At 69.9% G+C, this 54,396-nt stretch carries 59 protein-coding genes (2 of these 59 only partly in view); 28 read left to right on the top strand and 31 right to left on the bottom strand.

Going from position 1 to position 54,396, the window contains the following annotated elements; translation table 11 throughout:
- From AC1VNH_RS12020 to AC1VNH_RS11995, 6 genes are all read left to right on the top strand, one after another.
- Positions 1 to 560: the 3' portion of an ABC transporter permease gene (locus tag AC1VNH_RS12020; protein WP_483111609.1), read on the top strand. Its footprint begins 343 nt before the window's first position; the window shows 560 of its 903 coding nt (coding positions 344-903); its start codon lies beyond the left edge, outside the window; it ends in the stop codon at positions 558 to 560.
- A 122-nt stretch (positions 561 to 682) separates the two neighbouring features.
- Positions 683 to 1,504, top strand: coding sequence for an ABC transporter permease (locus tag AC1VNH_RS12015; RefSeq protein WP_483111608.1), 822 nt, complete (start codon positions 683 to 685; stop codon positions 1,502 to 1,504).
- Complete coding sequence (locus AC1VNH_RS12010; protein ID WP_483111607.1) at positions 1,501 to 2,628, top strand: ABC transporter ATP-binding protein; 1,128 nt, start codon at positions 1,501 to 1,503, stop codon at positions 2,626 to 2,628. Before AC1VNH_RS12015 ends, AC1VNH_RS12010 begins: the two co-directional genes overlap by 4 nt.
- Positions 2,625 to 3,569, top strand: coding sequence for an ATP-binding cassette domain-containing protein (locus tag AC1VNH_RS12005; RefSeq protein WP_483111605.1), 945 nt, complete (start codon positions 2,625 to 2,627; stop codon positions 3,567 to 3,569). The genes AC1VNH_RS12010 and AC1VNH_RS12005 overlap by 4 nt, the downstream gene beginning before the upstream one ends.
- The gene (locus AC1VNH_RS12000; protein WP_483111603.1) at positions 3,566 to 4,672 is read left to right on the top strand and encodes a Gfo/Idh/MocA family protein; all 1,107 of its coding nucleotides are present in this window, start codon (positions 3,566 to 3,568) and stop codon (positions 4,670 to 4,672) included. Before AC1VNH_RS12005 ends, AC1VNH_RS12000 begins: the two co-directional genes overlap by 4 nt.
- Complete coding sequence (locus tag AC1VNH_RS11995) at positions 4,669 to 5,451, top strand: tyrosine-protein phosphatase (protein WP_483111602.1); 783 nt, start codon at positions 4,669 to 4,671, stop codon at positions 5,449 to 5,451. The genes AC1VNH_RS12000 and AC1VNH_RS11995 overlap by 4 nt, the downstream gene beginning before the upstream one ends.
- Before the next feature lie 9 nt (positions 5,452 to 5,460).
- Here AC1VNH_RS11995 and AC1VNH_RS11990 read toward each other — a convergent pair whose 3' ends face one another.
- Positions 5,461 to 6,240, bottom strand: coding sequence for an HpcH/HpaI aldolase family protein (locus AC1VNH_RS11990; protein WP_483111601.1), 780 nt, complete (start codon positions 6,238 to 6,240; stop codon positions 5,461 to 5,463).
- On the bottom strand, positions 6,240 to 7,283 hold the full coding sequence (locus AC1VNH_RS11985; protein ID WP_483111600.1) for an NAD(P)-dependent oxidoreductase: 1,044 nt from the start codon (positions 7,281 to 7,283) through the stop codon (positions 6,240 to 6,242). The genes AC1VNH_RS11990 and AC1VNH_RS11985 overlap by 1 nt, the downstream gene beginning before the upstream one ends.
- A gap of 232 nt (positions 7,284 to 7,515) precedes the next feature.
- Here AC1VNH_RS11985 and AC1VNH_RS11980 point away from each other — a divergent pair, with 232 nt between their 5' ends.
- Positions 7,516 to 8,169, top strand: coding sequence for a GntR family transcriptional regulator (locus AC1VNH_RS11980; protein ID WP_483111598.1), 654 nt, complete (start codon positions 7,516 to 7,518; stop codon positions 8,167 to 8,169).
- A gap of 77 nt (positions 8,170 to 8,246) precedes the next feature.
- Here AC1VNH_RS11980 and AC1VNH_RS11975 read toward each other — a convergent pair whose 3' ends face one another.
- The 5 genes from AC1VNH_RS11975 to AC1VNH_RS11955 form a co-directional block, all read right to left on the bottom strand.
- Positions 8,247 to 9,431: an ABC transporter substrate-binding protein gene (locus AC1VNH_RS11975; RefSeq protein ID WP_483111597.1), complete on the bottom strand. Its 1,185-nt coding sequence runs from the start codon at positions 9,429 to 9,431 to the stop codon at positions 8,247 to 8,249.
- Positions 9,432 to 9,498: 67 nt separating this feature from the next.
- Positions 9,499 to 10,551, bottom strand: a complete 1,053-nt coding sequence (locus AC1VNH_RS11970) for a branched-chain amino acid ABC transporter permease (RefSeq protein ID WP_483111596.1) — start codon at positions 10,549 to 10,551, stop codon at positions 9,499 to 9,501.
- Positions 10,551 to 11,432: a branched-chain amino acid ABC transporter permease gene (locus AC1VNH_RS11965; RefSeq protein WP_137418708.1), complete on the bottom strand. Its 882-nt coding sequence runs from the start codon at positions 11,430 to 11,432 to the stop codon at positions 10,551 to 10,553. Before AC1VNH_RS11965 ends, AC1VNH_RS11970 begins: the two co-directional genes overlap by 1 nt.
- 2 nt (positions 11,433 to 11,434) lie before the next feature.
- Positions 11,435 to 12,145 carry an ABC transporter ATP-binding protein gene (locus tag AC1VNH_RS11960; RefSeq protein ID WP_483111595.1) on the bottom strand — a complete coding sequence of 237 codons (711 nt, stop codon included), beginning with the start codon at positions 12,143 to 12,145 and terminating at the stop codon, positions 11,435 to 11,437.
- Positions 12,132 to 12,914, bottom strand: coding sequence for an ABC transporter ATP-binding protein (locus AC1VNH_RS11955; RefSeq protein ID WP_137418706.1), 783 nt, complete (start codon positions 12,912 to 12,914; stop codon positions 12,132 to 12,134). The genes AC1VNH_RS11960 and AC1VNH_RS11955 overlap by 14 nt, the downstream gene beginning before the upstream one ends.
- 234 nt (positions 12,915 to 13,148) lie before the next feature.
- Between AC1VNH_RS11955 and AC1VNH_RS11950 the strand changes: the two genes are divergently transcribed.
- The 5 genes from AC1VNH_RS11950 to AC1VNH_RS11930 all read left to right on the top strand — a co-directional run bounded on the left by AC1VNH_RS11950 (position 13,149) and on the right by AC1VNH_RS11930 (position 17,061).
- The gene (locus tag AC1VNH_RS11950; RefSeq protein ID WP_483111593.1) at positions 13,149 to 14,513 is read left to right on the top strand and encodes an aminomethyl transferase family protein; all 1,365 of its coding nucleotides are present in this window, start codon (positions 13,149 to 13,151) and stop codon (positions 14,511 to 14,513) included.
- A gap of 135 nt (positions 14,514 to 14,648) precedes the next feature.
- On the top strand, positions 14,649 to 15,530 hold the full coding sequence (locus tag AC1VNH_RS11945) for an IclR family transcriptional regulator (RefSeq protein ID WP_483111591.1): 882 nt from the start codon (positions 14,649 to 14,651) through the stop codon (positions 15,528 to 15,530).
- Entirely contained in the window at positions 15,527 to 16,156 is a 630-nt protein-coding gene (locus AC1VNH_RS11940; protein WP_483111589.1) for an NAD(P)-binding domain-containing protein, read from the top strand. Before AC1VNH_RS11945 ends, AC1VNH_RS11940 begins: the two co-directional genes overlap by 4 nt.
- Entirely contained in the window at positions 16,093 to 16,299 is a 207-nt protein-coding gene (locus AC1VNH_RS11935) for a DUF1932 domain-containing protein (protein WP_483112724.1), read from the top strand. Before AC1VNH_RS11940 ends, AC1VNH_RS11935 begins: the two co-directional genes overlap by 64 nt.
- 165 nt (positions 16,300 to 16,464) lie before the next feature.
- Positions 16,465 to 17,061 carry a YdcF family protein gene (locus tag AC1VNH_RS11930; protein WP_483111588.1) on the top strand — a complete coding sequence of 199 codons (597 nt, stop codon included), beginning with the start codon at positions 16,465 to 16,467 and terminating at the stop codon, positions 17,059 to 17,061.
- Positions 17,062 to 17,203: 142 nt separating this feature from the next.
- Here AC1VNH_RS11930 and AC1VNH_RS11925 read toward each other — a convergent pair whose 3' ends face one another.
- The 4 genes from AC1VNH_RS11925 to AC1VNH_RS11910 all read right to left on the bottom strand — a co-directional run bounded on the left by AC1VNH_RS11925 (position 17,204) and on the right by AC1VNH_RS11910 (position 20,846).
- The gene (locus AC1VNH_RS11925; protein ID WP_483111587.1) at positions 17,204 to 17,998 is read right to left on the bottom strand and encodes a MerR family transcriptional regulator; all 795 of its coding nucleotides are present in this window, start codon (positions 17,996 to 17,998) and stop codon (positions 17,204 to 17,206) included.
- Complete coding sequence (locus tag AC1VNH_RS11920) at positions 17,991 to 18,422, bottom strand: VOC family protein (RefSeq protein WP_483111586.1); 432 nt, start codon at positions 18,420 to 18,422, stop codon at positions 17,991 to 17,993. Before AC1VNH_RS11920 ends, AC1VNH_RS11925 begins: the two co-directional genes overlap by 8 nt.
- Positions 18,423 to 18,675: 253 nt before the next feature.
- The gene (locus AC1VNH_RS11915; RefSeq protein WP_483111585.1) at positions 18,676 to 20,307 is read right to left on the bottom strand and encodes an AMP-binding protein; all 1,632 of its coding nucleotides are present in this window, start codon (positions 20,305 to 20,307) and stop codon (positions 18,676 to 18,678) included.
- 74 nt (positions 20,308 to 20,381) lie between these two features.
- Complete coding sequence (locus tag AC1VNH_RS11910) at positions 20,382 to 20,846, bottom strand: MaoC family dehydratase (RefSeq protein WP_483111584.1); 465 nt, start codon at positions 20,844 to 20,846, stop codon at positions 20,382 to 20,384.
- A gap of 119 nt (positions 20,847 to 20,965) precedes the next feature.
- Here AC1VNH_RS11910 and AC1VNH_RS11905 point away from each other — a divergent pair, with 119 nt between their 5' ends.
- From AC1VNH_RS11905 to AC1VNH_RS11895, 3 genes are all read left to right on the top strand, one after another.
- Entirely contained in the window at positions 20,966 to 21,598 is a 633-nt protein-coding gene (locus AC1VNH_RS11905; protein WP_483111583.1) for a Type 1 glutamine amidotransferase-like domain-containing protein, read from the top strand.
- A 66-nt stretch (positions 21,599 to 21,664) separates the two neighbouring features.
- Complete coding sequence (locus AC1VNH_RS11900) at positions 21,665 to 22,108, top strand: MarR family winged helix-turn-helix transcriptional regulator (protein ID WP_483111582.1); 444 nt, start codon at positions 21,665 to 21,667, stop codon at positions 22,106 to 22,108.
- A gap of 235 nt (positions 22,109 to 22,343) precedes the next feature.
- Positions 22,344 to 22,925 carry a hypothetical protein gene (locus AC1VNH_RS11895; protein WP_483111581.1) on the top strand — a complete coding sequence of 194 codons (582 nt, stop codon included), beginning with the start codon at positions 22,344 to 22,346 and terminating at the stop codon, positions 22,923 to 22,925.
- A 276-nt stretch (positions 22,926 to 23,201) separates the two neighbouring features.
- On the opposite strand, the gene AC1VNH_RS11890 is transcribed toward AC1VNH_RS11895, so the two are convergent.
- Positions 23,202 to 24,560, bottom strand: coding sequence for an aminomethyl transferase family protein (locus AC1VNH_RS11890; protein ID WP_483111580.1), 1,359 nt, complete (start codon positions 24,558 to 24,560; stop codon positions 23,202 to 23,204).
- Between the two features lie 130 nt (positions 24,561 to 24,690).
- Here AC1VNH_RS11890 and AC1VNH_RS11885 point away from each other — a divergent pair, with 130 nt between their 5' ends.
- On the top strand, positions 24,691 to 25,617 hold the full coding sequence (locus AC1VNH_RS11885) for a LysR family transcriptional regulator (RefSeq protein ID WP_483111578.1): 927 nt from the start codon (positions 24,691 to 24,693) through the stop codon (positions 25,615 to 25,617).
- 110 nt (positions 25,618 to 25,727) lie between these two features.
- Here the strand turns inward: AC1VNH_RS11885 and ligM are convergent, their stop codons facing one another.
- Positions 25,728 to 27,131, bottom strand: a complete 1,404-nt coding sequence (gene ligM / locus AC1VNH_RS11880) for a vanillate/3-O-methylgallate O-demethylase (protein ID WP_243226474.1) — start codon at positions 27,129 to 27,131, stop codon at positions 25,728 to 25,730.
- 210 nt (positions 27,132 to 27,341) lie between these two features.
- On the opposite strand from ligM, the gene AC1VNH_RS11875 reads away from it, so the two are divergent.
- From AC1VNH_RS11875 to AC1VNH_RS11860, 4 genes are read left to right on the top strand one after another with little or no spacing between them, the layout of a single operon-like run.
- Entirely contained in the window at positions 27,342 to 28,097 is a 756-nt protein-coding gene (locus AC1VNH_RS11875; protein WP_344227456.1) for a PIG-L deacetylase family protein, read from the top strand.
- The gene (locus AC1VNH_RS11870) at positions 28,094 to 28,801 is read left to right on the top strand and encodes a 4-carboxy-4-hydroxy-2-oxoadipate aldolase/oxaloacetate decarboxylase (protein WP_483111576.1); all 708 of its coding nucleotides are present in this window, start codon (positions 28,094 to 28,096) and stop codon (positions 28,799 to 28,801) included. Before AC1VNH_RS11875 ends, AC1VNH_RS11870 begins: the two co-directional genes overlap by 4 nt.
- On the top strand, positions 28,788 to 29,861 hold the full coding sequence (locus AC1VNH_RS11865) for a PrpF domain-containing protein (protein ID WP_483111575.1): 1,074 nt from the start codon (positions 28,788 to 28,790) through the stop codon (positions 29,859 to 29,861). The genes AC1VNH_RS11870 and AC1VNH_RS11865 overlap by 14 nt, the downstream gene beginning before the upstream one ends.
- A gap of 19 nt (positions 29,862 to 29,880) precedes the next feature.
- Positions 29,881 to 30,897 (top strand): VOC family protein, encoded by a 1,017-nt coding sequence (locus tag AC1VNH_RS11860; protein WP_483111574.1) that lies wholly within the window; start codon positions 29,881 to 29,883, stop codon positions 30,895 to 30,897.
- A 154-nt stretch (positions 30,898 to 31,051) separates the two neighbouring features.
- Here AC1VNH_RS11860 and AC1VNH_RS11855 read toward each other — a convergent pair whose 3' ends face one another.
- The 3 genes from AC1VNH_RS11855 to AC1VNH_RS11845 form a co-directional block, all read right to left on the bottom strand.
- Positions 31,052 to 32,017: a 5-methyltetrahydropteroyltriglutamate--homocysteine S-methyltransferase gene (locus AC1VNH_RS11855; RefSeq protein ID WP_483111573.1), complete on the bottom strand. Its 966-nt coding sequence runs from the start codon at positions 32,015 to 32,017 to the stop codon at positions 31,052 to 31,054.
- Between the two features lie 120 nt (positions 32,018 to 32,137).
- Positions 32,138 to 34,930 carry a DUF6351 family protein gene (locus AC1VNH_RS11850; RefSeq protein ID WP_483111572.1) on the bottom strand — a complete coding sequence of 931 codons (2,793 nt, stop codon included), beginning with the start codon at positions 34,928 to 34,930 and terminating at the stop codon, positions 32,138 to 32,140.
- Between the two features lie 113 nt (positions 34,931 to 35,043).
- Positions 35,044 to 35,916 (bottom strand): PaaX family transcriptional regulator, encoded by an 873-nt coding sequence (locus AC1VNH_RS11845; protein ID WP_483111571.1) that lies wholly within the window; start codon positions 35,914 to 35,916, stop codon positions 35,044 to 35,046.
- Between the two features lie 130 nt (positions 35,917 to 36,046).
- Here AC1VNH_RS11845 and AC1VNH_RS11840 point away from each other — a divergent pair, with 130 nt between their 5' ends.
- Positions 36,047 to 37,126 carry a leucine-rich repeat protein gene (locus AC1VNH_RS11840; RefSeq protein WP_483111570.1) on the top strand — a complete coding sequence of 360 codons (1,080 nt, stop codon included), beginning with the start codon at positions 36,047 to 36,049 and terminating at the stop codon, positions 37,124 to 37,126.
- A gap of 4 nt (positions 37,127 to 37,130) precedes the next feature.
- On the opposite strand, the gene AC1VNH_RS11835 is transcribed toward AC1VNH_RS11840, so the two are convergent.
- Together AC1VNH_RS11835 and AC1VNH_RS11830 are read right to left on the bottom strand one after the other, a co-directional pair.
- On the bottom strand, positions 37,131 to 37,898 hold the full coding sequence (locus AC1VNH_RS11835) for a serine hydrolase (protein WP_483111568.1): 768 nt from the start codon (positions 37,896 to 37,898) through the stop codon (positions 37,131 to 37,133).
- Between the two features lie 225 nt (positions 37,899 to 38,123).
- The gene (locus AC1VNH_RS11830) at positions 38,124 to 40,088 is read right to left on the bottom strand and encodes a M13 family metallopeptidase (RefSeq protein WP_483111567.1); all 1,965 of its coding nucleotides are present in this window, start codon (positions 40,086 to 40,088) and stop codon (positions 38,124 to 38,126) included.
- Positions 40,089 to 40,347: 259 nt separating this feature from the next.
- On the opposite strand from AC1VNH_RS11830, the gene AC1VNH_RS11825 reads away from it, so the two are divergent.
- Positions 40,348 to 41,664 (top strand): MATE family efflux transporter, encoded by a 1,317-nt coding sequence (locus AC1VNH_RS11825; protein ID WP_483111566.1) that lies wholly within the window; start codon positions 40,348 to 40,350, stop codon positions 41,662 to 41,664.
- Positions 41,665 to 42,061: 397 nt separating this feature from the next.
- On the opposite strand, the gene AC1VNH_RS11820 is transcribed toward AC1VNH_RS11825, so the two are convergent.
- Positions 42,062 to 42,997 carry a G5 domain-containing protein gene (locus tag AC1VNH_RS11820; RefSeq protein ID WP_483111564.1) on the bottom strand — a complete coding sequence of 312 codons (936 nt, stop codon included), beginning with the start codon at positions 42,995 to 42,997 and terminating at the stop codon, positions 42,062 to 42,064.
- Positions 42,998 to 43,278: 281 nt separating this feature from the next.
- Positions 43,279 to 43,872 carry a M15 family metallopeptidase gene (locus AC1VNH_RS11815; protein ID WP_483111563.1) on the bottom strand — a complete coding sequence of 198 codons (594 nt, stop codon included), beginning with the start codon at positions 43,870 to 43,872 and terminating at the stop codon, positions 43,279 to 43,281.
- 86 nt (positions 43,873 to 43,958) lie between these two features.
- Between AC1VNH_RS11815 and AC1VNH_RS11810 the strand changes: the two genes are divergently transcribed.
- Positions 43,959 to 44,618 carry a response regulator transcription factor gene (locus AC1VNH_RS11810; protein ID WP_483111561.1) on the top strand — a complete coding sequence of 220 codons (660 nt, stop codon included), beginning with the start codon at positions 43,959 to 43,961 and terminating at the stop codon, positions 44,616 to 44,618.
- The gene (locus AC1VNH_RS11805) at positions 44,615 to 45,688 is read left to right on the top strand and encodes a sensor histidine kinase (RefSeq protein ID WP_483111559.1); all 1,074 of its coding nucleotides are present in this window, start codon (positions 44,615 to 44,617) and stop codon (positions 45,686 to 45,688) included. The genes AC1VNH_RS11810 and AC1VNH_RS11805 overlap by 4 nt, the downstream gene beginning before the upstream one ends.
- On the opposite strand, the gene AC1VNH_RS11800 is transcribed toward AC1VNH_RS11805, so the two are convergent.
- Together AC1VNH_RS11800 and AC1VNH_RS11795 are read right to left on the bottom strand one after the other, a co-directional pair.
- Positions 45,673 to 46,098 carry a VanZ family protein gene (locus AC1VNH_RS11800; protein WP_483111558.1) on the bottom strand — a complete coding sequence of 142 codons (426 nt, stop codon included), beginning with the start codon at positions 46,096 to 46,098 and terminating at the stop codon, positions 45,673 to 45,675. The genes AC1VNH_RS11805 and AC1VNH_RS11800 overlap by 16 nt on opposite strands.
- Before the next feature lie 62 nt (positions 46,099 to 46,160).
- Positions 46,161 to 46,802 carry a TrmH family RNA methyltransferase gene (locus AC1VNH_RS11795; protein ID WP_483111557.1) on the bottom strand — a complete coding sequence of 214 codons (642 nt, stop codon included), beginning with the start codon at positions 46,800 to 46,802 and terminating at the stop codon, positions 46,161 to 46,163.
- A gap of 87 nt (positions 46,803 to 46,889) precedes the next feature.
- On the opposite strand from AC1VNH_RS11795, the gene AC1VNH_RS11790 reads away from it, so the two are divergent.
- Together AC1VNH_RS11790 and AC1VNH_RS11785 are read left to right on the top strand one after the other, a co-directional pair.
- Entirely contained in the window at positions 46,890 to 48,143 is a 1,254-nt protein-coding gene (locus tag AC1VNH_RS11790) for an Nramp family divalent metal transporter (protein ID WP_483111556.1), read from the top strand.
- A gap of 9 nt (positions 48,144 to 48,152) precedes the next feature.
- Positions 48,153 to 48,800 (top strand): metal-dependent transcriptional regulator, encoded by a 648-nt coding sequence (locus tag AC1VNH_RS11785; protein ID WP_243226456.1) that lies wholly within the window; start codon positions 48,153 to 48,155, stop codon positions 48,798 to 48,800.
- A gap of 27 nt (positions 48,801 to 48,827) precedes the next feature.
- On the opposite strand, the gene AC1VNH_RS11780 is transcribed toward AC1VNH_RS11785, so the two are convergent.
- Positions 48,828 to 49,781 carry an SDR family NAD(P)-dependent oxidoreductase gene (locus AC1VNH_RS11780; RefSeq protein ID WP_483111555.1) on the bottom strand — a complete coding sequence of 318 codons (954 nt, stop codon included), beginning with the start codon at positions 49,779 to 49,781 and terminating at the stop codon, positions 48,828 to 48,830.
- Positions 49,782 to 49,927: 146 nt separating this feature from the next.
- Between AC1VNH_RS11780 and AC1VNH_RS11775 the strand changes: the two genes are divergently transcribed.
- Positions 49,928 to 50,737: an HAD-IIA family hydrolase gene (locus AC1VNH_RS11775; RefSeq protein ID WP_137418668.1), complete on the top strand. Its 810-nt coding sequence runs from the start codon at positions 49,928 to 49,930 to the stop codon at positions 50,735 to 50,737.
- 21 nt (positions 50,738 to 50,758) lie between these two features.
- Here the strand turns inward: AC1VNH_RS11775 and AC1VNH_RS11770 are convergent, their stop codons facing one another.
- The 6 genes from AC1VNH_RS11770 to AC1VNH_RS11745 all read right to left on the bottom strand — a co-directional run bounded on the left by AC1VNH_RS11770 (position 50,759) and on the right by AC1VNH_RS11745 (position 53,462).
- Complete coding sequence (locus AC1VNH_RS11770) at positions 50,759 to 51,202, bottom strand: HTH domain-containing protein (protein ID WP_483111554.1); 444 nt, start codon at positions 51,200 to 51,202, stop codon at positions 50,759 to 50,761.
- 114 nt (positions 51,203 to 51,316) lie between these two features.
- Positions 51,317 to 51,577 carry a hypothetical protein gene (locus tag AC1VNH_RS11765; RefSeq protein ID WP_483111553.1) on the bottom strand — a complete coding sequence of 87 codons (261 nt, stop codon included), beginning with the start codon at positions 51,575 to 51,577 and terminating at the stop codon, positions 51,317 to 51,319.
- Positions 51,578 to 51,660: 83 nt separating this feature from the next.
- Positions 51,661 to 51,804: a hypothetical protein gene (locus AC1VNH_RS11760; protein ID WP_483111552.1), complete on the bottom strand. Its 144-nt coding sequence runs from the start codon at positions 51,802 to 51,804 to the stop codon at positions 51,661 to 51,663.
- Positions 51,805 to 51,907: 103 nt separating this feature from the next.
- Positions 51,908 to 52,486: an orotate phosphoribosyltransferase gene (gene pyrE / locus AC1VNH_RS11755; protein WP_483111551.1), complete on the bottom strand. Its 579-nt coding sequence runs from the start codon at positions 52,484 to 52,486 to the stop codon at positions 51,908 to 51,910.
- 50 nt (positions 52,487 to 52,536) lie between these two features.
- Positions 52,537 to 53,025 carry a hypothetical protein gene (locus AC1VNH_RS11750; RefSeq protein ID WP_483111550.1) on the bottom strand — a complete coding sequence of 163 codons (489 nt, stop codon included), beginning with the start codon at positions 53,023 to 53,025 and terminating at the stop codon, positions 52,537 to 52,539.
- A 20-nt stretch (positions 53,026 to 53,045) separates the two neighbouring features.
- Positions 53,046 to 53,462 (bottom strand): hypothetical protein, encoded by a 417-nt coding sequence (locus AC1VNH_RS11745; protein WP_483111549.1) that lies wholly within the window; start codon positions 53,460 to 53,462, stop codon positions 53,046 to 53,048.
- 193 nt (positions 53,463 to 53,655) lie between these two features.
- Here AC1VNH_RS11745 and AC1VNH_RS11740 point away from each other — a divergent pair, with 193 nt between their 5' ends.
- Entirely contained in the window at positions 53,656 to 53,931 is a 276-nt protein-coding gene (locus AC1VNH_RS11740) for a GNAT family N-acetyltransferase (RefSeq protein ID WP_483111548.1), read from the top strand.
- Positions 53,932 to 53,963: 32 nt separating this feature from the next.
- Here AC1VNH_RS11740 and AC1VNH_RS11735 read toward each other — a convergent pair whose 3' ends face one another.
- On the bottom strand, positions 53,964 to 54,308 hold the full coding sequence (locus AC1VNH_RS11735; protein WP_483111546.1) for a DUF4190 domain-containing protein: 345 nt from the start codon (positions 54,306 to 54,308) through the stop codon (positions 53,964 to 53,966).
- 60 nt (positions 54,309 to 54,368) lie between these two features.
- Positions 54,369 to 54,396, bottom strand: partial view of a hypothetical protein gene (locus tag AC1VNH_RS11730; RefSeq protein WP_483111545.1) — the 3' end only. Its footprint extends 455 nt past the window's final position; the window shows 28 of its 483 coding nt (coding positions 456-483); its start codon lies beyond the right edge, outside the window; its stop codon occupies positions 54,369 to 54,371.

The following is a 54,396-nucleotide window of genomic DNA, read 5'->3' as shown; positions in this document are numbered from 1 at the left end:
ACCGCGCGCTGAACCTGGTGTCGTCGGCGCTGCTCAGCATCCCCTCTTTCGTCGCCGTTGTGATGCTCTCGCTCGTGTTCGTCGTCTGGCTGCGGGCGTTCCCGGCGACCGGCTGGTCGCCCCCGACGGAGGGACTGGCGGAGAACCTCCGCTACGCATTTCTTCCAGCGCTGTCCCTCGCGCTCTACGAGGGCGCGTTCTTCTACCGGGTCATCCGCTCGGACCTGACGGGGACCTTGCGCGAGGACTACATCCTCGTCGCCCGCGCGAAGGGACTCCCCCGCGGCCGCATCGTTGCACGGCACGCCCTGCGCCCGTCACTGAGCTCACTCGTGACGGTGATGGGACTGTCGCTTGGAAGACTGCTCGGAGGAGCGGTCATCACCGAGTTCTTCTTCGCCGTCCCCGGCATCGGCGCCGAAGCCGTCAACGCCGTCTCGATCAAGGACCTGCCCATGATCCAGGGAATCGTGACCTTCTGCGTCGTCGCGTACGTCCTGATCTTCATCGTGGTGGACCTGGCCTACGCCTGGATCGACCCGAGAGTGAGTGTTCGATGAACCACCAGACCACCACGGACCCAGGCCCGAAGACCCAAGGGTTCAACGCGGTTCTCAGACCGCGCAGGTTCGGCACCTCCCTGCCCCTGATCCCCCGCATCCGCGTGCATCGGGCACGACACGTGAGTCCCGTCGCGCTGTGGCTCGCCGTCGGCTGGCTCACCCTGCTCGTCCTCTGCGCCCTGTTCGCGGACCTCATACCCGGACTTCCCGCCTTCGACGAGAAGATCGGCAAGCTCGCCCAGGCGCCTTCGCTCGATCTGGGGCTGGGCGGCATCCTCGGGACGGACGGGATCGGTCGCAGCAACCTGTCGCGCATCATCTACGGCGCACGCGTGTCGCTGACGATCGCGATCCTGTCGACTCTCATCGGCCTGGTGATCGGACTGGTGGTCGGAACCCTGGGCGGCTACTACCGGCGATTCGCCGAGACGTTCGCGAACGTCATCGCCAACATCCTCTCGGCGCTTCCGCCGCTGCTCCTGCTCCTCGCGCTGGTCTCCGCGATCGGCGCCTCCCTGCCCGGCATCACCATCGCGCTCGGAGTGGTGATCGCGGACCTGTTCATCCGCGTCACGAAAGGGGCGGTGATCGCGAACGCGAACCGCGAGTACGTCCTCGCAGCCCGCGCCCTCGGGGCGGGGGACCTGCGGATCATGGTGCGAGAGATCCTGCCCAACCTCGTTCCGGTCCTCGGATCGATCATCCCGATGGCGATGGCGATCATGATCGTGGTCGAAGGCTCGCTCAGCTTCCTCGGCTACGGCATCGCCGCCCCCACCCCGAGCTGGGGCGGCATGATCGCAGCGGGAGCCGACATCATGCGCCAGTTCCCCTGGGTGATCGCCGGGCCCGTCGTCACGCTGTTCTTCACGGTGCTCTCCTTCAACACCGTCGGCGACTACCTGTCCAGCCGCACTGACGTCAGAGAGGCAAAGCTATGACCGCGCCGACGACAACTCCGACCGGCGACGCAGCCGTGGTCGACGTCGAGAACCTGACGCTCGATCTCGAGACGCCCCAGGGCACCGCGCACATCCTGAGGGGCGTGTCGCTGCGGGTGGAACGAGGGCAGACGCTCGGCATCGTCGGAGAGTCCGGCTCGGGGAAGTCGATGGCCCTGCGCGCGGTGCTCGGGCTCACGCCCAGCGGGGCCGAGGTCGGGGGGCGGATCACCTTCGACGGCCACGACCTCACCTCAATGGACGCGGAGGCGCGCCGGAAAATGCTCGGCCGCCGCGTCGGCGTCGTCTTCCAGAATCCGATGACCTCGCTCAACCCCGTGCGCACCATCGAGTCGCAGATGACCGAGGCAGTGCGATTCCACCAGAAGATGCCGAAAGCGACAGCGCGTCAGCTCGCGATCCAGCTTCTCGACCAAGTCGGCATCCCCCGCGCCGCGGAACGTCTGCGAGACCACCCCCACCAGTTCTCCGGCGGCATGCGTCAGCGGGTCATGATCGCCATGGCGCTCACCTGCGCCCCCGAGTTGCTCATCGCGGACGAGGCAACGACGGCGCTCGACGTCACCATCCAGAAGGGAATCCTGGATCTCCTTCAGCGGCTCCAGGAGGAACGCGGAATGGCGATGATCCTCGTCTCGCACGACCTCAGCGTCGTCGCCGGCCGAACGGACGACGTCGTCGTGATGTACGGGGGCCGAGTGGTCGACCGCCGGTCGACCGGCGAGCTGTTCCGCGCCCCCATGCATCCGTACACGCGCGCGCTGAGTCTTGCGATCCCTCGCCTGGACATGCCCGCACATACCCGGCTGCCCGCACTGGGAGGGAGCGCGCCGAGCGTCTTCGACCCAGTGCTGTCGCCCGCGGATGCCGACGTGCGCGACATGAGGCGCTGGATGACGGCATCGGAGGGCATCGACGACGCCATCGCTCCCCCGGGAGAGGTCGTGCCCGCTCCGATGCCGGAGCCCGGAGCCGAGATCTCCGCCGTGGGCGTGCTCAGCGCACGACAGCAGGCGGGTGTCGGCGAGGGCGGCGACCCGCACGTGTCGGAAGGCACCGTCTTCGAGCCGCTCGCGACGGCCGACGGAGAGGAAGAACGATGACCATCGCCACCACGACGACGCCCCGACCCGCGTGGTTCCGCGACGGTGCCCTGCTCACCGTCGAAGACCTGCACTGCTCCTTCAAGACCGCGACGGGGCGGGTGCACGCGGTGCGGGGAGTCAGCTTCGACGTGCTTCCGGGCGAGACTCTCGGCCTCGTGGGCGAGTCCGGATGCGGCAAGACGACGACGGGACGAGCGATTCTCCAGCTTCCTCCCGGACAGCGCGGGATCGTCCGATTTCATGGCGAGGACATGGCCCGGTTGTCCCGTCCGGCCATCCGCGCGATGCGACGCAACGTGCAGATGATCTTCCAGGATCCACTGTCGGCGTTCAATCCTCGCCGCAAGGTGACCGACATCGTCGGGGAGGGCCTCGATATCCAGTCCGTCCCGCGCGCGGAGCGTCGGCGACGCGTGGAAGCGGCCCTCCGGCAGGTGGGCATGACGATGGACGTCGTGAAGGGCCGCCGCCCCCACGAGTTCTCCGGCGGACAGTGCCAGCGGATCTCGATCGCGCGGGCGTTGGCGCTCGGCCCCGAGCTGATCGTGTGCGACGAGCCGGTGGCATCCCTCGACGTGTCGGTGCAGGCACGGGTCCTCAACGTGCTGCAGGACATCCGCGAGCGGGGCGACGTGTCCCTCGTCTTCGTGTCGCATGACCTCGCCGTCGTCAAGGTCATGAGCGATCGCATCGCCGTCATGTATCGAGGGCGGATCGTGGAGATTGGGGACGCCGACGCGATCTACCAGATGCCCGCGCATCCCTACACGCGTCGTCTGCTGGCCGCCGTTCCGGTGATCGACGAGTCCGAGCGCAACGGGGTCGAGGAGGAGACCGACGACGAATCGTGGCGCACCGTGGATCGTGAGCTGATCGAGGTGGGACGCGGCCACTTCGCCGCGCTCGGCGACATCGTCACCCCCGCGGAGGCGAAGTGAGCATCCGCGCCGTCGTCATCGCAGCCGGGGCCCACATCTTCCGGGCCGCGCACCTGCCCGCCCTCACCGCCGCCGGAGTCGAGGTGGTCGGCGTATACGACACGGACGCCGTGCGCGTACGCGAGCTCGCGTCCGCGCACGGCTGGCCGGTAGCGCCCGACGTGGATGCGCTCCTCGCGGTCGACGCGGATGCCGCGATCATCTGCGCCCCCCATCCACTCCACGCGGAGCTGATCGCCCGGTGTATCCGAGCAGGACGTTCCGTCCTGGTCGAGAAGCCGGTCGCCGCCCGACTGAGCGAGATCGACGCGCTGATCGCGCAGGCGCGCGGCGCGGGACTCACCGTCGCCGTCGTACAACAGCATCGGCTCCGCGACGACGTCGGAGAAGCGTTGCGCGCGATCCGGGCAGGTGAGCTGGGCCGCATCCACCGCGCAGTCCTGACGGCGTCCTATCCCAAGCGGTCTCGGTACTACACCGACAGCCCATGGCGCGGTACCTGGCGCGGCGAAGGCGGCGGGGTGGCGCTGAATCAGGGGCTCCACGACCTCGATCTCCTGGTTCACTTTCTCGGCAGACCGAGGCGTGTCCTCGCCTCGATGCGCACGCTCGTGCACCCGATCGAGGCCGAGGACACGGCCGACCTTCTCATCGAGTGGGCGGAGGGGTCCAGCGCTGCGGTGCACATCACCAGCGCGGTCGCGCTGGAGGGCAACAGCCTCGAGATCTACGGCTCCGCGGCCGCGCTGCGTCTGACCGCAGCCGGCCTCGAGCGACGCGACGCGGACGAGGACTTCGACACATTCGCCCGCGCAGCAGGGGGCCACTTCGATCCGTTCCCTGCGGGTCGCTGGCAGACGGTTGTCGGCGCGGGCGGTGGGAGCCACCGCGCGGTGTACGACGACTTCGCCTCGGCGTGGGCGAGCGATGTCGCCCCCGCGGTGTCGCTCGAAGATGCCCGCCCGACGGTGGAGCTGCTTGCCGCAGCAGCACTGTCCGACCAACGACGCGGTTGGGTCGACCTCCCCGTCGACCCAGCGGAGTTCGATTTCCTCCTCGACACGCGCATCGCGCGTTCCGACGCGCAGAAGGTGGCGCCATGACCACGATGCCCCCACCCACAAGCCCTCTCAACAATCTCCGCGACCTAGGCGGGATCCCGGTGGACGGAGGCGTCATTCGTGCGGGTCGGCTCTTCCGGAGCGATGACGTCTCCACGGTTCCGGAGGAACAGGCGCATGAGCTGTGGGCCTCGGGTGTCCGCACGATCGTCGACCTCCGCTCGGACGACGAGGCCGAGCACACCGGACGAGGGCCGCTGGGCAGATACGACATCGCCTACCATCGCCTCTCGCTGCTGCGGGGCGGCGCAGAACCGGACGAGTTCCTCCGGCACCTCCGAGAGGACTCGGCGACTCCCGAGGTCGTCGGCGGCTACTATGCGGCCACACTGGTCGCAGAAGCCGGGACCATCGCCACCGGCATCCGCCTTCTGGCCGAGACCACGGGCGGCGCACTCTTCCACTGCGCGGCCGGCAAGGACCGGACCGGCGTCTTCGCCGGCGCGGTGCTGTCGGTGCTCGGCGCCGACGACGAGCACATCGCGGACGACTACGCGGCATCGGCAGCGGTCGTACCACGAATCATGGCAAGAGTGAGCGCGTCCATCGGTCACCTGATGGGCGAGTCCGACGCCTACTTCCGCGCGATCGCGGAGGGATCGACCCGCATCAGCCCGCTGCTCGGTGCCGACCGTGAAGCGATGACGGCCATGCTGTCCCGGCTCCGCGCCGAGCACGGCGGCGTCGTCGCGGTTCTCCGCCGGGGTGGATTGGACCAGGACACGGTCGATCTCCTGCGCGCCCGCGTCGTCGAGACCTGACGGTCCGTCTCATTCCAGCGCGGCACGCACGCCGGCGAGTCCGCCGACGATTCCCTCGCGGTAGAGAGCGATGTCGCTGCCGAACGCGAGCATGCGGAAGCCGTCGTCGACCAGCTGCCGGGCGTGCCCGGCGCCGGAGGTGAGGAATCCGACGACCTTGCCATTCGCCTCGCCCGCCGCGACGATGCGGCGCAAGGCCGCCTGGAAGCGAGGGTCGTCGAACTGGGCCGGGATTCCCATGCTGATCGACAGATCCCAATGACCGACCCACAGGATGTCGACCCCGCGCACGGCTGCGATCTCCTCGACGTTCTCAAGTCCCTCCGCCGTCTCGATCTGGACCATCACGATCGTCTCGTCGTTGGACTTCTTGATCGCCGCGTGAGGGTCGACCACGGAGAAGTCGTGGGCGGCGAGCCCGAACATGGCCCCTCGCACCCCGAGCGGCGGGTACCGTGCCCACGAAGCGATCTGCGCGGCCTGTTCTGCCGTGCTCACCATCGGGATCATGAGCCCGGTCGCGCCGATGTCGAGAGCGAGCGCGATGTTCTCGCGCGATGCCGCGGGAATGCGGACGAAGGGCGTGGACCCCGCGTCGCGGACGGCCGCGAGCACGGGGGTCATGGTCTCCCAGCCGAATCCGGTGTGCTCACCGTCGATCAGGACGAAGTCGGCGCCGGCGCCGGCGGCGATACGCGCCACGGCGACGCCGGGGAACGCGATGACGAACGTCCCGACGATGACCTCTTTCGCCTGCAGACGTGCCCGGAGGCTCTTGCGCCGCGCCATCAGCGCGCCGCCGGGGCCTCGGGAACCCCTGCCCACCGCACGTGGTCGAACGCCGCGGGGTTGATCACCAGATGGGAGGGACGGTAGCCCCGCTTGACCTCGAGCAGCGAGCGGATGCATCCGGATCCGTTGCCGTAGGCGAGCAGATCGGTCCAGCCGGTCGCATGTGGGGATAGGAGCACATTGTCGCACTCCAGGATCGGGTCGTCGTCGTCGACCGGCTCCTTCTCGAGCACGTCCAGCCCCGCACCGCGGATCGCGCCCGCCTGCAGCGCGCGCGCGAGCGCGGCTTGGTCGACGAGCGGACCTCGGGCGACGTTGACCAGCACGGCTCCCGGCTTCATCATGCCGATTCGTTCCGCGTTCACGAGATGACGGGTTTCCGGTGTGAGCGCAGCGGTGACGACGATCGCGTCCGACTCGGCCATGACCCGCTCGAGAGGGACCAGCTCGGCACCCAGCTCGGCCGCTCGTTCGGCCGGAAGGTACGGGTCGTAGGCGAGGAGCCGCATCTCCAGCGGGCCGAGGAGGCGCTGCACTTCGCGTCCGATGTTGCCGAACCCGATGATGCCGAGCGTCTTCCCGGGAAGCCCCAGGCCGTTGTACTGGTAACGCTCCTCCCAGTTGCGGCGCTCGCGAACGATGCGGTCCTTCTGACGGACGTTGTGTGCGACGGCGAACAGCAGCGTCACAGCGGCAAGAGCCATCGGCTGGCGTGTCCCGTCGGGAGTCGTCGTGACCGGGACGCCTGCGGCCGTGCAAGCGTCGATGTCGATCGTGTCGTAGCCGACCCCGAACCGGGCCAGCACCTTGAGCCGGTCGGCTCCCACGAGCGAGCCCGCATCGACGGCGTTGCCGAGAACCATCACGCCGTCGAATCCAGCCAGCGCTCCCGGCGAGAGCGGAGTCTCGTTCACCGGCAGAAACTCCCACTCGATCCCGGGTTCCGCCTCCAGCTCGGCCATCCCCACATCGCCCCAGCCGATCGAACCGTCATCGTCGCGGAAGTCGCGGGTGAGCGCCACGCGGAAAGTGTCTGTCATCGTCGCCTCGTCTCTGAGTATGATCTCGATGCTACGAGTCACGCCCGCATACTCCGCACCCACGTCCCGCGCCCCGGGACGCTCCTCCTTCGCCCTGCGGCGCCTTCCAGAATGGTGCCGGGCACGGACAGGTCGGGGCGCAGGCACCGCGAGCCGGCCTTCGAATCGGCGCGAGAATCGGCGACAATGTCTCGAATGGCCGGGACCGACACCGCGCCGGAGAGGACCCGCGATGACCGCTCTGCCCGCCGCTGAGACCGGCGCCGCGTCCGCAGACCTGACCCTGCGCATCCGCGACGCGCTGCTGGCGGGTGAGTTCGCCCCACATCAGCGGCTGATCGAGGCCGACCTCTCGGAGCGGTTCGGCGCCACCCGCGCGGCCGTGCGCACGGCACTGCTGAACCTCGCGAACGAGGGACTCGTCGAACGCCTTCCGAACCGCGGCGCCCGGGTACGGGCGATCACGGTCGAGGAGGCGGTGGAGATCGTCGAGGTGCGGATCGGCCTAGAGTCGCTGTGCGCGCGGAAGGCGGCCGAGAACGCCACCACCGACGACGTCGCGGAGCTGCGCGCGCTGCGCGCGGCGATCGAGGACACGATCACCCGTGGCGACCTGTTCGAGTACTCACGGCTCAACCAGGATCTCGATCGGCGCATCCGCGATCTGAGCGGCCATGCCACCGCCACGCAGCTGCTCGAGCGGCTGCGCGCGCAGTCCGCACGGCATCAGTTCCGCCTCGCCTTCCAGCCGGGCCGCGCGACGCAGTCGGGGCCCGAGCACATCGCGATCATCGACGCCGTGATCGCGAGGGACCCGGATGCCGCGGAGGCCGCGACCCGTGCACATCTCGAGGGCATCGTCGCGGTGCTCCGCACACTCGAGTAGCACGCGGCCTCTCTCCCCCGCTCACGAACAGGGCCCGGGCAGACACGCCGCCCGGGCCCCGCAGGCCACGATGCGGGTCAGCCGAAGGACTCGACCGTGGTGTACCCCTGTCCGTTGTACTTCTGCACGACCACCGACGACACGGCCGGCTGACCGTCCACGGTGGTGTCGACGGCGGTGCCGTCGAGCATCAACGGCGCCTGGAAGTCGCTGATCGAGCGCAGCGCCTCCATGAAGTTCTCGCGCGTCGGCTCGGTCATCTTCTCGAAGGCCTGCTCGAGGGTCGCCCCCACCATGAAGCTCCACATGCAGTGCGGGAAGGCGGGCATGTCCTGGTAGTCCGCGTACTGCTTCAGGTCGGTCAGGAACGTCTGCACGTCCTCGTCGTCGGCGAACGCGGGGCTCGCGGGCGCCTTCGAGAACGACACCGAGTACACGCCAGGGAACGCACCGGCGTTGCCGGGCTGCAGGATGGCGGTCGGGCTCGACGTGTTCGACGGCAGGAACCAGCTGGGGCTCCATCCGAGCTGCTGCGCCTTCTGCAGCGACGAGATCACGAGCGGGGTGATCGACATCGCGTTGAAGAACACGTCGGCACCCGAGCTCGCGAGCTCCGTCAGCTGCGCATCGACGGCCGTGTCGGTCGCCTCGTAAGTGAGCTCCTTCACGATCTCGATGTTGCTCGCGCCCTCGACCGCGTTCTTGAAGCCCTCGAGGTAGCCCTCGCCGTAGTCGTCGTTCTGGTAGAGCACGGCGACCTTGTGGTTCTCGCCGGATGCGGCCAGGAGCTTACCGAAGGCCTCTCCCTCGTTCTGGTAGATCGGCACGAAGCCGAGCTGCCAGGGGCTCTCGTTCGTCTCGCTGAAGATCGGGTCACCCGTCATGACGAGCACCTGCGGCACCTCGTCGGCGATGGCCGCCTCGCGGTAGGCGCGGTTGGTCGGCGTGCCGAGTCCCGCCGTCATCGCGAAGACACTGTCTTTCAGCTGGTCGTAGTTGGCCTTGGCCTTCTGCGGGTCGTACGCGTCGTCGAGCGCCTTGATGTCGACCTTGCGGGTCTTGCCGTCGCCGAACTTCACGCCGCCCTCGGCGTTCTTCGCCCCGAAGTACGCCGTGACGCCGGCGACCGTGCAGGTTCCGGGGCCCGCCGTCCCGCCGCTGAGCGGCGTCGTGATGCCCAGGCTGATCGACGTGTCGGTGATGCCAGGGCTCGCGGCCGCGGCGCCGCCGGAAGCGTCCGAGCCTCCCCGCCGCGCGAACATCCGACGACGGTCAGTGCGAGAGCGGACGTCAGGGCGACGATGCCCAGCACGCTCCTCTTCCTCAGATTCATGGGTGATTCTGCCTCTCTGTGGTGGTTCCCTCGGTGCTCGGCGACGCGGGAAGGTCGCCGGACGATGGGTGGCTCGGTCCACTGTCGGGGCGCCGCCGCATCCGTCTCAGTCGGGCGGGGAGGGATGCGAGTCCTCCCGGCAGGACGAAGAGCACGAGAAGCAGCAGCGCACCCTGGAGCACGGCCGTGAGGTTCGGGTCGACGAGGTTCGTCAGCTGCGGTGCGAGCACGTAGTACGCACCGCCCAGCAGCGATCCGATGATGCTGCCGGCACCGCCGATGACCATCGCCGCGAGCAGCTGGATGGAGTGCCCGAAGCTCATGGTCTCGGGCGAGGTGTACTGCACGACGACCATGTAGAGGAAGCCGCTGACGCCGCCGATGAGGGACGCGACGGTGAAGGCGAGCACCTTGTACCGATACGGCGAGACGCCCATCGCCGCGGCGACCGCCTCGTTGTCCTTCACGATCGCGAAGGCGCGGCCGTACTTGCCCCGGACGAGGTTGCGGGTGAGCAGGAACGCGATCCCGCCGATGATGATCACGAGGTACAGCTGCCACTGGTCGTCGTACAGACCGGTCCACTCCGGCGCATCCGTGAAGCGCGCCGACACGCCCTGCGAGCCGCCGGTCAGATCCGACAGCCGCTTGGCCAGCGGGACGCCGACGATCGGCAGCGCGATCGTCACCATCGCGATGGCGAGGCCGCCCAGCCGCGCCGCTGCGAGCGCGATGACCAGCCCCACGACACCGGGGATGAGGATGCTGAGCACGAAGACGAGGGCGATGTTCCAGTCGTTCTGCACGCCGTACGCGGTGACATAGGCGCCCAGCCCGACGAAGAAGATCTGCCCGAGCGAGACCTGCCCGGTGTAGCCCATGACGACGTTCAGACCCAGGACGGCGACGGCGAAGACGCCGATGCGGGCGATCGTCTGGTTCGCGAACTCGGGCAGCATGAGCGGAAGGAGCAGGAGCAACGCGATCACCGCGAGCACGGCGACGACGCGTGCCCACCGACGCGAGAAGAGGGACGCGGAGGAAGCCATCAGACACGCACCACCGTTCTGCGGCCGAACAGGCCCTGTGGTCGCACGAGCAGCACGACGAAGATGAGCACGAACGGCACCGCGACCTTCAGGTCGTAGCCGATGAAGGGCACGTACACGGCGGCGAGGTTCTCCAGGACGCCGATGATCCATGCCGCCGCGACCACGCCGACGGGGCTGGAGAGTCCGCCGAGGATGACGGCGGCGAGCGCGTAGACGAGGGCGTTGTCCATCATCCCGGGGGTGAGGGTGAGCTGCGGGGCGACGAGCGCGCCGGCCACCGCGCCAAGACCCGCCGCCAGCCCCCATCCGACCATCAGCAGACGGCTCACCGGCAGGCCGGAGAAGGCCGCGGACTGCGGGTTCACGGCCACGGCCCGCAGCGCCAGCCCCAGCTTCGTGCCCGCGAACAGCGCCTGCAGCAGGATCATGATGGCGAGGATGACCACCGTTGTCCCGATGGATCGCACACTCACCGACGCCCCCAGCACCGAGATCGTGTCGAGGGGGAAGAGCGAGGGGAACTGCTGGTTGTTGTAGGTGAAGAGCCAGCCGCAGACGCCGGTGATGAGCGTCAGCAGGCCGATCGTCACCACGACGGCGGTGTCGGGATCGCCGCCCTCGAAGCGACGCATCAGGTACCGCTCGACGACGGCGCCGAACAGGAACGAGACACCCACGGAGAGCAGGATCGCGAGGATCAGCGGGACCCCCATTCCGGTGAACCACCAGGCGAGGTAGGCGGAGAGCACCGCCATCCCGCCCTGGGCGAAGTTGATCAGACCGGTCGCCTGGTTGACGAGCACGATCGCCAGCGCGAGCGCGGCATAGACCGATCCGACGGACAGCCCGTCGATGACGAGTTGGATGAAGGTTCCCACTCTCAACCTCCCAGGTAGGCGCGGCGGATCTCGTCCATGCCCTTGAGCTCGGCCGACGTACCGGTGAGCACGTTCCGGCCGGTCTCGAGCACGGTCGCGGTGTCGACGAGTCGGAAGGCGAGCGTCGCGTTCTGCTCGACCACGAGCATCGCGATGCCGGACTCTCGACGGAGCCTCGCGATGGCGTCGTAGACCGTGCGCGCGGTGCTCGGGGCGAGGCCCAGAGACGCCTCGTCGAGCAGGAGCAGCCGCGGCCTCGCCATGAAGGCGCGCGCCACGGCGAGCATCTGCTGCTCCCCACCCGACAAGGCCGACGCGTGCGAGCGGTAGCGCTCCTTGAGGTTCGGGAACAGCTCGAGGCAGTAGTCGATGTCGTTCTGGATCGCCTTGTGGTCGCGCCGCTGGTAGGCGCCCACCCGCAGGTTCTCGCGCACCGTCAGCGCCCCGAGCGTGCCACGCCCCTCGGGCACGTGCGCGATGCCGATGGACGCGACCTTCTCGGGCCGCATCCCGCGGATGTCGCGGCCGTCGAAGCGGATGGTGCCGGTCGTGCGCACCATGCCGCTGATCGCGCGGAGCGTGGTCGTCTTACCCGCGCCGTTCGCCCCGAGGATGCCGACGGCACCCTCCTCGGGCACGCTCAGCGACACTCCGTCGAGCACCTGGACGGGACCGTACGACGCGGTCACGTCGATGAGTTCAAGCAGCGTCATCGGCGGCCTCCTTGCCGATGTAGGCCTCGATCACCCGGGGATCGCTCTGCGCCTCGGCGGCCGAGCCCTCCATGAGCTTGCGGCCGTGATCGAGCACGACCACACGGTCGGTCAGTGCCGCGATGAGTCCCATGTGGTGCTCGACGATCACGACGGTGATGTCGTCTTCGTCGCGGATGGCGCGGACGGTCGCGATGAGCTGCTCGACCTCGGAATGCGGCAGGCCCGCCGCCGGCTCGTCCAGCAGGAGCAGCTTCGGGTGCGACATGAGTGCCCGGCACAGCTCGATCGCCTTGTGGAGTCCGTGCGAGAGCTCATCCGCGTGGCGGTTGGCCGCCCAGCCGAGGCCGGAGCGCTCCAGCAGCCGCAGCGCCTCAGTGCGCATCTCCCGCTCCGAGCGCCACGTGCGCGGCGTGCGGATCGCCCACTCGCCGGGCCCTCCCGGAAGGCGCGTGTGCGCGCCCAGCATCACGTTCTCGAGCACGGATGCGTGCAGCTGCAGTGCCGGATGCTGGAAGGTGCGGGCGAGCCCGCGCCGCGCGAGGTGCGCCGGGGTCTGCCCGGATGCCTCGTCGCCGTCGATCGTGATGGATCCCGAACTCGGCCGGTAGTGCCCGCTGATGCAGTTGAACAGCGAGGTCTTCCCGGCACCGTTGGGCCCGACGAGGCCGAAGATCTGCCCGGGTTCCACGTCGAAGCCGACGTCGTGCAGCACCGTGATCCCGCCGAACCGCAGGTTCACGTCCTTGAGGGTGAGTCGAGCCGCCATGGCCGCCTTTCCGTGTCGTCGCGTCATTGCGAGACCGGGGGTTCGCCCCGTTCCTGGGACGGTACGGAGTCACCCCAAGATTGTCAACGATTTTGGCGTCGAATCCGGGGCACGTTCTGATCACACTCTCTCGCGGACGGCGAGCGGCGCCGCACAGAATTCACATGAACGGAAATCCATCCCACCACCGATCCCGGCCGGCGCATGCTCGGCTCGACGAAAGGAAGGTCGACGATGACATCCGAATCCCTCGCCGCGGCGATCGAACGCACCGGAAGCCCGCTCGAGCTGCTGCGCAACCAGAACTGGCCGGCGTTCACGTTCCCGGTCGCGCCCGAGTTCACGAACTGGCGCGATGAGCAGCGCGCCTGGAACACCACGGTCGCACTGATGGACCAGTCGCATCACATGACGCAGCTGTTCCTCGGCGGCAGCGACCTCATCGAGGTGCTCTCCTCCATCTCCCCCAACACCTTCGCCACGTTCCGCCCGGGCGTGGCCAAACAGCTCATCAGCGTGAACGAGTCCGGCTACCTCGTGGGAGACGGCATCCTGTTCTACAACGAGGACGCCCCCGAGGGCCTCGTGCTCATCGGCCACCACATCCTCATCGACTGGGTCCGTTTCACCCTGGAGAAGGCCGCGGCGCAGGGCAAGGACGTGCATCAGCGCCTGGAACCGAACTCGCACATGCGGCAGGGCCCGCCCACCTTCTACCGCTACGAGCTGCAGGGCCCCGAGGCTGACCGCGTCATGGAGAAGCTCTTCGGCGGCCCGGCGCCCGACATCAAGTTCTTCCACATCGGAGACGTCACGATCGGCGGCCGCGCGGTGAAGGCGCTGCGTCACGGCATGGCCGGACAGCCGGGCTTCGAGTTCTTCGGCCCGTGGGCGGACAACGAGCACGTGCTGCAGACGATCCTGGAGGCCGGCGAGGAGTTCGGCATCCGCCGCGTCGGCGCGAAGGCCTACTCGGCGACCCCCCTCGAGTCGGGCTGGGTGCCCACGCCGTTCCCCGCCGTCTTCGACGACGACATGGCCGAGTACCGGTCGTGGCTGCCCGCGGAACGGATCGGATCGGTAGCGGGTTCCCTCACCTCGGACGACGTGCGCGACTTCTACCTGACGCCGTACGACATCGGGCTCGGCCGCTCGGTGCGCTTCGACCATGACTTCCACGGCCGCGAGGCGCTGGAGCGACACGCGGAGAACCCCCGCCGACGCAAGGTCACACTGCTGTGGAACGCCGACGACGTCGCCGCCGTCGTCCGCTCGCAGCTCGAACCGGGGACTCCGGCGAAATTCCTCGACTTCCCGAAGGCACGCTACGGGCTGTACCAGATGGACGAGGTGCGTCGGGGCGGCGAGCGCGTCGGTATCTCGACGGATGCGGGCTACATCGCCTACGACCAGCTGTACATGTCTCTCGCGACCCTCGACGCCGACATCCCCGACGGCGACGAGGTCGAGATCGTCTGGGGAGAGAACCCGATCTCCGCGAAGGACTCGGTCGATCAGCACCACCGCCAGGTGCTCGTGCGGGCGACCGTCGCCCCCGCCCCGTACCACGAGTGGGCGCGCACGGTCTATCGCGCCTGAGCGCCGGCCGTTGGCCGCGCCGGCACGACTCAGCCAGAACCACCCGGCGGACCCGGGGGGCGTCCCGCGACGCCGAGTTCTGGCTGAGTCGTGCGCCGGGCGCGCGGTAGGGTCCCGGTAGCGGGAGGAGTCGCGATGGCGCGAGGATCGGCCGGCGAGTCGGCATTGCATCGGCACCTGCGGGTGCTCGACGCCTTCGACGCCCTGCATCCGTTCCTCACACTGGGTGAGATCGCCGGCACCGCCCGCATCCCCGTGTCCACCGCGCACCGGCTGGTCTCGGAGCTGACGCAGGAGGGACTGCTCGAGCGGCTACCGGATCGCACCTACCGTCTCGGCGTGAGGCTGTGGGAGTACGCCTCACGCACCCCTGGCGCTCTGGGGCTGAGGGAGGTCGCACGTCCCTGGATCGCCGCGGCGCACGCCCGCATCCGTCAGCACGTGCAGCTCGGGGTGCGCGCCGAGCTCGACGTGCTGTTCATCGAGCGGATGTCGGCGCCGGATGCGGTCGTCAACGCGACGCTGATCGGCGGGCGCATCCCGCTCCACGCCTCCTCGAACGGGCTGGTACTGCTCGCGCACGCACCTGCCGGCGTCGTCGACGAGGTGCTGCGCAGCCCGATGCGTGCGTACACGCCGCACACGATCACGGATCCGCAGGTGCTCGGAGCCGAGCTCGCCCGCATCCGCGCCGACGGGTTCGCGGTCGCGTCCGGCCACATCCACCTCGAGTCACGGGGCATGGCGGTTCCGGTGCGCGGGCCCGAGGGCGAGGTGTATGCCGCGCTCGGCGCCGTCGTCCCCAACGACGGCGCGCCCGCCGCGGCCGTTCTCGAGACCCTGCGCGTGGCGTCTGCCGGAATCACCCGCGCCCTGCGGGCCCTCTATGGCTCGGGCCTCGATGACGCGGCCGTCGTGCACGGACCGCGTCCGGACGCGGGCGTCTCCGCGAAATCGTGGGCATACATCGCCGACCTCGCCGAGCGCGCGGATGCGGCACCGACGGTGCGCGCGTGACGCGTATCGCCGTCATCGGACTCGGGGAGGCGGGGCGCCGCTACGCCGTCGGGCTCTCACGCGCGGGCGCGGTGGTGCGCGGGTACGACCCGGATCCTCGCGAGGCCGACCCCGCTGTTCCTCGCGTGCACACCCTCGCCGAGGCGGTGACAGACGCCGAGATGACCATCAGCCTCGTGGGCACGCACGCCGCAGTGTCGGTGGCCGAGCAGGTCGCGCCGCTGCTGGAGCCGGGCGCGCTGTACGCCGACTTCAACACCGCCGCACCCGAGGTGAAAGGCGCGGTCGAGAAGATCGCCGAGCGGGCGGGTCTTCTCGTCGCGGATGTCGCCGTGCTCGCGCCGGTCACACGCGCCGGCATCCGCACATCCTTGCTCGCGAGCGGCCCGGGCGCGGCGCGCCTCGCCGAATCGCTGCGCCCGCTCGGGGTCCCGATCGACACGATCGACGCACCCGTCGGTGCCGCCGCGCGTCTGAAGATGGTGCGGAGCGTCTTCATGAAGGGCCTCGCGACCCTCCTCATCGAAACGCTCACGGCCGCGGAAGCAGCGGATGCGGCGGACTGGATGCGAGGGCAGCTCACGGCGAAGCTGGGCCCGACGCCCCCGCGCTCGTCGAACGGCTGATCTCCGGGACCCACGCGCATCGCACGCGTCGCGAGCAGGAGGTGCGCGATGCACTGGCTCTGCTGGCAGAGCTCGGCGCCCCCGACGACATGACCCGCGGCACCCTGTCGTGGTTCGAGCGCCTCGGTCGCGGCGACACCTGAGCGCGCCAACCCCCCCTCTTCCCTCTTTCCTTCTTTCCCGCGAGACTGCATCTTCGGCACGAGATCACGGGTAAACACAGTGATCTCGTGCGGGAAATGCAGTCTCGCGGGCGCGGAGGCTCCGCCTCGGGGAGGCAGGAGTGACACGCCTCCTATCCTGAAGACGTGCGCCCGTTCCGCTTCGCTCTGGCCATCGCGACGGCCGCAGCGGTTGCGGTGCTCTCCTTCGGCGAGGTGACGCATTGGTGCGCCAGCCGGCGACGCCTCGGCTCACCATCCGCGCGCGGCACGGAAGCCATCGTGGTTCTGGGCTACGGCAATCGCGGACCGCGGGCCAACCGCGAGAACCGCTACCGCGTGCGGGCAGGGCTGCGCTCGATCGACCCGACGGCGACCCGCAGCATCCTGGTGTTCTGCGGCGGGACGGTGGAAGGCCCCATCCCCGAGGCGGAGATCATGGCTGCGTACGCCCGTGACGAGCTCGGCTACCGCGGCCCCTCCGTGCTCGAGCCGACCAGCAGGTCGACGTGGCAGAACATCGAGAACGCGATCCCGTTGATCGAGGCCGCCGACGTGATCAAGATCGTGTCGAACTCGGTGCACGCGGAGCTGGCCCGCGGATACCTGTGGATGCTGCGACCCGACCTCGCCGCGCGCCTCGCCCGCGGGGCGGACTACCGCTTCGGCGAGATCGTGTGGGTGAAGCCGGTCGCCGCCGTTCTCGGCCACAGAAAGCTGCGCCGCCTCCGCTCCTTCGACTGAAACCCCTCTGCTCCCGCGAGACTGTCCCCACGCCCTCACGAGATCACGGGTAAACACAGTGATCTCGTCGCGAAAGTGCAATGTCGCGGGAACCTAGCAGGGAGGCGCGAATGTAGGGAGTGAGGGGCGCATCAGGCGCGGGTCACTCCCAGGTGGCGGTGTCGGGGTCGAGACCCTCGCTGCGGGCACGGGCGTCGATCGCCCGGCGCAACCACGCGGTGAGACCGGGGCGCACGCCGTCATAGTGCGCGGCGAAGGCGGGATCCGCCTCGTACATCCGGCCGAGGCAGACCTGCATGCTGCCGGTGAGGGGGAAGTACTGCGAGAACACCTCGCGGTGACGGTCGACGAGCGTGTCGGCGGGTTCGCTTCCCGGCTCGACGCCCGCTGCGACGGCGTCCGCCAGCTCCCCATCCAGCGCGGTGACGGTGTGCGCGATGCGCGCCCACTCGGCCGCATCCCGCTTCGCCGAGCGCTCCGCATACTGCTGCCACTGGGCGGTGTCGCCGTATCGCTCCCGCGCCTGCAGCGGCCAGCGCGGATCCCACTCGGAGCCGAACGCCTCCACCTGCTCGCGCACGGTGAGCGTGAGGCCGTTCTCGTAGGCGTCGATCAGCCGCTCGACGTCGTCGCCGCGACGCCGGAGCTCCTCGATCCGCTCCCCCAGGCGTGCGCGTTGCGTGCGCAGCACGTCGGCGGCCTCGAGCGCCGACCCGTCCAGGACGATGCGGATGTCCTCGAGACCGATCCCGAGCTCGCGGTAGACGACGATGCGCTGCAACCGCTCCATGTCGGAGCCCGCGTACCGGCGATACCCGCTGTCCTCACGCACGGAGGGCTCAGCGAGCCCGATCTCGTCCCAGTGATGCAACGTGCGCACCGTGACGCCGAGCCGGCGCGCCGCCTGCCCGACGCTGAGCTCCGTCCCGTCAGACATGCTCACCATTCTCACCTCCCTCGACGCCGATGCCCACGGCCCGCAACGCGACCCCTTCGGCGCTCTCGGGATCGAACGGCTTGGCCGCGGTGAGCGCGACCCGCACGTTCTCGGGCGTCAACACCTCGAGATCGCGCGTGTTCCACGCGGTGTCGCGCGGGCCGGTCGCCGCCTCCGCATCCACGGCACGAACCGCATCCGCGGTGCCCTCGATCTGTCCCAGCACGCAGGCGAAGCTCACCGTCATCTGAGGAGTCTGCTGCGCGGATGCGGCCGGAACGAGCAGGACGTCCTGGAACGCCCACCGCCGCAGGTGTGCGAGCTGCCCCGGAATCGCGAACAGCTCGAAGAAGCCGAGCCCGCGGGTCCAGAAGTCGACGGATGCGGCGAGATCCGCCGACGGGATCGTGACGAACATGGGCATGCCGTAGATGCCGCGGAACAGCTGGGGGCCACGGCATCCGGCCCTGGCGGGGGCACGGGGCTGATGCCGAAGGCGGGGGAGAAGTCGCTCATGTGACCACCGTGCGCCCTCACGCCGCGTGAGGGTCAAGCCGCCGGGCAGCGACCCGTGAACCCTCAGGCCCGCGAGACTGCATTTCCCGCACGAGATCACGGGTGAACACAGTGATCTCGTGCCCAAAGTGCAGTCTCGCGACCCAGGGAACGCAGGGACGTCAGTGCACGATGCGCGTCGTGCCGGTCGGAGCGTCGACGCCGCCGACGAGCGCCTGCAACCCGGCCTTGAGCCGCGGGAGGTCGATCTTGCCGTGCGGACTGCGCTCGAGGCTGTCCCGGATCACGAGGTGACGCGGCTTCTTGTACCCGGCGAGGCGGGCGTCCAGATGCGTGCGCAGGGCGTCGGCGTCGATCGCCGCCCCGCCTGCGGGAACGACGACGGCAGTCACCACCTCGCCGTAGCGCTGGTCGGGCATGCCGAACACGACGGCGTCGCCGATGGCCGGGAAGGCGAGCAGCGCCTCTTCCACCTCGGCCGGATACACCTTCTCGCCGCCCGTGTTCACGACGGAGCTTCCCCGACCGAGCAGCTCGACCGTCCCGTCGCCGTGCGCGAGGGCCCAGTCGCCGGGCATGACGTGGCGCACGCCGTCGATGACCGGGAAGGTCGCTCGCGTCTTCTCCTCGTCGCGGAAGTAGCCCTTGGGCAGCGTGCCGCGGAACGCCAGGATGCCGCGACCCCCGTCGAGGTGCTGCACCTGCTGCAGGTTCTCGTCGAGCACGACCGCACCGGGCAGCAGGCGCAGCTCGCCCGGCAGATCGGCGGAGGATGCGGTGACGTTGACGGCGTAGGGTCCGCCCTCCGTCGAAGCGAGCAGGTCGGTGATGACGATGTCGGCCCGCTCGTGGAACCGGCGCTTCACCTGGGCACTGAGCCGCATCCCCGAGCTGATGATCGAATGGACCTCGCCGAAGCCGGTGACGCCGCTGCGCTCGAGCGCCTCGACGAGCGGCAGCCCGATGGCGTCGCCGGCGATGATGACGCGTGTGGCCCGCTCGTCGAGGGCGAACCGCACGGCGGCGTCGGCGTCGAACCGCGCCGAGGGCAGGATGAGCACGGTGCCGCCGAGCACGAGGGTGTTCATCGACGCGAACAGGGCCGTGCCGTGAAGGAACGGCGCGAGCGGGAGCGTTCGGGTGGGAGGCGGGTCCGCCGCGATCGCGAGAACCTCGGCCATGGACGTCGGCACCTCGAGTCCCGCCGTGCCGTAGATGGAGTAGAGCTGCACCGAGAGGATGTCTTCGGCGGCCCAGACGACCGCCTTCGGCTTGCCGGTCGTGCCTCCGGTGTACAGGCGCAGCTCCGCCCCCTCCGGCGGGGTCGCGGGAAGCTCGTGCGGCGTGGCGACCGCATCCGTCCACGTCGTCCCGACGGCGGGCACGGGACCCGGTCCGTCGTCGATCACGATGAGCTGCGGCGCCTGTTCCCAGCCCTCGAGCGCATCGCGCACCACGTCCGCGAGCGAGGTGGGGTACACGAGCACCCTCGCACCGGAATCCTCGAGCAGCGCGCGCACCTCGACCGCGCGATAGCGGTAGTTCAGCGGGACGGGCGCGATCGCACTGGCGAAGCAGGCGAAGAGGCTCACGAGGTACTCGGGACGGTTGTAGAGGAGGATCGCGACCGAGTCCCCGGGTCGGAGCCCCGCCCGTGCGAGATACCCCGACAGGGCGCCGGCGTCGCGCGCGAACCGCTCGTAGGTCATCGTGCCCGTGGGCGTGACGACCGCCGGCCGGTCGCCGAACGCGCGCGCGACCTCCTGCCACACGTCGCTGTAGTGGCCTCTCATCCGAACCCCTTCGTCCGATGTCTCCCGCGTGGCGGCGGGGAGCCGAGCGCGGACGGCGGCGTCCGCTCGGCGCGTCAGTGGTAGTAGCGCAGCACCAGTTCCGCCACACACGCGGGCTTGGCCGCATCCTCGACCTCGAAGGTCACCGGCACCTCGATCTGCATGCCCCCGGCGACCTCGCTCGCGGTGCGCACCTCTCCCGACACGCGGATGCGGCTGCCCACGGGCACGGGGGCGGGGAAGCGTACGCGGTTCAGGCCGTAGTTGATGCCCATGCCCGCATCCTCGACCTCGAAGACCTCTGCCATGAGCGGCACCACGAGGCTCAGGGTGAGCAGTCCGTGTGCGATGCGCGTGCCGAACGGGGTCGCCGCAGCGACCTCGGCGTCGAGATGGATGGGGTTGTCGTCACCGGTCACGCGCGCGAAGAGGTCGACCTCGTCCTGCGTGATCCGCCGCCAGGACGACGGTCCGAACGTCCGGCCGGCGGAACCGGCGAGATCGGCCATGGTGAGCGAGAGTCGGGTGGATTCGGCCACGGTGTCCTCCTTGCGCATCCTTGCGCGTATTTCAGGATGCCTGAAACAGTAGAGCGTGCGCGAGTATCCGTCAACACCCGCGCACCGTGGGCGTCGGGGGCGCCGGATAGCGTCGAAGCATGAGGCTTCTCCTGCTGTCCTGGCAATCCGGGGCTCTCGCTCCCTTCCTGGCCGACGCGAGCGAAGCTACGGATCGCCGACTCACGATCGGTTACGTGACGGATGCGCAGGCCGGAATGGCCGGTGCCCCGTTCGTTGCGGCAGAGCGAGCGCGAGTCTCGGCCCTGGGCCATGAGGTGCGGGAGATCATCGCGCGCGATGTGGAGCCGGATCAGCTGGATGCGACGCTCGGCGGTCTCGACGCGCTCTACGTGGCCGGTGGCAGCACCTTCGCCCTCCTCGAGGCGCTGAAGACGACAGGCAACGACGCCGTGATCGTCGACCACGTGCGGGCCGGTCTTCCGTACATCGGGACGAGTGCCGGGTCGATCATCGCGGGCCCCGATATCGCTCCCGCGTCACTCATGGACGACCCGGCCGACGGCCCGCTGCTGCGCGACACGCGGGGCCTGGCGCTCATCGACACGACAGTCGTTCCCCATGCCGATGGGCTGCTCCCGCCGTACCCGCCGGAACTGATCGACCGCATCCTCGACACTTACGGCGTCGACCACCGCCTGCAACCGCTGCGCGACGACCAAGCGCTCCTCGTCGACGTCCGCGGCGCTCGCGTCGTCGCGTCCGGCGAGTGAGTGGGACGCACGCTGCGAGATTCCCGTCGCGGGTGCGCTAGCGTGATCGCCGCGGAGGAGGCCCGGATGTCGGCACAGCGAGGCAGTCTCGTCTACATGGTCAAGCAGCTCGAGCTCGCCCTGCGCCCCCGGTTCCTCGCCGCATGCGCGGCGGCAGGGATGACGGGCGCGCAATACACGGCGCTCACCGTGCTCCACCGGCGCCCCGGCATCAGCAGTTCCGAGCTCGCCCGCCGATCCTTCGTGCGTGCGCAGACGATGGCCGGCATCATCGACCCGCTCGTGGCCGAGGGCTTCGTGCGCCGCGAGAGCGACCCGGCGCACGGCAGGCGGATCCTGCTGTACCTGACGGATGCGGGCGCCGCCGCCCTCGCCGCCCTCGATCCGCAGATCGCGGTGGTCGAGGACCTCATGCTCGCAGACTTCGACGACGCCGAGCGCGAGACGCTGGGCGAACTCCTGCGCCGCGCCCGCCGGTCGCTCGACGAGCGAGGCCACCGCCCCGCGTGAGCGCCGCGCCCTCACGGCCCGGGCACCCGCACGGGCTGCCACTTGGCGAGTGGAGCACGGCCCTTGCAGCGCGATGCGCTGGCGTGTCTCACTTGTTCACGCATCATGGGCGATCTGCGTGCACATGTGAGACACGGACACGGACACGGCCGCGCGCGCGGAGCATGAGCGCAGAATGCGGCGCCCGCCTCATCCGTCCCACCATGCGGCGCTGAGCCCACACTATGTTGGGGCTATGCGGCTTCGCTCACTCTCGGCTCCCGTGGTGATCCTCTTGGCCTGTGTCGCGTTGACGGGGTGCGCGTCCGGCGCGACCGCAGCGGACGAAGGCGCGGAACCGGCTCCCGTCGCGACGAGCGAGTCGCCGGCGCCCTCCGCCGGAGAGGCGGCGGCCCTGGCGCAAGCCCAGGCGTGGCTGGATGCGACAAGCGTGCCGCCAGGGGCCGTTCGTCTGGAGAAGTCGCCCATCCGATTCAACTCGGGCACCACATGGCCGTGCGGCCCCTACGAAGAGCTGAGGGGCTACTGGCTGGTCCCGAACACCACGGTCGCCGCCGCCGGCAACTGGTTGCTCGGCAACCCCCCGGCCGACCTCATCACCACACACTTCTGGCCTCTGGCCGAGGATGGTCCAGGATCTGATTCGGCGATCATCGGCTACATCCCCGCGGAAGGCGCGCAGGAGGGTGTCGTCTACACGCTCGCGAAGACGGATGCCGACGTCGCCATCCGGGCTGCGGTCGCCGCCCAGACCGACACCGCCACCTGCCCGCCCCTGCCCGACGGCGGCACGTACGGAGCTCCCGGACAGGGCTGAGACACGGGGCCGCCGCTCACGGAGTTGCCCAGCGCAGCGGCCCTCCGTGTCTCACTTTTGCAGGTCAACGAGGCGCTCCGCGTGCGCGATTGAGACACGGATAGGGCACCGGATCTTGCGTGTCTCGATTGTTCACGCCTATCGGCTGATTCACGTGCACGAGTGAGACACGGATGCAGGGGATGCGGGAAGGCCCGCTCGAGCGGGAGCAGACCAGCGCGACCTGCCGCCCTGCCCGAGGGGACCTCCACGGCACGCCAGGACGCCCGCGCCCCCTCACCCCGCGCGGTAGTTCTCCCGGGCGAAGCGGGAGTAGGGCGCCGGGGCGACCGTCGCGCGGATCTCGACCTGCCGGTGCCGTTCGACGGCGGGCTTGGCCGAGTTGGGCTCCTCGCCCCACGTGAGCACCACCTCGGTCCCGGGTTCGGCGTGCGAGGCGGCGATGCTCGCGAGCGACACGAAGGCCTGCTCGTTCGTGATGTAGCCGCAGTCGTGCGAGATGCCCACATCCACGCCGTCGGCGCGCACGCTATCGACTTGATAGAGGCCGTACCGCGCCTTCGGGAAGTCGATGTACTTCGCCGGCAGTCCGTCTTCGACGAGGGAGCGCTGCGCGGCGGCGAGGTCGTCGGGGTTCCAGACGAGCGTCACCTTCACGCGCTGCTCGGCCGCTGCGTGCGCTTCGAGCGCAGCGCGGCCGATGAAGTCGTGATCGAACGCGACACTGCGCCCGTACCCGAGGTCGTAGGGCGTGAGGTAGTAGTCCTCGATGCGCTCGGAGACGAAGCTCCCGGCGAGGGAGCCGAGACGGGCGGCGGGCAGCCACGCGAGGTAGTCGTCCATCTGCGCGCCCGAGAAGATCGCGGGCAGCGGCGACGGGACCCAGGCCGACTCGAGGTTCGCGGACGAGTACGCCTTCGCCCCCACGAGCACGAGGCCGAACTCCTCGCCCGCCGCGATGATCGCTTCGCGGATGCGGGCGCCGTCCGCCCACGGCCCGAACAGCTCGAATCCGGGCTGACCGGCCATGCCGTGCCGCAGCGAGCGAACGGTGACACCGGCGATGTCGAACGTGGCCATGCCGAAGAACTTCGTGGGCGGCACGGGCGCTCCGGTCAGCTTCTCCATGAGGGCGAGCGCGTGCGGGCCCTGCAGCTCGTAGCGATAGAAGACGGGATCGACGCCGGGCTCGCGCATGAGCGTGTTGGCGTCGCGCTCGAACGTGACGTCGTAGCCGCCGGTCTCGCCGATGAACTGCACCCAGTCCAGCACCATGTACCAGCCCACGAGGTCGAACAGCTGCTCGTCGAGGTGGAACAGGATGGCGTCGCCGATGAGGTAGCCCTCGTGATTGACGGCGATGAACTGCTTCGCCGCATCCACCGGGAACCGGGCGAACGAGTTGACGCCGGTGTCGCTCAGCAGCCGCAGCGCATCCGGCCCCGAGATGAACAGGTCGGTCATGTGGTGCGACTGATCCAGCAGCGCCACGCTCTCCCGCCACGACCGCTGCTCACTGCGCCAGTTGCTGAACTCCGGCGTCACCGGGAAGATCGTCGGCTTGCTCTGCGCATTGCGGAGCAGATCCACCGCGCTCCCCGCGCGGGCGATGGCGTCGAAAGCGGATGCGGACATGTGAACTCCCTCGTTCGGACGGGCGGCCGTGCCCGCATCCACAGGTTAAGAAACCCGGAGGCATCGACGGGAGGCATCTCGATTACCCATGCTTATGCGGAGGCAAGGATGCCTCAGTCGGGAGCAGACGGTGGATCTCAACCTCATCCGCGTGTTCGTGGCGATCGCCGAGACCCGGAGTCTCACCAGCGCCGCGCGTCGCCTGTACGTCACCCAACCGGCGGTGAGCCAGGCCCTCGGGCGCTTGCGGCGGGAGCTCGACGACCCGCTGTTCCGACGCGTCGGCCGCGTGATGGAGCCCACCCCGTTGGCCGACAGCGTCTATCCGGGGTTCCGCGATGCCCTCGCCGCCGTCGACCGCACTCTCGACGGCGTGCACCGCTTCGCACCCGCCGACTCCGACCGCACGTTCCGCATCGCGCTGTCCGAGCTCGGTGAGATCGGGTGGCTCCCCGCCATCGTGCGGGCCGTGCGCGCCGAGGCCCCGCGGATGCGGATCGAGGTCGTGCCGATGGATGTGGCCGCCCTCCCCGACTGGCTGGGGCGCGGCGTCGTCGATCTCGCCGTCACGCCCTCGCATGTGCCGGGCCCGTTCGGGCGGACGGTCCTCAAGTCGCAGGGCTACGGCGTCGCGATGTCGGCCGCGCATCCGCTGGCCGACGAGCCGTTGACGCTTGACGCGTATGCCGCGGCCTCCCACGTCGCCGTCGCCAGCGACTCCGGCGCGCCCGCTCTCGCCGAGGCGCGTCGCGCGCACGGCATCGAGGTCGATGCCCGCATCGCCGTGAACCACCTCGCGTCGCTTCCGCCGCTTCTCGCGCGCAGCCGCGACCTCATCGCGACGCTGCCCGACACGATCGCGCTCGGGTGGGCGCAGACGTGGCCGCTCGTGGTGCGGCCGCTGCCGTTCGAGATGCCGCCCGTGGAGATCGCGCTCTACCGCCGGTCGAGCTCGCAGCATCCCGCCGCGCTCGACTGGCTCTTCGACACGGTGGCCCGCGCCATCCGCGGCTCCTCCGGCCGGTTCGAGGCCATCCACGGCGAGAGGACGGCCTGACATGCGCGACGCCCCCGACTCGAGAGAGTTGCGGGGGCGTCACGTGGGCGCCGAGGCACCTGAGGTTCCGGAGCGGCCCGCGCGACCGCTTCGTCGCGCGGGGCGCTCGCTCAGAGGCTTCCGGTGGTGCGCCACCCGCCCTGGTACTCGGCGCGCGCGGTGACCGCATACGGCACCGGGCTCACGACAGCGCGCACCGCGATCTGGTCGTGCGGTTCGACCGTGGTCTTCTTCGAGCCGCCGTCGGGCTCACCCCAGACGACCCGCACCTCGGCGCCCACCGGCACGTCGCGGTCGACCGTCGCGAGCGACAGTCCGCGCTTCTCGTTCGCCGTGACACCGGTGAACAGCGAGAGTCCGACGTTGTTGCCGTCGGCATCGATCACCGCGTCGTAGTTCGACGAGCCGTAGTTCGCGTTCGGGAGGTCGAAGAACTGGTAGCCCACGCCCTCGCGGTCGATGACGCTCGTGAGGATCTTGGCCAGGTCCTCGTCGTTCCAAGCGAGCGTGACCTTCTTGCGCTGCGTCTCCGGGTCGATCTTCTCGAGCGCGTCGCGGCCGATGAAGTCGTGGTCGAACTTCACGAACGAGCCGTAACCGAGCTCCCACGGGTTGAGGTAGTAGTCCTCGATGTTCTCCGAGACGAACGAGCCCGCGAGCGCGTTGATCGCCTCATAGCTGTTGGCGGGCAGCCACTCGCGATACGCGCGCTCGCCCTCTCCGGTGTAGATCGCCGGAAGCGGCGACGGGATCCACCCGGATTCGAGCGTGTTCGAGGAGTAGGCGCGCGAGCCGCAGGGTTCGATGCCGAACTCGCGCCCCGCCTCGAGCACGGCGTCGCGGATCTTCTGGTGCTGCGCGTACGGTCCCCAGATCTCGAGGCCAGGCGCGCCCGCCATCCCGTGGCGGAGGGTGCGCACCTTCTCGCCGGCGATCGTCATCTCTCCCATGTGGAAGAAGCGCACCTTTTCGAGCGGGCCGCCGTTGAGCTTCTCGATGATGTCCCAGGCGTTCGGGCCCTGGATCTGGAAGCGGTAGTAGTCGCGGTGGACGGCGGCGCCGTAGGGGCGCGAGGGCGAGCGGTCGTCGTAGCGGAACTCGACGTCGTATCCACCGGTCTCGGCGTGGAACTGCAGCCAGTTGGCGCCCGGCGCGCGGCCGACGTAGACGTACTCGTTCTCGGCCTCGTGGAAGAGGATGCCGTCGCCGATGACGCCGCCGTTGGATGCGGTCGGCACGAACTGCTTGGCGGTGTTCACCGGGAAGTTCGCGAAGGAGTTGATGCCCGTGTCGCTCAGGAGCTTGAGCGCATCCGGGCCCGACACGAAGAAGTTGACCATGTGGTGCGTCTGGTCGTAGAGCACGGCTGTCTCGCGCCACGCCTTCTGCTCCCGGCGCCAGTTGGTGAACTCGGCCGGCACGACCGGATAGATGTAGGTGCCGAGCTGCGAATCGCGCAGCATCTCGACGGTGTTTCCTCGCTCGTCCAGCAGCTCCTGCAGCGTCCGCGCCATGATTGCCTCGACTTCCTCGTCTGGGGGCCTGCCGCGATGATAGGCGGCTTTTACCTCTGCCCATAGTGGTTTCGCCGTCTCGGATTGTCAACAAAATCTTGACCATTTCGCAGGCGGTGTGCTTCGCTGAGCCCACGAATCGGCACCGGCGTCGACTCCGGACGCCTGCCGTCGCGCGTCGGCTCGACGCCGCCGAACCAAGGAGCGGATATGACTGCAGTCACCCCGGCGCTACTCGTGGTCAGCGCCCACGCGGGCGACTTCGTCTGGCGGGCCGGCGGCGCGATCGCCGCCGCCACCATGCGCGGCGAGCGCGCCACGGTGGTCTGCCTCAGCTTCGGCGAGCGCGGCGAGTCCGCGAGTCAGTGGCTGGCCGGGAAGTCGCTGGAGGAGATCAAGGAGATCCGTCGGGCCGAGGCGGAGGCGGCCGCATCCGCCCTCGGTGCCGACATCGAGTTCCTCGATCTGGGCGACTACCCGCTGCGCGAGTCGCCCGAGGCCGTCGCGCGACTGGTCGATGTCTACCGCCGCGTGCAGCCCACCGTCGTGCTCACGCATCCGCTGCACGACCCGTACAACGGAGATCACCCGGCCGCCGCGCGCATGGCGCTCGAGGCGCGGGTGCTGGCGCAGGCGATCGGTGTCGCGAACTCGGACGGGTCGTTCCCGACCAAGGAGACCATCATCGGCGCCCCGCCGGTGTTCTTCTTCGAACCGCACCAGCCCGAGCAGTGCGGCTTCGTGCCCGACGTGCTGCTGGACATCACGGCGGCGTTCGACAAGAAGCGCCAGGCGATGGAATGCCTGCCGGCGCAGAAGCACATGTGGTCGTACTACAGCGATCTGGCGGTGCGCCGCGGCGTGCAGGTCAAGCGCAACGCGGGCCCGAACCTCGGCCTCGCCCACGACACGATGGGCGAGGCGTACATGCGCTACTTCCCGCAGGTCACCGGAGTGCTCGAATGAGCCCGCACGTCGTCGTCACCGATGTCGCGCGCGAAGACGCCGACCTCGTCGACGCCTTCGCCGAGCTCGGTTCGGCGACCGTGCACGAAGCGCTCGGTCGTACCGGCTACGCCGGCAGCGCGATCCGCCCCATCCAGCAGGGTGCGGCGATCGCCGGCAGCGCCGTCACCGTGCTCACCGCTCCCGGCGACAACCTCATGGTGCATGTGGCGATCGAGCAGGCCCGCGCCGGCGACGTGATCGTCGTGGTCGCGACCGGCCCCTCGCCGTTCGGACACATCGGCGAGCTCATGGCCACGCAGATGCAGGTCAAGGGAGTACGCGGATACGTCACCTCCGCAGGCGTGCGCGACACGGCCGAACTGCGCACGATGGGCTTTCCCGCGTGGAGCCGTTACGTCTCGGCGCAGGGATGCCTGCGCGACAGCCCGGGCTCGGTCAACGTTCCGGTGGTTCTGGACGGCGTCGTCGTCGAGCCCGGCGACATCATGGTCGCCGACGATGACGGTGTGACGGTCGTTCCGCGGATGCGGGCGGCGGCCGTTCTGGATGCGGCCCGCTCCCGCGCGGCACGCGAGGCGACCAACCGCGCGAAGTACGAGGCCGGGGCCAGCTCCATGGACATCAACGGTCTGCGACCGGTCATCGCCGAACTCGGCGTCGCCTACGTGTCTCAGGCGGAGCGACGCGATGCCGACTCCTGATCCGGTACGAGACGGCATCCGCTGCCTGCTCATGCGCGGCGGCACCTCCAAGGGCGCCTTCTTCCTCGCGTCCGACCTGCCCGCCGACCCGTCCGAGCGCGACGACCTGCTGCTGCGGATCATGGGCAGCCCCGATCCGGCGCAGATCGACGGAGTGGGCGGCGCACATCCGCTGACATCGAAGGTGGCCGTCGTCGAACGCTCGAGCGAGACCGGATGCGACATCGACTACCTCTTCCTCCAGGTGGGCGTCGACGAGCCCGTCGTCGCCGATGCGCAGACGTGCGGCAACCTGCTGGCCGCGGTCGGCCCATTCGCGATCGAGCGCGGCCTCCTGACGGCGGATGCGGGTGAGACCGTCGTGCGCATCCGCCTGCTCAACACGGGCGACATCGCCGAAGCGAGGTTCGCGACGCCGGGCGGACGGGTCGACTACGACGGCGACGAGGTGATCGCGGGCGTGCCGGGAACGGCCGGCCGAATCGCCCTGACCACCCGCGGGCAGAAGCCGCTGCTTCCCACCGGATCGCCGACGGATGAGATCGCGGGCCACCGCGTGACCCTCGTCGACAACGGGATGCCGGTCGTGCTGATGGATGCGGCGGAGTTCGACGTCACCGGCGACGAGAGCCCGGAAGAGCTCGAGTCCCGCACCGAGCTCCGCGAGCGAGTCGAGACGATCCGCCGGGCGGCGGGCCCACTCTTCGGTCTGGGCGACGTCTCCGCCCAGACCGTGCCCAAGATGTTCCTGCTGTCACCGCCGCGTCGCGGCGGTGCGGTCAGCACCCGCGCGTTCATCCCCGCGCAAGTGCACCCCACGATCGGGGTGCTGATGGCCGCATCCGTCGCCGCCGGCATCCGCATCCCTGGCGCCGTCGGCTCCGCCTTCGCCGTGCTCGGCGACGGCGAGCAGACGCTGCTCGAACACCCCGGCGGCACCTTCGCCGCCACCGTCGCCGTCACCGGCGACGCCGCTTCCGGCTGGCGCGCGAGCTCGTCGTCGGTCCGCACCGCACGAAAGATCTTCGACGGGCTCGTCTTTCCCCGGCCCCGCCGCTGACTGTCAGAGAGGACACACCATGGCCACGCGCGACAACTTCGACCTCGCACACCTGGGCGGCGTCGAGCTGTTCACCCCCGTCTTCGAGGAGAGCCTGCACTTCTTCCGCGACCTGCTCGCGATGCGGGAGGTCGCCCGCATCGGCGACTCCGCGTACCTCCGCTGCTGGGACGAGTACCAGCTCTACACGCTCAAGCTCACCGCATCCGACACCAACGGCGTGGGTCGCACGCTGTTCCGCGTCACGAGCCCCGAGGCTCTGGAGCGTCGCGTCGCAGCGATCGAGGCGGCGGGCCTCGGTCACGGCTGGCGCGAGCCCGAGGTCGGCGTGGGCCGCTCGTACGAGTTCGAGGACCCGGATGGCCACCTCATGGGCATCTACTACGACACCGAGCACTACGTGCCCGACGACGAGGATCGCCCCGCCCTGAAGAACCAGGCGTCCGCGTTCCCGGGGCGAGGCGTCAACGCCCGCCGGATGGACCACATCAACTACCTCGCCAGCGACGTGACGAAGGCGGGCGAGTTCTGGCGCGACGTCATGGGCGCCCGCGAGTCCGAGCGGGTACGGCTGGACGGCGGCGGGTACGCGGCCTGGTGGTTCCGGTTCCAGCAGAAGTCGTACGACGTGGTCTACAGCGAGGACTGGACCGGCGAGCACGGCCGCTTCCACCACTTCGCGCTCGCCCCCGACACCCGCGAGGACATCCTCAAGGCCGCCGACATCTTCCTCGAGAACGGCGTGCACATCGAGTTCGGGCCCTACAAGCACGCCATCAACCAGACGTTCTTCATCTACGTGTGGGAGCCGGGCGGCAACCGCATCGAGCTCGCCAACGCCGGCGCACGCCTCATCCTCGACCCGGACTGGCCGGTCGTGGAGTGGTCGCAGGCCGAACGCGCCAAGGGTCAGGCGTGGGGCGCGAAGACCGTGCCCACCTTCCACACGCACGGCACGCCGTTCCTGGCGAACCAGGCCGAGATCGACGAGGCGGCGATGAAGGGCGAGCCCATCCCGGCACCCCAGAAGCGCTGAGTCCGCTCAGCTCCAGACGGATGCGGCGATGTCGACGACGGCCCGCACCTTCGCCCACTGCTGATCCTCGGTGAGCTCGTTGCCCTCTTCCGTGGAGGCGAACCCGCACTGCGGGCTCAGGGCGAGCTGATCGAGCGGCGCGAAGGATGCGGCCTCATCGATGCGGCGACGGATGTCGTCGGCGCTCTCCAGCTTCTCCGGTCTTCGTGGTCACGAGCCCCAGCACGACGCGCTTGTCGCCCTCGGGCAGGAACCGCAGCGGCTCGAACCCGCCCGCGCGCTCGGAGTCGTACTCGAGGAAGTACCCGTCGTACGCGGTGTTGCCCAGCAGCTGCTCGGCGACCGGCTCGTAGCCGCCGGACGAGATCCAGGTCGAGCGGAAGTTGCCGCGACAGACGTGGGTGGTCACGGTGAGGTCGGCGGGCTTGCCGTCCAGGATGCGGTTGAGCAGGTCGGCGTAGCGCTCGGCGATGCCGTCGGTGTCGATCCCGCGGGCGCGGGCCTTCTCGAGCTCGGCCTCCGAGCACAGATACGCCCACGCGGTGTCGTCGAACTGCAGGTACCGCGCGCCCGCCGCGTAGAACGCGTCCAGCGCGTCGCGGTAGGCGGTCACGAGGTCGGCCACGATCGCCTCGCGTCCGTCGTAGACGGCGGCGTCGATGTGGCCGGGCTCCAGCCGGAAGTCCAGCACGGTCGGCGCGGGGATCGTGAACTTCGGCAGCAGCCCGGTGCCCTCGGTGATCGCGGCCAGCGAGCGGTAATGGGCGAGGAAGGGGTGCGCGTTGTCGAAGCGGATCGGCCCCGTGATCTCGATGCCGCGCGGCTTGGTCTGCACGCCCTGGAACTGGATGCCGTGATCGAGCTCCACGATGTCGACGCCGCCGAGCATCCCGAAGAAGTCGAAGTGCCACCAGGAGCGACGGAACTCGCCGTCGCTCGCTACTTCCAGCCCCGCAGCGCGCTGTCGGGCGACGAGGTCGACGATCTCCGCGTCCTCGACGGCAGCCAGCTCCGCATCCGTCAGCTCGCCCGAGGCGTGGCGGCGGCGGGCGGCGGCCAGGCCCGGCGGGCGGAGGAAGCTTCCGACGATGTCGGCACGGAACGGCGCTGAAGTGCTCACGTCGCGATGCTACCGACCCGGCCCTGGATGCGGGCCACCGGCCCGGCCTGAGTTAACCCCGGTGACGTCGATCGCGGCGCAGCGGATGCGGGGAGGCGTCGAACACCTCCCCGCATCCGATCAGGAGCGCGTCTGGCCGCCGCGACGTCGCGCGACCACGACGGCGCCGGCGCCGAGCACCAGGACCCCCGCGCCCAGAGCGAGAAGCTCCCACGGAACCGTCCCGCCGGTGGCGGCCAAGGTGCCCGCAGGAACGATCGTGATGGGCACGCGCAGCGGTTCGAGATCGCCCGAGGCGATCACGAGCGTGTGCGCACCCGCGGGGATGCTCGCCGGGATCGTCGCACGGATCGTGATGCGACCCTCCGCATCCGCGGCGGGAATCCCCGCCAGCACATACGGCTCGCTGCGGATCTCGGCGGCGATGCGCTGACCCGGCGTGAGCCCCGCGACCCGCGCGACGAGGGTGCCGCCCTGCTCGAATCGACCATCACCCACGTCGACCGTCGCCCACACCGACGCGCTCGGCGACGGCGACGGCGGGTTCGAGGGAGACGGCGCCGCGGCCACCGGGGCGGTCGCGGCGGAGACACGGGATGCAGGCTGGTAGCCCTCGGCGACCACCGACACACGCACCGTGAGCGCCGCGCCCTCGTGCTCTGCCTCGGGCGTGAACGAGGCCGCCACGGCGCCCTCGATCGCGACGCCGTCGACGAACCACTGGTAGTCGAGCGTCGCGCCCGGCGTCGAGCTCTCCGCCGACACCGAGAGCTCGGCGCCCACGCGGGCCTCTCCCGCGATCACGGGCGGCTCGAGGGCCGCATCCGGCTGCGTGTCGAAGCTCTGCCAGACGCCGGCGTAGTCCACCCGGCCCTGGCTGGGCTTCGACCAGTCGCAGACACCCGTGGGGAAGGCGGCGGTCAGCCGCTCCCACTGCCCGTCCGTCATGACGGGATAGTCCGCGCGCACCGGCTCCGCCAGCTGGCACTTCAGGACGTCGCGGGAGAGGGATTCCCCCGCGACGTAGCGAGGCTCCGAGTGGTAGGGGAACAACTGGTTGCAGGTGCTCTGCGTGTTCTCGTAGTCGAGCTGCTCCGAGACGAATCCGTCATCGGTGTAGCACCCGTCCCCGAGACCGGCCGGGCGCGCGGCGACCGTCCGCGCCCGGTCGCCGAAGCCGCCCAACGCGACGATGTTGTCCAGCCACTCCTCCAGCTTGTCGAGACCCGCGGTGTACATCGCGCTCGCATACCCCGCGTCCTTGCTCGTCCAGCTGACGTGGGTGTCCGCGTTGCCGTAGGCGTCGAGCATCCGCTCACGGATGATCGCGGAGCGGTACCGCTCGTGGAAGTCGCCCGTCGGATCGGTGTAGCGACGCATCTCGATCACCGGCGTGTAGGCGAGCCCGCCGGTCATGAGGTTGATGCGGCCCGTGCGGTATGCCTGCTCGATGGCCTCGACGCTCGCCTCGGACCGCGCCGCGGTGCGCGTGCCATCCACATCCATCCCGCCGGCGTTCTCGTTGAGGGTGACGAACTGCTCGGGCGAGATCGCGCCCGACTGAAGCGCCGCCAGACCGTACTGCACTCCCACGTTGTCGGGGACGACACGCAGCCCGCGGCCCTGGTCGTCGACACCGTAGACGTTCTGCACCATGTCGGCGATCGTGCACCGCAGTCCGTCGGGGTTGGCCTCCGACCAGCGGTCGCCGACCGGAACGGCGGCGTTGCAGCCGGCACGCGGGTTGTCGACACCGGTGAACCAGGTGAAGCCGGTGCAGGTGAACAGCTGGGCGTGACCCGTGACGGCAAGCTTCTGCGCGTCCGTCCATCCGGACCCCGCGGGCGAACCCCAGAACCCGAGCAGGTTGGTGCAGTCGTGTCCGGCGACGGTCGTGGTGCGCTCGTCCGGGTAACCGATGTCGCCCATGACGCCGTCGATGATGCCGGGATAGTTGTTGGCCAGCAGGAGTTGCTGCATGGTGCCGGCCGAACCGCCCGAACCGATCGTGTAGGTGACGGGCCCCACCTGCTCGATCACGTGTTCCTTGACCATCATCGCGGTCTCCGCGCTCGTGACGTCGTTGCAGTTCTGCGCGAACACGTTGAAGGTCGCCGAGGCGACGATGTAGCCGCGCGAGAGCAGCATGTCGTTTTCGACGCCGCCCGTGCTCGAGCCCTGCCAATAGCCCACGCCGCAGGCGCCGCCGAAGGTGTAGGCGAGCTTTCCGTTCCAGCCGGCCGCACGCGCGGCATACGTGGGCGCGGGGTCGGCGGGCCCGGCGAGCATCGCCGTCTCGTAGACCGCACGGTTGATGGTGCCGCGCTCGAGCCGAACAACGTAGGGGACGGTGCGACCCTCGACGGTCGCGGTGGCGACGTCGCCGGGCGTCGAACCGTCGGTGGGATAGTCGGCCCAGGCTCCGCCCGTGGTGCGGTAACGGAAGCTGACGCGCGCCTCTGCGACGTGACAGTTCTCGTCCGTGGGCCCGAGGTTCCACGGCGCCCCGGCTGCGGTGCAGTACATCGGATGCTGGGGACCGGAGAAGACCGGGCCGGAAGCGGGATGGTTCTGGATCTCGAGAGTCTCGGAGCTCGAGGCCGATCGCGCCGTCACCTCGCTCGTCCCCAGGGGCAGATCCTCGATGAGTCCGATGAGACGTCCGTTCACGGCGGTGAAGGAGGCGGTGACGTCACGCCCGTCCGCGGTCACGACCGTGGCCTCGTCCGCGCCGTCCACCGCGATGAGCGCGTCGCCTCCTGTCACGATATCCGCGCGACCGGAGAGCACGGTGAGCGAGAGGTCGTCCGCGGCGGCGGCCGATCCGAGCGGAACGGCGAGCGCCGCCACCACTCCGATCGCGGCAGCGGCGGACGCGAGCATCCTCGCGCGAGGTCGTCGATGTCTGAGCATGCAAGATCCTCCGATGTGACGTCATCGTCATGGGGATGCCTCGTTGCGCCCCCTCGGGGATGAGAGTAGAAGTAATTGTTACGAGCGTCAATGAATCTTTACATAAGGCGCACTCAGGAAAGCCGCTGCGGGCGGACCATGCGAGCCAGCGCCGGCTCGATGGCCGCGACGTGTTCCCGCATCCGTTCCTCCGCCGCAGGTCCGAGAGCGTCGTACACGGCGACGAAGGCCTCGCGTGCGCGTTCGCGCGGCCAAGACGCGGGCATGAGGCGCATCGGATGACCGGGTTCCGCATGACGGAACGATTGCCAGGCCAGCATGAGCGAGGTACGTCGCTCGAGTGCCGCCGCGGGCGCGAGCTCCCGCCCGCTGTCGCCGATCCGCATGAGGAACTCGGCGTAGTCCCCCTCCACCTCGGACAGGTCCCACGCGCGCGTCGGACTGTCGCCCGGCGCTGTGGCCAGCACTCCCCGGAAGGTGGAGACCTGCCCGACCCCGAGCCGGCCCAGGGCGTCCACCGCAGCGTCGACGGAATCGAAGGGCGAGATCCACACGCCGTCGTAAAGGGGGGCGTACCCCAGCCAGCGCAGCCGGGTGCGGGCGGCATGACGCAGAGGGCGCTCCTTCTCGGGGATCGAGAAGAGCACGGCGCTCCACAGACCGTCCCACGCCGGATCCTCCCGGCCGAAACGCTGCAGCCACTGAGCTTCATCGGCCAGCACCGACGCGCCGCGATCGGTGAGGGCGTGACTCGTGCGCCTCCCCGACTTGCTCAGGATGAGAAGGTCACGGTCGGTCAGCCGCGTCAAGCTCGCCCGCGTCGCGGGCGCCTTCACTCCGAGATCCGCCATCGCGGCCAGCAACGCACCGGTCGGCATCGGCGCGTCCACCCCCCACCAGTAGTCCCCGAAGAGGGTGAGGATCTGATGCGCCGGCGACCGCTTGCGGCCGATGCTCACGGTCGGCGCCTGTCGGGTGTCGCTCACCGCCCCATTCTCGCAGCGCGCATCCCGCGATTCGCGTGGCCACGAGGCGGCGGTCGCTGCCGAGGCCGCCGGAAGTGAGGGCGAGTCAGTTCTGGTCGCCCTCCGGCCCCCGCGCCGATAGCGTCCAGCCATGCCCGACACACAACGCCCTGCTTCGCGGCGCCTGCGGCGCGCACTCCAGACAGTGGGTGCCGGCGCCGTGGCCGCCGCACTGCTGCTCGCCGCGGCGCCCGCCGCATCCGCCGCCGACACCGAGGTCGACGGGCTGACGTACGCGCTGGCCATCGACACCGCGACGGTCACCGGGCAGGTGGTACCGACCTCGACCGTCACCATCCCGCGGCAGATCACCGTCGACGGCGTCACCTACACCGTCACGGCCGTGGGCGACAGCGCTTTCGACCGTACGGGCGGCACGGCGCTGACCTCGCTCAGCCTGCCGGATTCGCTCACCGACATCGGCGCCGCGGCCTTCCAGAGCAACGCCCTCACGTCGCTGGTGCTGCCCGCGTCCGTGCGCAGCATCGGCGATCAGGCGTTCGCGCTCAACGCCCTGAGCACTGTGACGTTCGCCGAAGGACTCACCGGCATCGGCACCCTCGCCTTCACGCAGAACCAGCTGGAGCACGTGACGCTGCCCTCCACCGTCACGGACCTCGGCTTCGCACCCTTCGGCGACAACCCGCTCACGGTCCTCGAGCTGCTCGGTCCGCCACCCACCACCTTCGGCACGATCGCGAACACGCCGCCGGCGAGCGCGCTCTACCCGTGGCGATTCGGCGAGGCGCGCTTCGCGGGGGGCTACACCGAGCCGACGTGGAACGACCTGCCCACCGCCGCGGTGGCCACCGTCGTCTTCGACAGCGCCGGAGGCAGTGCGGTCGGCGCGCAGTCGGTCGTGCTGGATGCGGGCGCCACCGCGACGCGCCCCGCCGATCCCGTCCGCGACGGCTTCACCTTCAGCGGCTGGCGTGCCGGGGGCGCCGCCTACGACTTCGCCACGCCCCTCGCGGGCGATCTGACCCTCACCGCGGAGTGGGCCGTGGCGCCCAGCCCCACGCCGGTCCCCGCCCCGGTGTCCGCTCCCGGCGTCACGGAGCTCGCGCACAGCGGCGTCGACCCGCTCCCCTTCGCGTTCGCAGGAGCAGGGCTCCTGGGCGCAGGCGCGATCGCTGCCCTGCTCGCGCGACGCGCGCGCAGGCACGGGTGAGCGGTCAGTACACGTACTCCATGAGCTCGACACCGAGCACGCGGAAGGCGTCGTGCACCCGCAACCGGTGCGCGATGGACAGGTCGTCGAAGCAGACGAACAGCGCATAGGCCACGCCGGCACGGGGTCCGGCCAGCACTCCCGCCTCGGTGCGGATGCCGGATGCCCGCCCGGTCTTGTTCACGAACAGCAGCCCGTGCTCGTCGTTGTCGTGGGCGAACGGATCGAGCCCGGTGGCGGCGGCGACGAGCGAAAGGTCGTGGCCGTGACTCAGCCACTCGGCGACCTGCGCACTGACCCCGGCGCTGACCGCCGTGCTGTTCACGAGCTCCGCGAAGAGGTGGGCGTATTCGCGGGCCGCACCGAGCGCCACGTGGGGCGCATCGTCGGGGCCGCGCGTATCGCGGAAGCTGTCCATCAGAGCGGAGCGGGTGAGCCCCAGCTGCTCGACGCGGGCGCGCACCGCCGGAAGCCCCACCCGAGACATGAGCGCGTTGGCCGCGAGAGCGTCGCCCGACGACGCGGCGAGCAACGCCACATCGATGAGCGGCAGCGCGGGCGCCTTCAGATGCTGCCAGACACCCGATACCGCGACGGGTTCGATGCCGGCGCGATCGATGATCTCCAGCGGATCCAGGGTTCCCGCCTCGAACTGCGCGGCCGTCTCCACGAGCAGGGGCACGACGCCGAGGCCCGCGATCGGCAGGCTGCGGAAGTCGTCGCCGGCGAGCACCGCCGAACCGAGGTCGAGGTCATCGATCCGCACCGACACCTGCGCTCCCGACGCCGCGAGCGCGTCGAGGGCTTTCAGGGTGGAAGTGAACGAACGCCGACCCGCGGCGGCGCGGCGCGGAAGGCGCTTCGCTCCCCGCCGCGAAGGCGGCGCCGATTCCGTTCCGCGAGAGGCCTCGGGAGAAGCTGGGCACGGCGCAGGTCCTTCCTACCGGTTCGGGCTCGGGGATGCGGGCGAGACTACGCCCGACGGGTCACGGCGCAGTTACCAGATGGTGACGCGCTGGTCGGCGTCGAGCCACAGCGCATCGCCCTCGGTCACCTCGAACGCCTCGTAGAACGCATCGATGTTGCGAACGATCTGGTTGCAGCGGAACTCGTTCGGCGAGTGCGGATCGATCGTCAGCAGACGGATCGCCTCCGCGTCACGGCTCTTCTGCTGCCAGATCTGCGCCCAGCTGAGCAGGAGTCGCTGGATGCCGGTCATCCCGTCGATGACCGGATCCTCCGCATCCCCCAGCGACAGCCGATACGCGCGGATCGCGATGCCGAGCCCGCCGAGGTCACCGATGTTCTCGCCGATCGTGAGGGCCCCGTTGACGTGGTTCTCCTCCGGCAGCCCCTGCGGCACGAGCGCGTCGTACTGGGCGATGAGGTTCTTCGTGCGCTGCTCGAAGGCCTCGCGGTCCGCATCCGTCCACCAGTCGCGCAGCGACCCATCGCCGTCGAAGCGGCTGCCCTGGTCGTCGAAGCCATGACCGATCTCGTGGCCGATCACCGCACCGATGCCACCGTAGTTCGCGGCCGCATCCCGAGTCTCGTCGAAGAACGGGTACTGCAGGATCGCGGCGGGGAACACGATCTCGTTCATGAGCGGGTTGTAGTACGCGTTGACCGTCTGCGGCGTCATGTACCACTCGTCGCGGTCGATGGGCTGCCCCACCTTGCCGAGCTGACGGTCGTGCTCGTGCACGTGCGCACGGCGGACGTTGCCGACGAGGTCTGCGGCGTCGAGCTCGAGCCCCGAGTAGTCCTTCCACTTCACGGGGTAGCCAATCTTCGGCGTGAAGGCGTCGAGCTTCGCGAGCGCCCGCTCCCGCGTCTCGGGGCTCATCCACTCCAGCTGCGAGATCGACTGGCGGTACGCCTCGATGAGGTTCGCGACCAGTTCGTCCATGGCGGCCTTGGCGGTGGGCGGGAAATGCCGCTCGACGTAGACCTTGCCGACGGCCTCGCCCAGCGCGGCCTCCACCAGGCTGACCGCACGCTTCCAGCGCTCGCGGTTGACCGGAACGCCGGTGAGCTGCGTGCCGTAGAACGAGAAGTTCTCGTCGACGAACGAGTCGGGCAGGAAAGCGGCGGCGGCGTGCACGATCTTGAAGCGCAGCCAGGCCTTCCAGTCCTCGAGACGCTGTTCGGTCAGCACCGTCCCCAGCGCCTCGACGAAGCTCGGCTGCGACACGACGATCTCGGCGAACGCGTCCGGATGGTGCGGGGCGACGCCCTCGAGCCAGGGCGCGAGGTCCACGCCCGCCATCGCCACGACCTCGTCCCACGTCTTGAGGTTGTAGGTCGCGACAGCATCGCGGCTGCGGACGTTGTCCCAGTGGTGCGAGGCCAGCTCCGTCTCCAGCGCCACGACGCGCTCCGCGGCATCCGCCGCGTCCGCGACGTCGGCCAGCGTCAGGATGCGCTCGATGTGCTGGCGCAACGCCTGTCGGGTCTCCTCGAACGAGTCGAGGCGGTAGTAGCTCTCGTCCGGCATCGACAGGCCGCCCTGGATGAAGAAGGGCAGGTAGCGCTGGGGGTTGCCGGGGTCGGGCTCGACGTAGAGCTCGACGATGCCGCCGATCCCGTCGCGCTCCAGCTCGCCCACGAGTCGAAGGAGGGAGGTGACATCGCTCACCGCATCCACGCGCGCCAGTTGATCGGCGAGCGGCTCGGTGCCGCGCTCGGCGATGCGCTCGGTGTCCATGAAGCTCGCGTACAGGTCACCGATCTTGCGTGCCTCGGTGCCGGCCTCGGCATCCTGCGACTCGAGGATGATGGCGCGGACGTCCTTCTCGGCCTGCTCCGCGAGGAGGTGGAAGGAGCCCCAGCGCGCCTTGTCCTCGGGAATCTCGGTCCGGGCGATCCATTCGCCGTTGACGTAGCGGAACAGGTCGTCCTGCGGGCGGATCTCGTTGCTCAGCTCGTCGAGCGCGAGACCGGAACGGGGGGAGTCGGTCATGCGCACAGGATATGCCGCCGGGCTGAGTGGGGGCTCCAGCCGCCGCGACGTGCCGCCGCATCCCTCCCCTCCTCCAACTCCGCCGCCGCGCCCGTCCTCCCGCGCCGGCCCCCACTCTCCGCTCGCGAAACAGCATTTCGAGCACGAGATCACTCTGTTTACCCGTGATCTCGTGATGAAGATGCAGTCTCGCGGGAGAGAATGGGCGCCGTCGCGGGGGCGGATGCGGAGCGTCGGCGCGGCTCAATAGGGTCGAGGGGTGGCGGCGACACTCAATCGGCAGATCCTGAACCTCGCGGTGCCTGCGCTCGGCGCGCTGATCGCGGAGCCACTGTTCCTCATCATCGACGCCGCCATGATCGGTCACCTCGGTGTCGTTCCGCTCGCAGGTCTCGGGATCGCGTCGGCCGTGCTGCAGACGATCGTCGGACTGATGGTGTTCCTCGCCTACTCGACGACACCCGCGGTGGCGCGTCGCTTCGGCGCGGGGCAGCACGGCTCGGCGGTCACCGCCGGGATCGACGGGATGTGGCTGGCCCTCGGGCTGGGCTTCATCCTCGCCGTGGTCGGGTACCTCACGACTCCCACACTCGTGGGCCTGTTCACGCCCGCGGCCGATGTCGCGGCGGAGGCCGAGGCGTATCTCGGCATCTCGATGTGGGGCCTGCCTGCCATGCTGATCGTGTTCGCGGCGACGGGTCTGCTGCGGGGGATGCAGGACACGGTGACTCCCCTGTGGATCGCCGGCGCCGGCTTCACGGCGAACGCAGGTCTGAACTGGCTGTTCATCTACGGGTTCGGATGGGGCATCGCCGGCTCCGCGGTCGGAACGGTCGTGGCGCAGTGGGGCATGGTCGCCGTGTATGCGCTGGTGGTGGGTCGGCTCGCGCAGCGGCACGACGCATCCATCCGCCCGCGTCGTGACAGCGTGTCGGGCGCCGCGCGCAGCGGCGGCTGGATGTTCCTGCGCACCGTGTCGCTGCGCGCAGCCCTGCTCGCGACGGTCGCCGTGGCGACGGCGCTCGGCACCCCCGAGCTCGCCGGCTGGCAGGTGGCGTTCACGATCTTCTCGACCGCCGCCTTCGCCCTCGACGCGCTCGCGATCGCCGCGCAGGCACTCGTGGGCCGCGGGCTCGGCGAGGACGACCCCGCCTTCGTACGCCGGGTGCTCGGCCGCACGGTGGCGTGGGGCGTGTGGTTCGGTGTGATCGTGGGGGCGCTGATCGGCGGCTTCTCGGGCATGATCGGCCTCGTCTTCACCTCGGATGCGGCGATCGCCGCTCTCGTGCAGCCCGCGCTGATCGTGCTCGCCGTCGCCCAGCCGCTGTGCGGCGTCGTGTTCGTGCTCGACGGCGTGCTCATCGGCGCCGGCGACGGCAAGTATCTCGCCCTCGCGGGGCTCGCCAACCTCGTGCCGTTCGTCCCGGCCCTCCTCGTGGTGATGTGGGCGGGCGCCGCGGGGGCTGCGGGTCTGGCCTGGCTCGCGGTCGCGTTCTTCGGGGTCTACATGCTCGCTCGCGCGGTCACCCTCGGTTGGCGCGTGCGCACCGGAGCCTGGATGCGCATCCCTGCCTGAGCATGCAGACCTGAGGCGCGCCGCGCCGCCGCATCCCCTTGTCTGAGCATGTCGACCTGAAGCGCGCCGCACCGCCGCATCCCCCTGCCCGCAGCCCGCAGCCCGCAGCTCACCGCCGCATCCCCCTGCCTGCAGCCCGCAGCTCACCGGCGCCGCGCGCAGCCCGCAGCTCACCGGCGCCGCGCGCGGGCGCAGGCGCGAGACATCCGTACTACGTGTCTCACACGTTCACCCCGGCGAGTGCCCATCCGTGCACGAGTGAGACACGGATGCGTCGACACCGCCCCCGCGTCTCAACTGTGCACGCGACACGCGCATCACACCTGCACGAGTGAGACGAGGAGCGGTGGGGTGGGATGCGGGAACGCCCGCATCCGAGCAGCCGGAGCGCGGAGGCTCAGGAATCGCAGGCGATCCCATCGCCGTCACGGTCGAGGTCATAGATGTCCGATCCGACGACCCGCGCCGTTCCGGAGAAGTACGCGGGCCCGTTGCCGCTACCGCCCGCACAGTCCACATCGGATGCGATCGGGACGCATCCATCCTCGTAGTTCGGATCGCAGCCGCCCTGGGCGGGCGCGGGGGCAGGGGCCGCCGGCGCCGGCGCTGCAGCCGGCGGGTCATACGTGCCAACCACCGTCACCTCGCTGACTGGCGCGCGCGTGATGGTCTCGGCGATCTGCTCGCGCTTCACTTCGACGCCGTCGACGAGGGTCACGCGAAAAGTGCGGGCGAGTTCACCATCGGCTCCCGCCACCGACACCCTCGTCTCGCCACGGGTCAGCGATGGGTCCTCCCCGGTCGTCCGCTCGAAGGGGATAGCCTCCGTCACGGTCTCCTCGCGCGTCGTCGTGACCGGGGTATGGGTCGGGCTCGGTGCACGGGTCGCCGTGTGCTCGGGTGTCGGGCTGGCCGAGGAGGCGGCTCCGACCGTGCTGACCTCGACGGACCGGCCCGCGCTGGTGGCGGCCGCGACCGTTCCCGTCACGAGCACGAGCACGGCTGCGCCGCCCGTCACGGCGAGGGCCATGCTGCGGGTGCGCAGCCGTAACCACGTGGGCGTTCCGGCTGAGATGGCGACGATCCCGGTCACAAGGATGCTCAGCGCGCCCAGCGCGACCAGCCACGGCACGAAGACCGTCAGCGTCACGAGAGCGGCAGCGATGAGCACCCAGCCCCACACCGGCACCCCGAGCCAGGACCGGCCTGCATCCCGCTTCGGTACTGCCGGAGTCGCCGCGGGCGCGACACGATCCGTCCATTGCCGGCCGTCCCACCAGCGCCACTGATTCCCGTTTGTCGGGTCGGGAAACCACCCAGCTTCGTTCGCCACCACACTCCCCCAGAAGTGAGAACCGACCTCACCCCCAGTCAGCGAGATCCAGGCTCACTGAAGCAGATGCGCACCTCTCTCGCGACGGGGAGTTTCTCACCGAGTGAGCATCCGATCATCGAGCGAGCATCCTATTGAGTGCTCATTCGGCGATCGGATGCTCATTCGACGGTCCGTGCGGGCGATCCGGCCCAACGGCAGCCGCCGGCAGCAGTACCCCCACCCGACCCGGCAGCACCCCCACCCGGCCCGGCGGCACCCGCACCGTCATGCCCCCCACGTCAGGATGTGGCATCCGCGCGCATGTCGGGGCAGGTGCCGCCGGGAGTCGTCGCCAACTCGAAGTGCCAGCGTTCGTTGGCGTAGGTCTGGCACAGGCCGTATGCGGCGCCGTGCTCCCCGAGCCAGAGCTGGCCGTCGAGCGGCCCGATGTCGACGGCGTCACCCGTCACGTGCTGCGAGGCTTCCGGAGCCGCGACGAAGCGACGCGCGGTCGCCTCGTCGCCGTAGTAGCGGATCGCGTCGCCGAGAAGCCACCGCTGGTACGCCTCGCTGCGCCAACCGCTGGAGATCAGCAGCGCCACACCCTCGTCGGCCGCGTCGGTGGTCGCCGCGCGCATCGCGTCGCGCAGGCCCGCATCCAGCCCGGCGACGGCGGGCAGGTGTTCGTCGGCGACCGTGACGGCTTGGTCGCCCCGGATGAGGCCGTTCGCTTCATTGGGCTCGAACGGCCCGGCGGCGGTCAGCACGGCCCGCAGCCACACGCCGGCGAGCGCGGCGAGCAGGATCGCGGCGACAAGACCGAGCGCGGCGAACGCGAGCCGGCGGGACCGCGCCGGAGCGATGGCGGATGCGGGTGCGACGGAACTGTGCATGCCCACATCCCATGCGGGTGCGTGTTATCACAGCGTCAGCACAATCGGATATGTCCGCGATATGCGCCCCCACCTAGACTCGCCGCATGCGGGTGCTGATCGTCGAGGACGAGTTGTTCCTCGCCGAGGCGATCCGCGACGGGCTGCGGCTCGAGGCGATCGCCGCCGACATCGCCGGCGACGGCGACACGGCGCTCGAGCAGCTCGCGATCAATTCCTATGACGTCGTCGTGCTCGATCGCGACATCCCCGGCCCCAACGGCGACGAGATCGCCCGCCGCCTCACTGCCGAGGCCGCGGCCCCCCGCATCCTCATGCTCACCGCCGCCGACCGGCTCGACGACAAGGAGACCGGCTTCGCGAGCGGCGCCGACGACTACCTCACCAAGCCGTTCGCGCTGCGCGAGCTCGTGCTCCGGCTGCGCGCCCTGGTGCGCCGCCCCGCCGCGGGCGCGCCTCCCACGGCCGAACGCGCGGGCGTGACCCTCGACCGCTTCCGGCGCGAGGTGTTCCGCGAGGGTCGCTATGTCGCCCTCACTCGCAAGCAGTTCGCGGTGCTCGACGTGCTGATGAGCGCCGACGGCGGAGTCGTCAGCGCGGAGCACCTGCTGGAGCGGGCGTGGGACGAGAACGCCGACCCGTTCACGAACGCCGTGCGCATCACGATCTCCACGCTGCGCAAACGTCTCGGCGAACCGTGGGTCATCGAGACCGTGCCCGGCGTCGGCTATCGGATGCTGCCGTGACGCCTCGACGCGTCGGCGTCTCGATCCGCCTGAAGCTCGCGCTCAGCTACGCCGGCTTCCTCATCGTGGCCGGCGGCGCGCTGGTGGTCGTCGGGCTTCTGGTGCTGCGCTTCGTGCCCGAGGGTGCGCTGTTCGGCACCGACGGCGACTGGGCGCCCAATCGTGCGAATCTGCTCGAGGTGTTCACGCGATACGCGGTCTGGGCGATCATCGCGCTCGTGCTGTTCGGCCTCGTCGGCGGCTGGATCCTGGCGGGCATCGTGCTTCGTCCGCTTCGTCGAATGACGGATGCGGTCGCCCTCGTGCGCGACGGCCGCCTCGATCACCGGGTCGCGTTGCCCGGACGCCGCGACGAGCTGACCGAGCTGGCCGACACCCTGGACGCGATGCTGGACCGCATCGAGCGCACCCTCGACGAGGAGCGTCGGTTCGCCGCGAACGCGTCACACGAGCTGCGCACCCCGCACGCGGTCATCCGCACGCTCGTCGAGGTGGCCCAGGCGGACCCGGACGGACGCGACGTCGACACCACGCTGGCCCGCATCGCTGCGACGAACGACCGCGCGATCGAAGCGACGGAGGCGTTGCTCGCGCTCGCGCGGGTGGGGCGCGGCGCATCCCTCGCCCTGCAGCGGGTGGACCTGGCGGCGGTCGTCGAGACGGCTCTGGCGGACGTTCGCGCGGATGCGGAAGCAGCCCGCATCCGCATCGACACCGACCTGCGGCCCTCGATCGTCACCGCCGACGAGGCGCTGCTGCTGAGACTCGCCGCCAACCTCGTGCGCAACGCCGTGGTGCACAACGTCGACGACGGGTGGATGCTGGTGCGCGTGCGCGAGGGCACGCTGATCGTCGAGAACGGCGGCGAGCAGCTGACACCCGAGGTCGCCGCGACCCTCACCGAGCCCTTCGTGCGCGGCGCGGGCCGCACCCGCGGAGCCCAGAGCCGTTCCGGCGCGGGACTGGGGCTCGCGATCGTCGCCTCGATCGTGCGGGCGCACGGGGCGATGCTGGCCGTGGCGGCGCGACCCACCGGGGGGCTCCAGGTCACGGTTCACCTGCCGCGGTGAGTCGCTCCAAGCAGGCGGATGAGGCTCACCGCGATCACGCCGATCGCTCCGCCGCAGGTGTTCCAGAGCACGTCGCCCGCATCCGGCACGCGGCCGGGGATCGATTCCTGCGCGATCTCCACCACTGCCGACAGCGCGAACGCCGCGATGATCGCGAGCAGCCACGCACGGCGCGGCAGAAGCAGCGCGATGGTCGCGCCCAAGGGGATGAACAGCAGGGTGTTGAGCACCTGGTCCGGCCCGCCCGGGAGCCACATCATGACGGGCTCGGCGAGATCCTGCAGCAGCCACACGACGCGTCCGCGCAGCGGATGGACGAGGGCCCAGGGCGCGAGGGTCAGAAGCGCCACGACGCCGACGACCGTGAGAGCGGCGACGAGGCGGGCGGGTGAGAGGCGAGTGTGAGGCATGTGTCCTCCGTGGTTCGGGAGGAACAGTCCACGTCACGCGATGTTGCGGGAGCGTATGGCTCTCAGCGCGCCCAGCGGCGACACCACTCGTACATCACGACGGCGGCCGCGGCGGCCGCGTTGATCGACCGCGTGGAGCCGTACTGCGAGATCTCCACGACTCCGGATGCGGCGGCCACCGCCTCGGGCGAGAGGCCCGGCCCTTCCTGACCGAACACGAGCACGCAGCGTTCGGGAAGCTCCGCATCCTGCACGGGGACGGAGCCGGCCACATTGTCGACGGCGATGACGGGGAGGTTCTCCGCGGCCGCCCACGCCGCGAACGCTGCGACGTCGTCGTGATGCCGCACGTGCTGATAGCGGTCGGTGACCATGGCGCCGCGCTTGTTCCAGCGGCGACGGCCGATGATGTGCACCTCGGCGGCGGCGAAGGCGTTGGCGCTGCGCACGATGGAGCCGATGTTCATGTCGTGCTGCCAGTTCTCGATCGCCACGTGGAAACCGTGCCGGTGCGCGTCGAGATCGGCGACGATCGCGTCCATGCGCCAGTAGCGGTAGCGATCGATCACGTTTCGGCGGTCGCCCGCCGCGAGCAGGTCGGGATCGAGGTGCGCGTCGTCGGGCCACGGCCCCTCCCAGGGTCCGACGCCGTGCTCGGGAGCGATGTCCGAGGTCGTGTCCTCCGGCTCGCCCGCATCCGTCATCCCCCCAGGCTAGCCGCGCCCGCCGTGGCTTCTCACTCGATGGAAGAGCACTTTTCGGGCAGCCGAAAAATACGATACGGTTTCGGCATGCCGAAAACTCTGACCGCCGCGCCCGTGCAGGCGCCCGCGCGTCGGATGGCGTGGCTGCTCGGACCGGCGCTCGTCGCCGGGGTGGCCTACCTCGACCCGGGAAACGTCGCCGCGAACATGACCGCGGGCGCAACGTTCGGCTACCTGCTGGTGTGGGTCGTGGTGCTCGGCAACCTCATGGCCTGGCTGATCCAGTACCTCTCGGCGAAGCTCGGGATCGTCACCGGCCAGAGCCTGCCCGACCTCCTCGGCCGCCGCATCCGCCGTCCGTGGGCCCGACGGCTCTACTGGCTGCAGGCCGAGCTCGTGGCGATGGCGACGGATGTGGCCGAGGTCATCGGCGGCGCGGTCGCGCTCAACCTGCTGTTCGGCATCCCGCTCCTGTGGGGCGGCGTGATCACCGGTGTCGTGTCGATGGTCGTGCTGACGGTGCAGTCGCGCCGCGGCGCGCGCGCCTTCGAGACCGTCGTCATCACGATGCTCATCGTCATCGTGATCGGCTTCTGCACCGGGATCATCTTCTCGCCGCCGGATGCGGGCGGCCTGGTGCAGGGCCTCGTGCCGCGCTTCGAGGGCACCGACTCGGTACTGCTGGCCGCATCCATCCTGGGCGCGACCGTCATGCCGCACGCGATCTACGCGCACTCCTCGCTGGCGCGCGACCGCTTCCCGCTGACCGATGCTGCCCCTGCCGATCGCGAACGCCGATTGCTGCGCGCCACACGGTGGGACGTCACGATCGCCATGGCCGTCGCCGGCACGACGAACCTCATCATGCTGCTGCTGGCCGCATCCAGCCTCGCCGGCGTTCCCGGCACCGACTCGCTCGAGGGCGCGTACGCCGCGCTGTCGGCGGGACTCGGCCCCGTCATCGCGACGCTCTTCGCGGTGGGCCTGCTCGCGAGCGGACTGGCCTCGACCTCGGTCGGCGCCTACGCCGGCTCCGAGATCATGAAGGGGCTGCTGCACGTGCGCGTGCCGCTGCTGGCTCGGCGGCTGGTGACCCTCATCCCCGCCCTCGTGATCCTGGGACTCGGCCTCGACCCGACGCTCGCGCTGGTGCTGAGCCAGGTCGTGCTCTCGTTCGGCATCCCGTTCGCCCTCATCCCGCTCGTCTGGCTGACGGCGCAGCGCGGGTTGCTCGGCACGTACCGCAACCGGATCGCCACGACGGTCGCGGGAGCGGCCGCATCCGTGTTCCTCGTAGCTCTCAACGCGCTGCTCATCTGGCTCGTCATCACGGGCGGGTAGCCTGACGGGGTGCCCACATCCGCAGCCGTCGACGACTACCTGAAGGTCGTGTACCAGCACACGGAATGGCAAGACGAGCGGATCACACCCTCGCAGCTCGCGCAGCAGCTGGGACTCGCGCCGTCGAGCGTCACCGAGATGGTGCAGAAGCTCGCCGCGGCGGGTCTCGTGAGCCACCGCCGGTACGGCCCGATCACGTTGACCGAGAAGGGCCTCGCGCGCGCGGCGGCGATCGTGCGTCGCCACCGTCTCGTCGAGACGTGGCTCGTGCGCGAGTACGGCTACACCTGGGACGAGGTGCACGACGAGGCCGAGATCCTCGAGCACGCGCTGAGCGACCGGCTGCTCGATCGCATCGACGAACGCCTCGGTCGGCCGCGTTTCGATCCACACGGCGATGCCATCCCGGACGTGTTCGGTCAGGTCGAGCGCGTGCCGTTCGTGCTGCTCGCCGACGCGCAGGCGGGGCACGTGGGCCGCGTGCTGCGGGTCAACGACCGCGATCCCGACCTGCTGCGCGAACTCGAACGCCGCGGTCTCGATGTGGACCACCGCGTGGAGGTGCTCGAGCCCGCTCCCGAGCTGCGCGTCCGCGTGGACGGCACCGAGATCAGCATCCCTGTCGCCGCGCACGACGCGATCTGGCTCTCCGCCTGACGCGATCGGATGCGGCGCCCGCCGCGTTTAGCGGCGGGCTGCCTCGAAGGGCCACCGCATCCGCGTCGCCGCCTCGCACATGAGCCACAGCCGTTCGCCGATGGCCGGCTCCCGCAGGAACGCCGTCGGCTGCGCTGCTCGGGGCTGCCCGGTCACGATGCGTCCGGGTCCCCACATCTCGCCGCCTTCGACGTCCGGGTCGACGAGGGCGCGCACGAGCGGCCAGGCGCCAGCCTCCTTGGACTGTGTGAAAGGAGCCTGCAGGTTGTCGACGAAGCGCCCCCAGCGGGACGGCTCGTTCACGCCCCGGATGCCGACGGTGCGGCCGCTCGTGGAGTAGCCGGGGTGGGCGATCACGCTCGTCACGGGAACGCGGGCCTCGCGCAGGCGACGATCCGCCTCGAGGCCGACGACCGTGGTGACGGCCTTCGACTGCACGTATGCGCGCCAGGGCGAGTAGCGCTCGACGAGCTGCGGATCGGTGGGGTCGTACTTCGAGATCGAGGTCGACATGCTGCCGAGCCACACCATCCGACCGCGACGGGCGGCGAGCGTGGTCAGCAGCGCGCCCGCCAGAGCGAAATGACCGAGCGCGTTCGTGGCGAGCACGAGCTCGTTGCCGTCTCGCGTGGTCTCACGCTGCGCGGGCGGATGCACGATCCCCGCGTTCAGCAGCAGGCCGTCGAGGCGCCCGCGCTGCCGGACCGTGGCGGCCGCGGCGCGCACCGAGCCGAGGTTGCTGGTGTCCAGCAGCAGTGTCTCTGCGGAGCCCGTCGCATGGGGCAGGCGTGCCGACACGGCGGCGCGGGCGGCGGCGAGCCGGTTGGGATTGCGGCCGGTCATGATGACGCGCGCTCCGGCGTTCACGAGCTGCTCACTGGCGAAGTACCCGAGGCCCGCGTTCGAGCCCGTCACCAGGTAGGTCCGGCCCGTCAGGTCCGGCAGCCGGTGCGGATCCCAATCCGCCTCGCGAGCGCTCACGCGTACGACCCTAGTGCGCTGCGCGAGGTGCCTCCTTCACTCTTGAGCGGTCCTTCGCGCCCGGGTAGCCTGGCCGCCCCTCGGACACCGCTATGACCTGGCTTCGCAGACTCGGATACCGCCCGCGGGAGCCCTAGGCTGAGGCCATGCGCACGCGCGATGACATCGAATGCTGGCTCACCGACATGGACGGCGTGCTGGTGCACGACAACCAGGCGATCCCGGGGGCGGCCGAGCTGCTCGCGCAGTGGCGCGACACCGGCACACCCTTCCTGGTGCTCACGAACAACCCGATCTTCACCCCGCGCGATCTGAGCGCGAGGCTGAAGCGATCGGGGCTCGACGTTCCGGAGGAGCGGATCTGGACCTCGGCGCTGGCGACGGCAGAGTTCCTCAAGTCGCAGATGCCCGGCAGCTCCGCGTTCGTCATCGGCGAGGCGGGGCTCACGACCGCGCTGCACGAGGCGGGCGTCGTGATGACCGAGACGCAGCCCGATTACGTCGTCGTCGGCGAGACGCGCCAGTACTCGTTCGAGGCGATCACGCAGGCGATCCGCTTCATCAACGCGGGCGCGCGGTTCATCGTCACCAATCCGGATGCGACCGGCCCCACTCCGAACGGCATCGTGCCGGCGACGGGATCGTTCGCCGCCATGATCACGAAGGCCACGGGCAAGGAGCCGTACGTCGTCGGCAAGCCGAACCCGATGATGTTCCGCTCGGCGCTCAACCGCATCGGCGCGCACTCCGAGAACACGGGCATGATCGGCGACCGCATGGACACCGACGTCGTCGCGGGCATCGAGGCGGGACTGCACACCGTGCTCGTGATGACCGGGATCAGCGACCCGGCCGAGATCGAGCGCTACCCCTTCCGCCCCGACGAGGTGCTCACCTCCGTCGCCGAGCTCATCGCACCGGAACCCGTCGAGTCGGAGATGCCTGAAGGCATCTGATCGCGTCGCGCGGCGCGCCCGCTACCGTGCGCGGGCCTGGTTGGCGGCGTTGATGAGGTATGACACTCTCAGCGCGAGCGTGTACTTGGTCTCAGCCGCGAGCGTTCCGGGATCGTGAAGAGCCGTGGTCACCTCGCCCAGCGGCACTCTCGTCAATCGGCTGATGTTCTGCAGCGTGAAGCCGCATTCACAGGTCAGACCTTCCAGCATCGCTCTCAGACGCTCGTCGTCGTCGATGTCGAAGCCGACTGTCAGGTGCCCGACCAGGATCGAGACGCGCGCGCTCTCGCCGGGGGACAGCGGGGGCTGGTCCGAGGAGAGCCCCGCCGACCCACTCGTCGCGAGAAACGCCGAGACTCTTTCCGGCGCGACCTTCGTCATGGCCTGCAGAGCGTGCTCTGAGATGTAACCCTCTGCGATCAGCCGCCTGGCGTCCGCCGCGACGTCGTGCCCGTGAACCGTCATCAGCCCATCATGGCGCCGGCACGACCATTCCGGGGGTCCGCATCGAGCTTGTCCGCCGCCAGGGCGAAGAAGATCCCCCGCACGCATGGCGCCGGGGGATCATCGTGTCCGGGATCAGGTGTAGAGCATGCTGAACCCGTAGAGCTTGTCCGGACCCCAGTAGCCGCACGACTCGCCGGCGTAGACCTGGTGGCCCGAGGCGTTGATGGCCCAGCCGGTCGCCTGCTCGACGACCTGACAGATGCCCTTGGTCGGGAAGCCGTACAGGATGACCCTGTTGTCGGCCGCGAAGGCGGGGGCGGCCGCGGCGGCACCGGCTCCGGTGAGAGTCGCGGCGGCGAGGAGGCCGGCGGCGAGGCGAGTGCGCTTCTTCATGTGCGTGTCCTTTCCGTGGTGTCCCGGAAGGGTGGCACGGAGCGCACAGCCCGCGCAGAGATTATCCACAGCTGCGTGGATCCTCAGTCGTCTCGCGAGTCCCCGTCGCCGTACTCTCGATCGTCGCGCTCGCGGCGAAGGAAGCGGATGAGCTGCAGCACGAACGTCACGAGCGCGCCCGCCGTGATGACGAGCGCGACCAGCAGCATGAGGGTGCGATCGTCCACCGTCACCACCGCCCCGCAGGAGAAATCCCGTACTGAGGACGATCGCGCCGCATCCGTCCTGCAGAACGGAGATCTCCTGCGATACGGATGCGGGTGGCGTCCATCACTGCGCGGGAAGACCCAGATCGTCGAGGTCGATCGCGGCGAGCCACTGCAGGCCCTCTGCCTCAACCGCGGCCTGGGCTCCGGTCTTGCGGTCGACGATCACGGCGACGGCGACGGGCTCGGCACCCTCGCGCCGCAGGGCTTCGACCGCCTTCAGTGCGGACTGGCCGGTCGTGGAGGTGTCTTCGACGACCACGACGCGCTTGCCTGCCACATCCGCGCCCTCGATCTGGCGACCGCGACCATGGTCCTTCGGCTCCTTGCGCACGACGAACGCATCGAGGGGCGTGCCCGCGTGCACCGACTCGTGCATGACGGCGTTGGCGATCGGGTCCGCGCCGAGGGTGAGCCCTCCGACGGCGACCACGCCGTCGACATCGCGGATGAGATCGAGCATGATCCGGCCGATCGCGGGGGCCGCCCGGTGATCGAGCGTCAGCTTACGCATGTCGACGTAGTACGACGCCTTCTTGCCGCTGGAGAGGGTGAAGTCGCCGTGGAAGACGGCCTCTGCGCGGATCAGCGCGATGAGCGCCTGGCGGTCGGATTCGAGCTCGGGAGTGGATGCGGCGGTCACACCGTCGAGTCTAGGGGCGCACGCGGATGCGCCGTGAGGGCGCGGCCTCGTCACAGGTAGTCGAAGTACCGATCCCACCAGGTCGGCTCACCCCTGCCGAAGACGTGTCGAGGGACCGTGCCACGATAGGGCGTCCAGAGCGGCTCCTCGGGAACAAGGACGTACCCGCCGGCATCCAGAGACGCCGCGATCCGCTCGACATCGTGCGGATCAGCGCGCGCCCTGAACTCCTCTTCACTGTGCACCCCCGGGTTGTCGAGGGCCATGACGGCGAGCATGCCGAAGTTGGAGACCCGCACCACGAAGCGCTGCCCCGTCGCCGTGGCCTCAGCAGGGACGACGACCTGGGCATGGAAGCTCGCATCCTGCACGTTCAGATCCGCCGCGCATTCCGCCTCGAAGCCGCCGGACAGTCGCTCGGTCAGCTCGACGAACGCGCGCCGCGCGGCCGCCCGGTCGAAACCAGCCGGCGTCTCGATGTGGGCGGGATCGTCCAGCGCCTCCAGCAGCGGCCAGAGCGCCCTCGGTTCGGCTCGCACACTGCCAGTGTCTCAGGGCGTCACGGCGTGCGCGAGAGGAACGGACGGGGCCAGGCGCCGAGGGCGAGCACCGCGAGCACGGTCTGTACGAGGCCGGCGACGAAGTAGATACCGTGCAGCGGCGACCAGACCAGCAGCATCGCCAGCTCGACGAAGATCCAGATCATCATGACGAGCCCCGCGGCCGCGTGCAGCCCCCAGACCAGGGCGTAGCGCCGGTACTGCGCGACGACGGTGAGCGCTTGAATCCCGCCCACCACGACACCGAGGATGATGCCCGGCCAGAAGTACGAGGAGAAGGGCGTGCCCTCGAGCCACTCGAGCGGCACCCCCATCCCGCCGCCCACGGTCAGCCCGATCATCCCCGCCACCGCCGAGATCAGGTTGAACCACGCCACGACGAGCAGGGTGACGCGAAGCGCTCTGGGCACCGTCATGGGCGCAGGCTACGCCGCGGCGCACCGCATCCGACCCGATGCGCGCCGGGACTAACACGAGCGCGATAGCGTCCGATCGTGCACCTCACGATGACACCGCCCACGGCCGACGAGTTCGCCGCCCTCTACGCGAGCACCGGATGGGGCGAGCGCAGCGCGCGGGCTGGCCCCCGCCCTGGCAGGGAGCTGGGTCGTGTGCTCGGCGCGCGACGATGCGGGCGCGCTCGTGGGCATGGGGCGTCTGATCAGCGACGGCGTGCTGCACGCCTTCGTCACCGAGCTCATCGTGGCGACCGAGGCGCGAGGCAATGGAGTCGGAGCGCTCATCCTCGATGCGCTCGTCCAGGAGTCACGGCGACGGGGAGTCGAGGACGTGCAGCTGTTCGCCGCCCGCGGCCGGACGGCCTTCTACGAGCGCAACGGATTCACGCCGCGACCCGCAGACGGGCCGGGGATGGACCTCGCCTGAGCCGGGGATGCGCTCAGGCGAGGTCGCACCGCTCAAGAGCAGGTGTAGGTGACGCCGTCGACGTAGTGCGTTCCCGGGCCGAGGTCGGCACACTGCGCGATCAGGCCCGCGAAGACGGTGCCGATGATGATCGCCACGATGATGCCGATCACCAGGAAGACGGCGCCGAGGATGATGCCGACGAGCGCGGGGGTGTTCTTGTAGCCGGCCTTCTTCGACTGCGAGTAGGCGACGATCGAGAGGATCAGGCCGATCAGGCTCGCGAAGAACGAGACGATCAGGCCGACGATTCCGAGGGTCTTGCCGGGGTACGAGCCGTTCGGAGCAGCCACGGGCTGCTGCGGCGGCTGGGACATGGGGGGCATGGGCTGGGTCATGATGCTCCTCTTTCGGGGTTCGACTTTTCAGGGTTCGACGGGATGAGGGGACGAGCGGGATCAGCCGCCGAAGAGGCGGCCGAAGAAC

This window comes from Microbacterium sp. KU4F, assembly GCF_056868075.1.
Note: the sequence above shows the minus strand (reverse complement) of the source record. Positions and strands in the feature narration are given on the sequence as shown.

Excerpts from the sequence above, each read along its gene's own strand:
- AC1VNH_RS11990 (WP_483111601.1), bottom strand. The coding sequence starts at position 6,240 with ATGGCGCGGCGCAAGAGCCTCCGGGCACGTCTGCAGGCGAAAGAGGTC.
- AC1VNH_RS11900 (WP_483111582.1), top strand. The coding sequence starts at position 21,665 with ATGTCGGCACAGCGAGGCAGTCTCGTCTACATGGTCAAGCAGCTCGAG.
- AC1VNH_RS11745 (WP_483111549.1), bottom strand. The coding sequence starts at position 53,462 with ATGACGGTGCCCAGAGCGCTTCGCGTCACCCTGCTCGTCGTGGCGTGG.
- AC1VNH_RS11985 (WP_483111600.1), bottom strand. The coding sequence starts at position 7,283 with ATGACAGACACTTTCCGCGTGGCGCTCACCCGCGACTTCCGCGACGAT.
- AC1VNH_RS11840 (WP_483111570.1), top strand. The coding sequence starts at position 36,047 with ATGCCCGACACACAACGCCCTGCTTCGCGGCGCCTGCGGCGCGCACTC.
- AC1VNH_RS11770 (WP_483111554.1), bottom strand. The coding sequence starts at position 51,202 with ATGACGGTTCACGGGCACGACGTCGCGGCGGACGCCAGGCGGCTGATC.
- AC1VNH_RS11955 (WP_137418706.1), bottom strand. The coding sequence starts at position 12,914 with ATGGCGGCTCGACTCACCCTCAAGGACGTGAACCTGCGGTTCGGCGGG.
- AC1VNH_RS11975 (WP_483111597.1), bottom strand. The coding sequence starts at position 9,431 with ATGTTCGCGCGGCGGGGAGGCTCGGACGCTTCCGGCGGCGCCGCGGCC.
- AC1VNH_RS11810 (WP_483111561.1), top strand. The coding sequence starts at position 43,959 with ATGCGGGTGCTGATCGTCGAGGACGAGTTGTTCCTCGCCGAGGCGATC.
- AC1VNH_RS11960 (WP_483111595.1), bottom strand. The coding sequence starts at position 12,145 with ATGACGCTGCTTGAACTCATCGACGTGACCGCGTCGTACGGTCCCGTC.
- AC1VNH_RS11970 (WP_483111596.1), bottom strand. The coding sequence starts at position 10,551 with ATGGCTTCCTCCGCGTCCCTCTTCTCGCGTCGGTGGGCACGCGTCGTC.
- AC1VNH_RS11890 (WP_483111580.1), bottom strand. The coding sequence starts at position 24,560 with ATGTCCGCATCCGCTTTCGACGCCATCGCCCGCGCGGGGAGCGCGGTG.
- AC1VNH_RS11795 (WP_483111557.1), bottom strand. The coding sequence starts at position 46,802 with ATGACGGATGCGGGCGAGCCGGAGGACACGACCTCGGACATCGCTCCC.
- AC1VNH_RS11765 (WP_483111553.1), bottom strand. The coding sequence starts at position 51,577 with ATGAAGAAGCGCACTCGCCTCGCCGCCGGCCTCCTCGCCGCCGCGACT.
- AC1VNH_RS11980 (WP_483111598.1), top strand. The coding sequence starts at position 7,516 with ATGACCGCTCTGCCCGCCGCTGAGACCGGCGCCGCGTCCGCAGACCTG.
- AC1VNH_RS12010 (WP_483111607.1), top strand. The coding sequence starts at position 1,501 with ATGACCGCGCCGACGACAACTCCGACCGGCGACGCAGCCGTGGTCGAC.
- AC1VNH_RS11865 (WP_483111575.1), top strand. The coding sequence starts at position 28,788 with ATGCCGACTCCTGATCCGGTACGAGACGGCATCCGCTGCCTGCTCATG.
- AC1VNH_RS11830 (WP_483111567.1), bottom strand. The coding sequence starts at position 40,088 with ATGACCGACTCCCCCCGTTCCGGTCTCGCGCTCGACGAGCTGAGCAAC.
- AC1VNH_RS11790 (WP_483111556.1), top strand. The coding sequence starts at position 46,890 with ATGCCGAAAACTCTGACCGCCGCGCCCGTGCAGGCGCCCGCGCGTCGG.
- AC1VNH_RS11875 (WP_344227456.1), top strand. The coding sequence starts at position 27,342 with ATGACTGCAGTCACCCCGGCGCTACTCGTGGTCAGCGCCCACGCGGGC.
- AC1VNH_RS11800 (WP_483111558.1), bottom strand. The coding sequence starts at position 46,098 with ATGCCTCACACTCGCCTCTCACCCGCCCGCCTCGTCGCCGCTCTCACG.
- AC1VNH_RS11905 (WP_483111583.1), top strand. The coding sequence starts at position 20,966 with ATGAGGCTTCTCCTGCTGTCCTGGCAATCCGGGGCTCTCGCTCCCTTC.
- AC1VNH_RS11950 (WP_483111593.1), top strand. The coding sequence starts at position 13,149 with ATGACATCCGAATCCCTCGCCGCGGCGATCGAACGCACCGGAAGCCCG.
- AC1VNH_RS11920 (WP_483111586.1), bottom strand. The coding sequence starts at position 18,422 with ATGCCCATGTTCGTCACGATCCCGTCGGCGGATCTCGCCGCATCCGTC.
- AC1VNH_RS11995 (WP_483111602.1), top strand. The coding sequence starts at position 4,669 with ATGACCACGATGCCCCCACCCACAAGCCCTCTCAACAATCTCCGCGAC.
- AC1VNH_RS11850 (WP_483111572.1), bottom strand. The coding sequence starts at position 34,930 with ATGCTCAGACATCGACGACCTCGCGCGAGGATGCTCGCGTCCGCCGCT.
- AC1VNH_RS11870 (WP_483111576.1), top strand. The coding sequence starts at position 28,094 with ATGAGCCCGCACGTCGTCGTCACCGATGTCGCGCGCGAAGACGCCGAC.
- ligM (WP_243226474.1), bottom strand. The coding sequence starts at position 27,131 with ATGGCGCGGACGCTGCAGGAGCTGCTGGACGAGCGAGGAAACACCGTC.
- AC1VNH_RS11915 (WP_483111585.1), bottom strand. The coding sequence starts at position 20,307 with ATGAGAGGCCACTACAGCGACGTGTGGCAGGAGGTCGCGCGCGCGTTC.
- AC1VNH_RS11925 (WP_483111587.1), bottom strand. The coding sequence starts at position 17,998 with ATGTCTGACGGGACGGAGCTCAGCGTCGGGCAGGCGGCGCGCCGGCTC.
- AC1VNH_RS11895 (WP_483111581.1), top strand. The coding sequence starts at position 22,344 with ATGCGGCTTCGCTCACTCTCGGCTCCCGTGGTGATCCTCTTGGCCTGT.
- AC1VNH_RS11945 (WP_483111591.1), top strand. The coding sequence starts at position 14,649 with ATGGCGCGAGGATCGGCCGGCGAGTCGGCATTGCATCGGCACCTGCGG.
- AC1VNH_RS11735 (WP_483111546.1), bottom strand. The coding sequence starts at position 54,308 with ATGACCCAGCCCATGCCCCCCATGTCCCAGCCGCCGCAGCAGCCCGTG.
- AC1VNH_RS11775 (WP_137418668.1), top strand. The coding sequence starts at position 49,928 with ATGCGCACGCGCGATGACATCGAATGCTGGCTCACCGACATGGACGGC.
- AC1VNH_RS11860 (WP_483111574.1), top strand. The coding sequence starts at position 29,881 with ATGGCCACGCGCGACAACTTCGACCTCGCACACCTGGGCGGCGTCGAG.
- AC1VNH_RS11815 (WP_483111563.1), bottom strand. The coding sequence starts at position 43,872 with ATGCACAGTTCCGTCGCACCCGCATCCGCCATCGCTCCGGCGCGGTCC.
- AC1VNH_RS12005 (WP_483111605.1), top strand. The coding sequence starts at position 2,625 with ATGACCATCGCCACCACGACGACGCCCCGACCCGCGTGGTTCCGCGAC.